Source organism: Ruegeria sp. HKCCD7303 (assembly GCF_013111185.1).
In the GTDB taxonomy this organism is placed as follows: domain Bacteria; phylum Pseudomonadota; class Alphaproteobacteria; order Rhodobacterales; family Rhodobacteraceae; genus Ruegeria.
Genome location: NZ_WVRE01000001.1, coordinates 1 through 57,671 on the forward strand (window position 1 = coordinate 1; position 57,671 = coordinate 57,671).

Consider the following 57,671-nt stretch of genomic DNA (forward strand, 5'->3'; position numbering starts at 1 on the left):
TTAGGCCCGGAACTGAACGACCATTCTGCTGATGCTGTGGTCGCCATAGCCATCAGTAGCGTTCCAATGGGAATCAGCTTGAAACTCATTTTCTCTCTCCCTGGTATTAAGAATCGAACTGTCATTCAGCAGAGATTCTGACCCGCTGCCTGCGCAACCAGGTCAGGAAACAGGTGCGCCGTATTCGTTTGCGCCTTCTTGAGAAGGTCGCGTCAGCCACCAGATCATCAGGATGGACAGAACCAATTGAAGAATTGAGACAACAACAATACCGGTCACGCCCAAAACTGCCGCGGGTCCTCGCAATGCATCGGGGTTTTCGGCCCCTTGCTCCAATGCCGAGAAGAACGCCACCCCACCCAGCATAACAAAAAGCGTTGTAATGCTGAGCGCCATCGGCAGCAGCAAGTACCAGCCAGGTCGCCCTGTATCATGCAACCTCCGCCAACCGGCGGCCAGCATAGGGATGATAACGGCCAGTTGGAAAACAGAGGACAGAACTCGAGATCCTTGCCCTGTTTCTGGGTTGGTCCCGAATATGATCGCATCCACCACAGCTAAAGCAGCACTCACGAGAACCACAAACAAGAAGAACCACCAGTATTCTGAGCGCATAGCCCGACCGGAGAACTGGAAGTATTTCGAGAAACACGTTTTGACGGCTTCAACAAAACCCATTTTCAATCCTTTCTTGGTTTCTGCGCGACCTCAGAACGCCTCGCCGACCCAAAAGAACACATTCGCCCTCATGGGTGCTCCCACCTACCTTTTTGTTTGAGGGCAGACGCCTATCGTACGAGAGCGTAATGAAGTTTACGCGCGGAAAAAATATTGATTTATTAAAAATTAGATTCAAACATGTGAATTTGACACAACTTTCATTTTACCTCCGTTGTGATCGCTGTCGCCCGACTTGTCGGGCCCTACCGGCCGCTGGAGTGAGTGCTGGCGGTCGGAAGGCACTTTACAATGATTGAGCGTTGGGAGGACGCGATGCTTATACTTAGTGTACTCGGCCTACCTCCAGAATTCGCTCGAGCTTCTGCCATTGTCGTCATTCAGCCTTCACACGTTGTCGGCGGTCTCGGTTGTCAAAGTAATATAGCTCCGCCCGCCACCCCCCGCGACAAGTTGTTGGGAAGGGAAGTTACAGGGCCGAAGTATGTTTCATAGCCTGCTCCGACGCGAGAACTTCAAACAAGCCATCCAATTTCACCAATTTCAACGGAACCAGAGGGAGAAGAAAATGTCTAAAAAGATGGTGATGATTGCGGGCGCAACTTGTTTCGCACTGCTTGCGGCCTGCGACGATACGAGTACATCCAGTGCGTCCGCCGAACTCACACCCGCTCAGCAGGCGTGTTTGCGAGATGTAGCCAGCACAACGAACAATTCGCAAGTCGTGGTGCTCTCATCCGCGTTTAGCGAGGCGGGGACACAGGTCACTGTAGGCGTTGGCGAGGATCGTGCTCCTTGGAATTGCATTGCTTACAGTGATGGCACGACAGCTGGTATCGAGTTCCTGGGCGACGAAGGCGCATTGTGACCAGTCTGCTGCGTAGCCGAAAACGGCTGCGTAGCACTGGCTTGATTTGCTGAGGCTCGACTTGGTTTGTAGAACCACTATCATTGTATTCGCGATCCTTTACCTGTTGGCGTTGATTGCATTCTTGACGGGCACATTTGGCTGGTTGGGACAGGAAAGAGACCCTTTGTCCGGGGTGTTCCTTCTGCCGTTGGGACTACCTTGGATACTTGTAGCGGACTCGATCTCAGAGTCGGCCAAACCGTGGTTCGCGGCGCTCGCACCGGTGCTCAACCTGTTAGCGCTGGTCTTGATTTGCAGATGGGCACATGGTTTGCGCCGGTAGTGAAAGCCGCGCTTATTCTCACCAAAAGGGAGGAAAACATGGGAAAAGTGATCTTGGGTATTGTGATCGGGCTCGTCCTCGGCGTGGTTGGGGCGATGACCTTGGGTGGCGGGGCCGCAGTGGGTGTCGGCGTTGCGACAGGCTTGTCCGCCGGTGTCTGCACCACATTGAAAGGAGCACAAGCAGAGAACCTGATCACCCCCGAGCAAGCGGATCAGATCCTCAATCGCGTAAATTCCGAGATGGCATCACTGCAAGGAATTGAAACGACAGACGAGGTCGTCGGCAGCGCACAGGCATGCGATGAGTTTCTATCAAAGTTACGAGAAGCAAAGTGAGGTTCCGCTTTGTAGGGAACAAAACTGTAAGGACAAGCCAACAGGGAACTATCTGATGAAACTCGTTTTACTCAAACTTCTCACACCGATGTTCGCAATCGCGGGCACAGCTGCTTTTGCAATGTCTGAAGCAGACGACGCGTGTATCGATCATTTGCGACAGGTTGGAGGACCAGACGGTCAATCAGGTACGATTGAAAGCTCAGAATTCTCAGAGGCGGGTACGCTCGTCATGCTGCGAGACGCAGGCGGAACACTTTGGCGTTGCATCGCGTACAAGGATGGCAGCATTGGAGAGATGTCGGTTGTCGAGGCGATGGATGATGGCGGTGGAGCCATGGCAGGTGCCGCCGGTTCTACTGGTAGCCAACGTGTCAAATTTGATGCTGGTTCCACCGGCGCTGAAATCGTTGGCCAACTCGCCCCCGGAGCTTCCCAGCAATACGTTCTGGGTGCCAAAAACGAACAGTTTCTTTACGTCCGCGTTGCTCCGCGAGGAGGCTCCTTGGACTACGTTATTCGCAACCCCGATGGTTCTGAACTTTTGGGTTTGATGTCGGCGGACAAGGAGTATCGAGGACAGGTTTGGCAATCCGGTGATCATGTTGTGGAGGTTATCAATCGCAGCAACTCTTCTGTCGACTACAACGTCATTTTCGGAATTGAATAGGTGATCAATCAGAAACCCTGGAACGCAAGTCCAAAAAAGCGAGGGAAAAACAGATGAAACCCAAGGTCCTATTGGTGATCGGCACGGCGTGTATTACTGCGCTTGCAGCATGCGACGACAGTGGTGGATCAGTGGATGCAAGTGCATCAACTGTGGGCAGCTCTAGCGATCTTTCGTCATTTGAAGGGGCAAGAGCGGGCCAAGCTGAAATGGGCATCCAAAGTCTCGGATTTGAACTCATCCGAAGCGAAGGGCTCACCTCGTACTGGTTTAACACGGATACTGGTGCATGTGCTCGGATCACGACATCTGAGGGAAGGTACTCAGATGTAGCTATGCTGCCATCAGGTGACTGCTGACACATTTTTCATAAATCAAACATCTGCAAAAGGGAGCTTTAGTTTGCATTTCGACTTGGCACATGCGGCGGTTACCATCGTCGCTCTAATTGTAACAAACCTGGCATTGAAATCGGCCGGCGTGATCAACGAAGAAAACAAACACCAATTGAACTGGAAAGTTTTTCTGGCCTACTTCGTGGTCGTCTTTATCATCAATCTGGTGTGGCCGATTTAAAGTTTAAGGTCGGAAAGTCTATCGCGCACTTGATACGGCTGCTGAGAATGAGCCGCTCCAATAGATTACCAAATGGAAAGAGTTTGAGCATATAGAGCTTAAGAATAGAAAGGAACTGGCATGCGGTTTTTGACGTCCCTCATATTCATTGGTGTTCTGGCAACCGCGGCGAATTCTGACGTAACCAGTCGAAACGGTGGCCCAAGCAACAGTCAAATGCTTTCAAAGGGTAGTGACGGAGGCGTTAGTGGTGTCGCTTTCTTTCGCCCGGTCTTAAGCGGAGTATTGTATCGCTCTGGTTTCAAGGGCGGCGACAAGGACCGAACGGGCCTGAGTGAAGAACAACGCGAAACTTTATGTGATGAAGGGTTTTCAACCGGGTTTTATGCGGACTTCGGCAAAAACACTCAATACGGTCGCATTAGTTGCGGAAACGGATCTTTCGACTATCAAAGCGCCAGATCTTCCCGTCCCAGTGCTGTCATGGCGTCCATACATGAGGTGATTGAAAACCCTGGAAAGGGCCCTGTCCTGGTGCACTGTATGTGGGGCGTTCATTCCTCGGGTGCATTGTCGGCAATGGCGCTCGTTCAGTTTTGCGGTTGGACGGAGGAAAGGGCCAAGGAATATTGGAATGATGCCCGAAACGGGGCCCCATGTTCAGGCGGGTGTGACCAGTGGATTGACTCAAAGTTCTCCAACTTCAGTGTCGACCCCAATTTGAAGATCTCTACCGAACAACAGGCAGCGATTTGCCCCAAATGATATTGGGAGAACTATCCAAATGAAGTTCATTCTTCTGGGGTCACTTGCTTTCATTGCACCCACCGTCTTGTGGGCGAGCGACGATGTCCTCGGTGAAGCCACGACATTTGATAGTCCCAACGGCGTTACTGAACGCTGTATTCGGATCGAAAAAGTTTCAACGGGCGAGTATAAGAAAAGCGATCTTGAGGAAGAAACGGCCTATTGCGAGATCGATTTCTATGCCTCCGAAATTGCTATTTGCCCAAAAACCTGGAGTACCAGCCCAGGAATGGCCGTGTACGATATTTCGGAAGGACCCTACACAGGGAACCGTACTGAGTTCGAGAGAAACGCTTGCAAAGAGGGGAAGGCGGCGAAAGATCTGGCCAAGGACAGGGTGGCCAAATTCAAATCCACCATGAACCAAAAGGGCACCAGTGGAACCTTTTCCACCTCGTCGCTGCTTTACTATCATTTCTCCAGATATTTCGACACGACTGTAAAAGTTCCAGTCGCCGTTTGGCGTAGCATGGACGCCCAGGCGCACTTTTCCGAGGTCGCAGAGCCCGGCCTTGCGATTTCTGGCGGCTCTCATGGTGGGCGCATGAACCACGAAGGCTGGCGGGTCTTCGCGGCTGCGGATGCCGACCCGAACTCGTACCAGCCAACCGACGATCTGTTCACCGCAGATCGAACGCAAATATACGGTGCGCTGCTTGATAGCCCTGGGCATCGATACGGCTCGGAAATCAACGGCACCCGTAAATCTGGTTGGGGGAAAGGTCAGAACCGCGATTTTCAGGAAACTCCTGCTTTCTTGGCTTTGCGTTCTTCAAAACCCTTGCCAGAGGCCATTGTAGAGGGCGTTGGAGAAGGTCGAAGAGACCGGATGATCAACAAGGATCTCGGTCCCGATGTCAGCGACCAACAGATGGCATTTTGGATGCAAGAACTTACCGAGATTGTACTCCTCGATTTCATCTTTAGCCAGCAGGACCGCGTAGGAAACATAGACTTCACACCCTATTGGTATTGGGTCGAAGACGGAAAGCTGAAGCATAAGAAAGCCAAGCACCATGAGCCAAACGATGGAGACGTTCCCGACGACGCATTATTGATCCGTCGCAGCAATCTAAACGACAACGATGCTGGTGGGCGTGTCGAATACGCCAACTTCGCGAAATCTACTCAAATGCTGGAGAAAATTCGCCACTTCTCTCCAAGCACGTATCGGCGCTTGGTTGCATTGAATAGTGACCTTCAATCCCAAGGCCCAGTCTATGACTGGCTATCGCAAAGCTTTGGTTTGTCAGACAGTCAGATTGCACAAGTTGTCAAAAATACTGCGCTGGCAACGTCCATTCTCCAGAGCAATTGCTCAAATGGCGATTTGATGTTCGACTTGGATCCTGTCGCATTCTTTTTGAGAAACGGCACCGAGGTAGAGGCTGTGGACTGTTATGTACCGTAGGTGTTCTGCTCTTATTGCGGTGTGTATTTGGACCGCTCTGCTCGCCTGCAAAGCGGCGGCATTGGATGTCATCGTCATATCGGATCTGAATGGAAGCTATGGTTCGGTAAGATACGATGCCCGCGTCGACAAGGCGATTGAGCGCATAATCGAGTTTGATCCAGATCTGGTTATTTCGACCGGAGATATGGTTGCGGGACAGCGCATTCCCAACTTGTCCGACAAACAGGTCAGGGATATGTGGAATGCGTTTCACGAGGTCGTATCAGATCCATTAGAGGCTGCCGGCATTCCATTTGCGGTCACACCTGGAAACCATGATGCCTCCGCCTACCGAGGGTTCGAGCGTGAAAGGAAAATATACGCAGAGGAATGGACGCCGAGAAAACCAGGCGTCGACTTCCTGGTTTCAGATGACTACCCGTTCTTCTACGCATTTGAGATGCAGGGCATTACGTTTGCGTCTTTGGATGCAACGACCCTAGGACCCCTATCCGGTGACCAGCAGGACCGGTTACAGGAATTGGGTGCAGACGGAGACCCGATTGTCACTTTCAGTCACCTCCCACTTTGGCCGTTCGCGATCCAGCGCGAACGCGAAATCATCGGTGACCCAACACTTGAAAAAATCTATTTGGAAAGCGGTGTCGTTCTGCATCTGTCAGGCCACCATCATGCCTTCTATCCCGGTTGGAAAGACGGTGTAGCTTACGTCTCCCAAGCTTGTTTGGGCGGTGGCCCGCGACGGTTAATCGGCTCAAAAGCCAGATCGCCTCACAGTTTCACTCATGTAACGTTCCAGCCAAACGGAGAATTTGGGATTGCGGTGTATCGAGGGCCTGATTTCGAAAGGTCGGTAAACTTCAAGTCGCTCCCGAAAGAGATCAGATCCCCGAACGCGGTGTTAAAACGTTTGGACCTTGTGAGATGACTAGAGGTTGAGTTTCAGTTCAACTTTTTCAGGAACCAGACCGTTTATCATCTCTTCTATCCGGGCTTCTGAAAGTCCACCCGAGGTGATAAAAAGCAATGAAACGCGGGATTTTCCGGGGACGTGGTGTTTTCTAACGAGCTTCCAGCCAGCGTCTGCGGCCATGTCCTGAATGGTTCTGCTGACTTTCAATGAGTGCTCTTCATCAGAAGCCTTGAGTAAAACTTCCACGCCTTTGTTTCGCCCTCCAAGCCAAATGAAGCACCAACACACAACCGCCACCAGTGTGGCCATCAACGGCAAACCCAGACCGACCGCAAGACCAAGAACGGTTACGATTATCATTTCGACTGTATCGACCGGATCATCCAGATTGGAGCGGAACCTGAGCAACGCACCGATGCCAAAAATAACGAAACCAATCATTGACCCGTGCTGGACTACCAGGAATCCCACAGCCATTCCAATTAGCGCATACAGGAAGAAAAGCCTCGGCATAACCAGATCGCTGACACTTCGGCGTGCTTTACGTCGTACTGGATGATAGACAATCAAAGCGGTCAAAATGATCGTTACAATGACGTCTAGCGTGAAAAAGTAGAGTTCCTGCTTGCCGCGAAACTGGGTCCAGCTTCGTTCAATCACTATCTCTGATTCGGACGTTCCTGCAAGCAAGGAAGCAGGATCAATCTGAGAATAGCTAATACTAGGCAAAAGCACCGCCAAAAGGACCGATGCTATCGAAAATAGCTTGCTCAAAAGTTTTTCCCTCCCGCTGTACCGTCGAATAGTCGTTCCAAAGTGCGTATCTTGAAGCAATCGCTCCACACCTCGCGACCAAGCCGCACGCCCATAAACTAATTCAACCCTATGAATTTACTTTCGGTAAAGCCTTGCGGGATCAAACACCAAACTTCCTCAAAATACTGTGTTAGGTTGGACAACATCAATTTTTGATCGAATATGAAGCAAGTCCACACGAGCGCAGAACTAACTCGAATGAACCAGCCAGCTGACCGGTACAGAGTAGGAGTCACGAAGGTACTTTTCGCGAGCCTTTCTGTGGTCGCCATCACTTTAGCGTCGACGAACCCTGTGAGAGCGCAGATTGATATGTTGGAACTTATTGAGTCTCACAAAGTGGCAGATAAATCAGCGGGCTTTTCTGAGCCATCCGGATTGTCGCTTTCCAGTGTTCATGGATTCTTGTGGGCAGTAAGCGATGAAGCATCGAAGCTGCACCTTCTAGGAGTAGATGGAGAGTTAAAGAGTTCGTTCAAACTTCCAGAACATCTGGGCACAGACTTGGAAGGTGTCGCTGGAAGAAAGGATGGATCTGTTTTGCTGTTACAAGAAACTGACCGATCCATAGTAGCGGTCCAACCTACAGACCCAATCAAAGTCAATTCTACCCCAATTTCTTCACTCAGGGGCTACGGCAAAGTTGCTGAAATGCTTGCTGAGAACCCTTTGAACAAGGGTCCGGAAGGGATCACTGTAGATCAAGACTCTGGGAGAGTATTCTTAGTCATAGAGGGTCAACCAAGACTAATGCTCATCATTTCGCCAGAGATTGATGAGATTGTCGAAGCAGTTCCGTTAACGGCTGAGACCGGTTTTGTTTCATCTCGTGCTGACGATGACGAATTAGACATCAGCGGAATCGCCTGGTCCGGCGAGACCAAGTCGTTATGGATACTCAGCGATGAAGGGCGCCGAATATTCGTTTTTGATCCTGAAGTTATGACGGTCAAAACTATCGAATTACTTTACTCCAAAAAGGATGAAGTAAAGGAAGTGAAGAACCCGGAGGGGATAGCTTTGGATGAAAGTGGTGGCGTTCTTTACATCTTGACCGATGATGGAAAAAAGTCACGCCTATACGCATTTGTTTTACCGCAGGTTTGATTGCCGTAAGAAGCTTGCACTGGCTTGTCGCATTCAATTGCAGAAAAATGAAATGGCCGCTTTGTCCGCATTGCGGTCGCTCGCGACATTCGGGCGAACGTCCAAACTGAGCCCATTCTTTCAGTTGATGAAGTTTTCAGCGCCCAACGCGATTGGCGAATATCGACCTTTCGCAGCAGCCCGTAGCCAAGTCAGCTCTGCGTGTGTGCTGCCCATTCACTCGGGGAGACGATCTGCGCCCTTTGAAAGAAGCCAATTGTTGTGCACCTAGAATTTTGGACCCATTCTCTCGATTGTTTGTTTAATCGCCCGTGAAAACATTTGCGAGGGTTGTCCGCCGATTGCGCGGGACACGGCCTCGGCCTCATGCCTTAGTGAGGTCACGATCTGTTGGAGGAGTCTGTCCGTCATCCTGTGGCACGGTGTGGCCACGGCGAGGGCGCCCTGAGCCAATCCGCTCTGGTCGAAGAAGGGAACCGCGATGCCGTAGACGTCCTCTTCGTTTTCCTCTTCGGATGTCGCATAACCCCGCTGTTGCACAATTGCGATGTTCTCGAGGACTTCTTCCGGATCGGTCATGGTGTAGACCGTCTGGGATTTCAGCGGCGCCGACAGTGTTCGGTCGCGCAGGGCCTGGGATCCGAATGCCAGCACCGCGACGCCTGATGCAGTGCTGTGCAAAGGCAAGATTTCGCCCGCGATCAGTGATACCCTAGTGCTGCGCGTGCTTTCGCAAATGCCGATTGTCGCAAGCGCCGGCCCCGAAATGATCGACGCGTGCGCGGTTTCGCCGACCTTCTGCACCAGTTGTTCGAGTGCCGGGCGCACGATCGAGGCAATGGGTGCGGTCGCTTCGCGGATCTGCGCCAGCCGCAGAATGCCCGCTCCCAGCGAATATGCGCGCGTTCCTTCCTTTTGCTCCAGGAGCCCGGCATCGGTCAGGCTGGTCAACAGGCGATAGACCGAAGCTTTGTTGATACCCGCGCGCCGGGTCAGTTCGGAAAGGCCCAGTTCAGGTTCTTCCTCGGAGAAAAACTCCAGAAGAGACAAAGCTTTGGCAACCGTGGACGACATCGCGCTTTTCCATTTCGACGAGGTTCCAGTTCAACCCTCAACCTTGGGTCATTGACGCGGAAAATCGGTCGGTTTAAATTAAAAACCACTGGTTATAATATAGAACCAGAAAAGAAAGTCAACATCCCGCGGCTTTGCGGTGACGTGAAAGGAGATTGGCGGTGTCGGAGATTGTCGAACGCAGGCGCGCATTGCTTGGACCGAATGTTTCGACCTTCTACGACGATCCGGTACATATCGTCCGGGGGGAAGGTGTCTGGTTGTGGGACGCGAGTGGCAGGCGGTATCTGGACTGCTACAACAACGTGCCGCATGTGGGCCATTGCAACCCGCGCGTGGTCGAAGCGATCTGCAACCAGGCTGGCACACTGAACACCCATACGCGATATCTGCACGAAGGCATCCTCGACTATACCGAGGCACTTGTTGATACGTTCGCCGGCGATCTTCTTACATCGATCCTGACCTGCTCGGGTTCAGAGGCCAATGACATCGCATTGCGCATGGCCGAGGCGATGACAGGCAAGCGCGGGATCATCGCAACGGACGCGACCTATCATGGAAACACCGCATTGGTCAGCCACCTGTCCAGAAGCAACATCCCTGAAGTAGGGTTTGGACTGGACCAATATCTGCGCCACGTGGAAGCGCCCGACAGCTATCGGATCGACGATCCTGATGGGCAACGCTTTGCCGCGCATGTGCAGGAACAGATCAACGCGCTCGAGGTATCGGGCATTGGGTTTGCTGCTCTGATCGTCTGCCCGCTTTTCCTGAATGAAGGCTTCCCAACCCAAGCTGAAGGCTGGTTGAAACCCGCGGTGGAGGCGGTGCGTCAGGCTGGCGGGCTTTTGATCTGTGACGAGGTGCAATCGGGCTTCGGCCGCTCGGGCAGCCATTTCTGGGCGCACCAGAAACAGGGCGTGGTGCCGGACGTGGTGACGCTGGGTAAACCCATGGGCAATGGTCATCCCGTCGCCGGTCTGGTCACCACGCCCGAGATCATGGCCCGGTTCCGCCATTCGTTTCGTTACTTCAACACGTTCGGAGGCAACGCGGTTTCCTGCGCCGCAGCTATGGCCGTGCTGCAGGAACTGCGCGACAGGGACCTGCAGGCCAATGCCGCCAGGATCGGCAGTCTGGCGCATGAACGCCTGACCGCACTGGCTGAAAAATACGAGGTCATTGGTGATGTCCGCCAAAGCGGCATGGTCTTTGGCGTAGAGTTTGTGCTTGACCGGGGCGCCAAGACACCTGCCTGTGACTATGCTGACCGTGTGGTCAACACGATGCGGAGCCGGGGCATTCTGCTGTCAAAGCTGGGGCGGCATAAGAACACGCTGAAGATACGGCCTCCGATGCCCTTTGGCGAAGAGCATCTCGACATGCTCATCGAAACGCTCGACTCGGTTATGGCCGAAATTCCGGTCGCCCCGTGATGGACCCAGTCGAGAAAGCGCTGGGCCTTTGGGGCATTGATACCGCGCCTTACAATTTCGTGGCCGGCCGTGAAAACCGTGTCTACCGGGTGTGCACTGACGAGGGCGATTTTGCCTTGCGCCTCAAACGTCCTGGCTATCGCAGCGAGGACGAACTCCTCTCAGAACTGCAATGGCTGGACGCGATGGACCGGGCCGGGTTGCACGTGCCGCAGCCCCGCCAGTCGCTTTCCGGGAAGCTGTTGGAACAAGTAGAGGGACGTTATGCCGACCTGATCGGCTGGATGCATGGAACGCCCCTTGGCGAAGGCCAAGGGTCGCTTGAGCTTGACGATGCCCCGTTGGTGTTTCGGCGGCTGGGGCGGGTTCTGGCACAATTGCACGAAGCTTGTGATGCTTGGAAGTACCCGCCGGGCTTTGCCCGCTGCTCCTGGGATGCGGACGGGTTATTGGGGGATAACCCGGTCTGGGGGCGTTTCTGGGAGAATCCGACCCTTGATCCCGAAACACGCGCCTTGCTGGGGCGGTTCCGGGATCGCGCGCGGCAGGCTCTGGAGCGGTGCGCCGATGAGCTCGATTACGGTCTGATCCATGCTGATCCGCTGCGGGAGAACGTGCTTGTCGATGGGGGGAAAATCAAACTTCTCGATTTTGACGACGGTGGGTTCGGCTTTCGCCTCTTCGACATTGCCACCGCGCTTCTGCGCAACATGGATGAACCGGACTACCCCACGCTGAAAGCCGCGCTGCTGGAAGGGTATCGCGAGGTTCGGTCGCTAGATGACATGCTACTGGATTTGTTCCTTGCCCTGCGGGCGGTCACTTACGTGGGCTGGATCGTTCCGCGCATGGGTGAAGCCGGAGCAGAGGAGAGAAACGCGCGGTTTAGTGCACGCGCGGGTATGCTCTGTGCGTCCTATCTAGAGGAAACCCGCCCAGTCTGAAGGCGAAAGACTTGGTCAAACCGGGCCACTCAGAGTGAATGGAACTGGACATTCGCATTGGTGAAGCCCAGGGTTAGCTTTGGGCCGGAAGCGACGGTAAGCAGCGCTCAAACCAAGGTCCGAAATGTCCCGCATTGCAGTCGTTCATGCCCGATGCAGCGAATGACCGCTTCGAGCCCAATGTGGACTATCAGATATCCGATCTCAGTAGGCGGCTGAAGAACCAAGCTCTCGTTGATGACCTTTGAGATACAGATTTCAGATCGACAGCAAGTTCACGGTAAAAATATGAAAGTCTTCACCTGAAAATCTCTACTATACGTTCTCGAGAGAAGTAATTGAACCTCTTGCCAAGTTACTTTCAAGGCGAGCTAATATACTTTCATTTTCAGAAAGCGGCTGGACAACGCTCAGTCCTGTAGGGAGCCTACAAATGAAAAAGGGTATGCATCATAAAGATCCCGCTCCAAACTTCTTTGGGCTCACGTTCTGGTATCAGTTGGTCGTGCTGGTGTTCTTGACAATAGCGTCGCTAGTCCTCGCCTCCTCTGTGCTAGTTCCCCTGTCTTTTGCGGCCCTCCTGTTCGTTCTTCTCACCGCAACTACGGATCGCATTGGCAGATTCAAGATATTTGGCGGTACCGTCCCGAAGTGGCTTGCGCATTTGGCCGCAATTTCAATTGTGTTAATCGGCCTTTCGCTTGTGTTGTCGATATTATCCAGTCAAGCCGGCGAGGTTTCGGAAGCGTTTCCGCGCTATGAGGAACGGTTTACCAGCATAGTCGCAAAGCTGGTATCACTGATTGGGCAAGACAACTATGGAGCAGCGATCAAAGCCTTGGAACAGATCAACCTGGCTGGGCTCGCGACAGGAGTGATCGGCTCTGCTGGGGCATTCCTAAGCGCTTTTTTCCTGGTGCTGCTCTATGTGCCATTCATGTTGGTCGAACGTGTTCCAATGCGCGCCAAAATCAAGCTCGCAATCAAAGACAGAGAAGCCGCTGAAAAGGTTCGCCGCGTTCTTGAGAGCACGTCGGACAGCATTCAAAGATATGTTGGCATCAAAACGCTGGTGAGTGCACTGACTGGCTTGGGCAGTTATGCCGTGATGGCATCCGTCGGCCTGGACTTCTCTGAAACCTGGGCCGTTCTTGCGTTTTTGTTGAATTTTATCCCCACAGTCGGCTCTATCGTCGGCGTCGCGCTTCCTTCCATTGTCGCACTGGTACAGTTTGAAGAAGCCGTGCCCTTTCTTGTTGTTCTAATTGGTTGTGGCGCTGTTCAATTCTCTATCGGCAATATCCTGGAGCCAATGCTACTTGGCAAAAGCCTGAATTTGTCGCCATTCATGGTCATTTTGGCGCTCACGTTTTGGACTGCGATCTGGGGGATTGCCGGCGCGTTGATGAGTGTTCCGATCACAGTGTGCATCATGATTGTGCTGTCGAATATCCCATCTACTCAGCCTATTGCGATACTGATGTCCGGTGATGGGAAGATAAACAACACTGGCGCAGTGAACAGCTAAGCGCGAAAGACGTTCTCCAAACTGGATGGCGGCTTTTAACCTGACTATATCGGCGAATGTATGTGTCAGCCCCGCATATAACGTTCGAAACACCGTACGAAGCTTGAGTTTCAAGGAGAAACCCGCACTACTTCCCTCTTGGGAAAACGAAGTTCAGCGCTTTTGGTCTAATTGAAACCTCAAAGCGTTGATCGATCATCGGCTCGCCGTCCAAATTCATATGAAACGGCTGGGAGGTTTCCAGAACCATAGATCTCAGACGAGAGCGCTGTACAACACCATCCTTGGGATCCGAAATATCCGGCAGTCTGCCAAAGGGTAGGTTTTCTGGCATTAAACTTTCAGCGGAAAGCACGCTTAAATCCAGCAACCCATCGGACACTTCCGCTTCAGGCGCTACGTCAAAACCGCCACCTGCATAGCGGCTGTTCGCAATCGCGATAGCGGAAATGGAAACGTTGTACGGGTCTTCATCATCAATTGAGATTTTTGCGGGAACAGATTTTGCATCAGATAAACGAGCAAGCCCAAACAGTGTGTACGCGAGTCCCCCCAGTCGTTTCTTCATTTCCTTGGGTGTGGTTGCAGTGATCATCGCTCCAAAACCGCCGCTTGCAACATTCACAAACGGACTGCCGTTTATGTATCCGACATCAATTGGCTGCGCGTCTTCCGATGCTGCAACTCGAACAGATGTTGCCAAGTCCAAACCCTTATCACCATACGACCGGGCGAAATCGTTGGCTGTCCCCAAGGGAACAAGACCTAGCGAGACAGGCGACTTTGTCTTCAACTTCAAAACAGCGCTCGCGACCGAGTTCAAAGTGCCGTCACCACCGCCAGCGATTATCCGAGTTACCCCATCGCCCACGGCTTCTCGGAGCGTCTTCTTCAAGTCTTTTCCTGACCAAGGAATACTTACCCTAATGCCAAGCTCTTTTTCCAATGGGCGAACAGCAGCACGCAGATCGGGTCTTGCTGCGGACTTCCTGTTAAGAATTAGCAGGGTACGTTTGGCCATGGTTCCAGCATAAAGCTCTCGTACGTTGGAGCAACTGCTTTAAAAGTAAGAAAGGCAGGGGCGTTCAGGCAATTGAAATTTTATTTGTGCCAGCCAATAGTCAGCCTTGTCCGCAGAGCGGTCGTTTATGCCGAGTGCAGCGAATAACCGCTACGGATCTGTTGCAAAGTTTCTTACTGACCGAAGAGTTGACACCGAACCCGCGGCTTATGCCGCCAGTTCTGCAAATTGACGAAACGGGCAGATTCCGGGCTTGATTTGGCCTTTGCGGATCATGTGTGCAACTTCGATCCCGTCCAGTGTAGCCGCCGCTGAAGCGAAGGCTTTGAACCCTAACATCGGCCGAGTGCGTCTCTTGATGAAGCGATGGTCCTGTTCCACGATGTTATTCAGATACTTCCGCCTGACCATTTCGATTGGGATCGGACAACCAAAGCCTTTCAGCATCTTGTTTATGGCTTTGATGCCGGCCGTGCTAGCTCCGCTATTGTCGATGACAATCTTCCTCGAAAGCCCGTTGATCTCCAGCATCCTGGAGAAGAACTTTGTCGCAGCCGGTTTGTTTCGTCGCGGGGAAAGCATGAAATCAAGCGTCTTGCCGTGCTTGTCGACGGCTCGATAGAGATAGACCCAGTTGCCTATTACCTTGATGTAAGTCTCCTCCATTCTCCAAGAACGGTCGCACAGTCCCTTTCGTCTGCGCGCAACATCGGCAATTGCACTAGCGTATTTCGTCACCCAACGGTTCAGCGTCGTGTGATCTACCGCAACGCCGCGCTCGGACATGATTTCTTCCAGATCCCGATATGACACGCCGTATCGAAGGTAGAAGAACACAGCAAAGAGGATCACATCCTTGGGATATTGAGCGCCTTTAAAGGAGATCATGAGCTGGCTTTCGGCTGAATTACACCGGCCGCTATTCACTCTCTGTGTTCTTGAGCGTCAATGACAAAAAGTTTGCAACAGATCCTATCTAGGGTCAGGAGCATGGATGTGTCGCAAACTTTTAGAACGGCCCGTGCCAGCGACCTGCCGGACACGCCTATCCTGCGATCTCGACAAATTGCAGAAAGCCCGACGTGGTAGTGCTGGGAAATTGCTGCTTGCGGATCGTGTTGGCGACCTCAATGCCGTCCAGAGTAGCCGAGGCGGATCTGAACGGCTTGAACCCGCACATGTGCCGCACGTGTCGTTTGATGAAACTGTGATCCTACTCGATCATTTTGTTTAGATATTTGGACCTGATCGCTTGTACTTTGGCAGAGCATCCGAACCGCTTCAGGATTCTGTTCACTTCTCGACTGCCGGCTGCATTTGCACCACTCTTGTCTATAACGATTTTGTTTGGGATTCCGTTTGACGACAGTGCTTTGGCAAAGAACCTGGTGGCTTCTGGACGATTTCGCCGCTCAGACAGCGTGAAATCAAGAGTGTTTTCCATTTCGTCGACCGCTCGATAGAGATACATCCACTTCCCGCGCACACGAATATTGGTTTCGTCCATGCGCCATGATCTCTTCCAAGTCACGATAAGAAACCGTGTACCGCAGGTAGAAGTAAACGGCGCACAAAACCGCATCCTTTGGAAAATGATAGTCTTTCAAGGAAATCATGCTGAAACCTGTTGGAGAACAATACGCGGACACCAAAAATCGAAATCTATATGCTCGTTAATCCAGGCCCAAAGTTTGCGACACATCCTTCAGCAATCGTCCACGCAGCAACAGTTATTTACGCGTTATGAGTCCTGAACCTAGCATCTTCAGCTACCGCCATTATTCCTCGACTCATTCTACAGCAATGATAACGTTCAATTAGGATCGCTATGCATGCGCAATTTTTAAAATCAATTTGCTAACGAAAGGGATCGCCATGTCGAATATTGCCGGTAAAGCCTATGCAATGAATGTGGTCACGCCCAGCAATCCAAGAATAACCTGGATCAACCGCTTGCTGTTCATGGCGGCACGCGGAGTTCCATCAAATTTGCTTGGACTGTTAGGGCTGTCACTTATTCACTTCGCCCGCTGGGTAATCATCAAACCCAAGGACTGGCCTGATCTCGGCCAAGGTAAAGAGCAGGTAAAAGACGACTATGTGCTTTTCTGCTCAAACTTCAACGGAACATGGGACCAGTATATCGATGCCTTTTCCGACGGTATCCCGTCAGGTCTTGACCTGTTCTGGTTTTCCTCGATCAAGTACCCCAAGTCGATCCCGATTACGCCGTTCAAGAACTATATCACCTACAACCAGATCGATACCGACTATTACTACAACGCCACGCCCGGCTCTGCCCAACGTGACATCAAGATCAGCCTGCTGATCTATGACCATCTGCGCGACCTTACTGAAAAACACGGCAAATCTTCTCCTGAAGAATTCGCCGATGCCTATCGCGACGCCGCTTATGTTATGCAAAAGGGCCTTGGCGATCCTGGCTTCGGACCCGTCGCGAGCCTCGATACCGAACGTGCGGACGTTAATCGTGAGAAATTCGTCAACAAGGCACAATCCGGCTTTGACACCCTACGCGCTTCAGCCAAAGCTGCTCCAAAGCCACAGGGAGATCGCTAATGCCCGACCTCGATTCCGGCCATATTTTCCTGACCACGCTTGCCCCGATCAAACCCGGTGCCCCAGAGGACGATCCTCAAACCTCTTTCGAGCAACGCGCTCGCATCGCGCTTGCCGAATTGCCCACAGCTCATCAGTCACCGGCCACCGAACATACCAAATTCAACAGCCCCTTTGCCCGTAACACCCGAAACCATCTGGCGCGTATGTTTGTGCTTGGCGATGTGGTCTATAACGGACGCAACACGCAAAATACGTTGGTCGCCCGCCTTAGGCGTAGCCCTCCCCCGATCATTCCCCAGCATGTGGATGAACTGAAAACGCCCTATTTGGTATTCTGCGCCGATGTGGACGCGGTTTTGAAAGATGGCGATCGGCTACCCACCACTCTGAGCGCCGAACAACAACGTGAAGTGCGCGCTTCATATGCAGGCGAGCTCTGGAGAACAATGGAAGAAGAGCTTCGTGCGGTATACTCTAACTGCTACGGCTTCGAACACGTCAATTCGGCAGAGCAGTTCGGGGAATACCTCGACAAATGCCATGTCGAAACTACGATGCCGTTCCATGATTACTACCTGGAGCTGCCAGAATTCCACAATCTGCCACTTACGCAACTGATCATCGGCGCGGTTGCCCCGCTGGCGATCGGTCTGTTCTCGCTAGTGCTCTGGCTCTTCGGTATCGCAACAGTGCCATTCTTGGGTCTTTCCAGCCTTGCCACTGGTCTCTTCGCGATTCTGCTTGGACTTGTTCTTGCAGTGATCTTCATTCGCTACGCCATCCAAAACGGTGAAAAACCCTTAGCCCCGGCCAAGTATGACGATCTACCTTCAGTTCTGAAGGCGCTCTATTTACAACAGAAATTCGCTGACTTCTTTGTCGAAAACCAGGCCAAGTCCGATACAGATCTGTACGCGGCTTTTGGCGACTTCATGTCAGAGCACGAACCTCTGAACACCAGAGTCAAAACGCAAAAACCAGGCGTCATTTCCTCGACCCACCCCGGCAATGTGAATTCTTAAAGACATGAGCACGACATGACACGCAATCTTAATCTCAATGACATTCAGGGGAACGTCATCCGCGCCTATGGCCGCCATTCCTTCCCCTTTGCCCGCTATGTATTTTTTCATTTCCCCAACCCCGCGGCCGGGCGCGCATTCCTAGAAGAAGTTCGCCAAAAGGTCACAACCGCTGTCCGCTGGAATGAAAAAAACCTAAAGCCGACCTGCACCACAAATATCGCCCTTACCTTTCCCGGAATGCTTGCCCTGCAATTGCCCGTGCGCACACTGCAGGCAATGCCAGCCGAATTCATCGAGGGCATGCGCCAGCGGGCGTTTATTCTTGGTGACCGCGACCAGACCAAGGTCGAAGATGCCAAAGACCAAAGTTGGTTAAAGCACTGGGACCCGATCTGGCAGAAAAGCCGCGCCCCTGGCACTTTGGGTTTTGGCGATGACGACGTACATGTGCTGGTCACTCTGAATGTGCAGAGCAAAAGCAAAACCGACCTTGCAACCCCACATCCTGAGCTGGAAGAGCGCACAGATTGGTTGCTCAAGGCCGCCAAAAAATGCGGCGTAACTCACCTGACCGGTGTCGGTGCCGAGGGCGACCAGCCTTATCAGGATGCCTCAGCCGTCTTTGAAGAGATCGGTGGCGCTATCCTTCCCACCCCAAAGGAACATTTTGGTTTCACCGACGGTATTGGCAATCCGGTCTTCGAAGGCCAACTGCGCGCCGAGGACGAAAAATCTGCCGTCATCGGGCGCGGCAAGTTGATGGGAAATGGCTGGGAACCATTGGCCACCGGAGAGTTTATCCTTGGCCATCCAGACGAAAGCCAGGAACTTGCCCCCACCGCCACACCTCCTGAATTCATGCGAAATGGCACGTTCTTCGCCTTTCGAAAATTGCACGAAAATGTCGGTTCTTTCGATGCCGTCGTCGCCGAGGAGGCCGAACAATATGCCAAGGTGATGAACGTTCCCATCGAAGAAGCCAAGGAAACCCTACGCGCCAAAATGTGCGGGCGGTGGTCCGATGGCGTACCGCTCTCGAAGGTGCCCACCTATGACGAATGGGTCGCCTTTGGCGAAAAGATGGGCTTCCGGGGTGAGGGTGTCGACCCGATCGAAGGTTACAAGAAAAACCTCGCCTATATTGCGTCTCCAGAGGCACGGGATTTCCGCTACGGCGATGACATGACGGGCTTCAAATGCCCAGGCGGTGCCCATATGCGCCGCATGAACACCCGCGACTATCTCGACCCGCTGAACAAGGGCGGCATTGACGAAACCACGGGCAAACCTTTCGAAAACCCCGAAGCCACCAGCGCTCTCAACAAACGCCGCCGCATTCTGCGGCGCGGTCTGCCTTATGGGCCACATAATTTTGAACATAAGGACGATGATACCGAACAAGGCGTGATCATGATCATCATGGGGGCCAGCTTGTTCCGGCAGTTCGAGTTCATACAGCAACAGTGGATTCAATACGGGCTCGATTTCCATCAGGGCAACAACACTTGTCCACTTCTTGGAAATCACGACCACCACACACGCCACACGATTCCGTCCGACCCGAGTTCCAACAAACCGCCTTATGTTATGAGTAAGCTCAAAACCTTCGTGGAATGCCGCGGAGGTGACTATTTCTTTGTGCCTTCCATGACCGCGCTGCGAATGATGGCCATGGGCATTGTTGATCCCACCTGATCGGAGCATCAGTGCATGATTACCGCCATTGCCAACATCTTCCTCAGCATCCTTCAACGCCTCGTCTTGTGGGGCGAGGGGCTTCTTTCCTTCGCCTGCCTACTGCCGGGCTGCCTTGGATCGCTTATGTCCGGCGGAATCGGCGTTTACCTACAAAAGCCAGCGTCCCAGCGCCGCGTCTTTGCCGTATTGCGCGCCTTCTGGCCTAATCTCACGTTCAACCGCGTGCTGATGAAATGCTACGAAAACACCGGCACTGCTATTGTCACCCGCCGCGCCGATTGTCTTGATGTGCTGAACCGCAACGAAGATTTTGAAGTCGTTTACGGTTCGCGCATGCGCAAACTGACCGAAGGCGAAAACTTCTTTCTCGGGATGCAGCCGGGTTGGGACTATACCCGCGACACGTCCGCCATGCGCCTTGCCGCGCGGATGAGCGATGTGGCTGAGATCGTGCAACCCCGCGCCGCAGATCTTGCCAACCGTATCATCGCACAATGCAAGGGCAAGATCGACATTGTCCCATCCCTCACGCTCGAAGTGCCTTGGGACATGACTGAAACCTATTTTGGCTGCGGTGCAAAGCCAGCTCAAATGCAGGAATGGACATCCAACCTGTTCTGGTACCTGTTCCAGGACCTTGGAGCCGACGCTGCGGGTGAAGCTCGTGCGCTGGTACAAGCAGATCTCCTGCGTGCCTACCTTGATGCACATATCGCGGAACGCAAGGCCAACCCTACCGAAACTCCGGACATCCTCAATCGTTGCCTTGCGCTGCAATCCTCGGATACGCCGGGGATGAGCGATCTGGGCATCCGCAACAACCTACTCGGCCTTTTGATCGGTGCCATTCCCACCATCTCAAAGGCCAGCTGTCTCGCACTCGATGAGCTACTTAACCGACCCGAAGTGCTCGTCTCAGCCCGACGCGCCGCACGCGCTGACGACGACGCGCTTCTTGCCCAACACATTTGGGAGGCACTACGCTTCAATCCGTTCAACCCAGTGATCTACCGCCGAGCCTTGCACGATACCGAGATCGCACCGTCTACCCTGCGTCGCGCCAAAATCCGCAAAGGCCAGATCGTTTTCGCCGCGAACGCATCAGCCTGTTTTGACCGCCTTGACATACCAGCCCCCAACGAGTTCCGCACTGACCGCCCATGGAAGGATTACATCATCTGGGGTTACGGCATGCACCGCTGCTTTGGTGATACCATCAATCAGGCGGTCATCCCTGCCATCTTGAAACCGCTTCTGATCCAAAAAAACCTGCGCCGTGCGCCCGGCGCTGCCGGACAGATCCAACCAGGTATCGCCGGGTTCCCCGGCCATTTCCATCTAGAATTCGATACCTGAAGGGGGCAACAACATCGAAACCACTACTCGGCTGTTCTCCGGGGTTGACCTTGAGAGTTGGGTTGCCAACGCAGGGTTTTGATTTTCCAGTTTCCGAATTTAGAAAAGGTGGCATGGAAATCCAATTGCTCAGAACCTTTCAGGCGTGGTGATGGGTGTTCTGATCCACACCCCATATTGCGGCCCAACTTTAGAAGGGTGAGAGTGGAGGAACTGATGTCGCGTCAATCATGACTGTTTTCTCTTCTCTATGCTCGGCGGCAAAGCCGGCCACTTTGCGCGCGCGAAGAAGCCTTTCTCGCTTCACATGCCCAAGCTTTGCTGAACGAACTGTCGGCGAGCCCGGAACCCGGCCCCGAATGACCCACCTGCCATCTACCGCTGAACATGATGCGGTTCTCGAATTGCTGAAGGCCGAAATTCATGACGGCATCAAAATGTGGACCCCACTTCAGACAGAGAGGAAGAAATTGCGGCCAAGCCAGACTCACTGTCACTCTTCCGGTGTGGTCTTCCACTCATAGATTTCTGGTGTATCGGCAGACACTCATTACCTAGCATTCCGCCGACGGCCTTGGCGATCGCTCAGGTGGAACGTTGGGTCAACAACGGGACTTCAAAATACCTATGGCTTCATCAAAAGTTTTGATGTTTTCCTCCGCCCGGGCGGTGAGATGCGCGCCCTCGAGCAATGCCAGAGCGGCGCGGGCCTCGGATGCCGGGTTGGTCACGCCCGAGATCGTTTTATCCTTCTGGCCAAGTTCAAAGATCGACTGAATCCGCTGGACCATCATGGCCCTGAAAGCTCGGATTTTTTCGATAACTTCATCAGACAGGCTTTCGCGACTACTGATCAGCGAGACACACAGGCAAAGTGTTTTACCATCGTTGAGTGCATCCCGGTAAAGCTGGACAAGAGCCTGAAGGCGTTCAGATCCAGTTTCATACTTATCCTCAATCTTCTGGCATTCGCGTTCAAGTACAGTGTGATAGCGGTCCATCAACGCTGCTGACAGATTGGCCTTAGTAGGAAAGTGATAGTGAATCGAAGCTTTGCGAATACCAACTGCTTCTGCCAGGTCAGCATAGCTAAACCCGTCAAACCCTCGCGCGCGTGCTGCATGTTCAGCAAAATCCAGTAACGCAGTTTTGGTATCCGACATGCTTTCAAACCTTTTCTTCAGCGATCAGGGCAAACGCGTTTTCCGCTGCTTCCAAGGCACCCTCGATATAGCCTCCGAAATGCGACGCCACCTCGGTTCCGGCGAATATCAGGCGATTTCCCCAAATCTGCGTCAAAGCCTGTGGCAATCCATATGACGGATGTGCGTATAGCGGTAGTTGATCCTCTTCGGTAGAGGTGAAGCGATCATAGGCCCAGTCCTTGATCAGCAGTGTTTCCGGTTTTGCGGCGTTGGGTCCGAACAGGTTGGTCAATTGGTCTTGCACGGCTTGTCGCAAGCGGCCCTGATCCCGGCGGGCGTGAGGTGGTATTCCGATAAAACCAAACAGGGCATACGGGCCGCTTTCGTCAGGCGAAGCATCGTGTATCTCGACCATTGGCCCACGGCGGCTCATGGTATCGCCGGACAAGCCGGCTTCGCGCCAGAATGGTCGGTCATAGATGGCAATAGCCTTTGCCTGGCCTGCCATCCACGTGGGAACGTCCTTCATCGCGGTAAGCGTTTCCCGCGGTAGAGAAGGGGAATAGGTGATCTGGCTGGCCACACGGGGCGGCAGGGCCAATACCACCTTTTTGGCCTGGAATTCCTGCCCCGACTCTGTGTTTGCCGTTATTCCCTTGTGGGTCTGCGCCAGCGACAAAACGGGTGAGGACAAAACCACGCGGGCCTTGGGCAGTTGGGCTGCCAACGCGTCGGTCAGTGCACTCAAACCGCCCTTGAGACGATATGATCCTTCCATAGACGCAAAGCCTCGACCGCGCTCGACGCGTCCTTTTTCATCTTCAAAGCTGAGCGCGCCCATTGAGTATTGTTCGAACCGCGTCAACCCCAACTGGCTGATCAGCGCCGCAATCCGGGGTTGGCCGGGCCAAAACCAGGCGGGTCCTAAATCGAAGTAACTTTTGCCGACCCGTTGGGTTAGAATGCGTCCGCCGGGCCGGTCCCGCGCCTCGACAAGCAAAAAGTCGCGACCCTCTTCGGCCATCCGCACCGCGAGCGACAAGCCCGACAGGCCAGCGCCAATGATCAACGTCTCAGTTTGCATATGTCAAAACCCTTCCGAAGCAGGTCGTAGGTCCAGCTCATGTGTCCAGGTCGATTGCGGCTGATGTGCAAGTTGCCAGTATGTCTCGGCAATCTCGTCGGGTTTGATCATTTTCGCCGGATCGAGACTGTGCAGATCGCGAGAACGAGGTGTATCGATTATACCGTCCAATATCACATGAGCGACATGCACGCCTGCTGGCTGATATTCTCGCGCGAGTGATTGCGTCAGCCCGAGCAAAGCGAACTTGGCGGACGCGAAAGCCGAAAAACGCGGGCCACCCCGCAGCGATGCAGTCGCTCCAGACACGATCAGCGTACCACCGCCGCCACGCACCATGGGTTGCAGCACGCATTGCCCAAGGACCACTAGCGATTGCACCATTGATGTCCAAGCCCGCTGATAATCCTTTAATGTGGTTTCGGGAAAGGGTGCGATCACCAGTTCAGCAGTATTGTGGACCACGATTTTTGGCGGGCCATAGGTCGCTATCAGATCCGCGATGGTTGGGCCGACAGCCTCAGGGTCGCTCAGATCAAGTTCATGAAAAGTGCCGACTGGGTTTTCCGGTCGACTTCGGCCGAGGCCAACGGCGGTCATGCCGCCAGCTTGAAATCGGGAAAGGAGAGACTGGCCGAGGCCAGCCCCAGCACCTGCGACAAGCGCCAGTGGATTAGCGGATTTCATATGCTACACCGCCGGTGGTTGGGCAAAGGGAAGGTGCCCGGTTTTCATCCAGACCTTTGCGCCTTCTGGTCCAGCTACGGCGGAAAGAGCTTCACCCTCGGGTAGGCGCAACCAACCGTTTTTCCCCAAAACGTCACCTCCAGTTGTGATTGAGCCGTCGATGACCAGCAGCTCGATCCCTCCCGTCGCGTCCGAAGCCAAGGTCGCAGCTGGGTCAAGATGGCTGTACGTTACGATCTCGCGGTCGTCCCTGTGCAGGGTTGCGCTTGCGACACCGTTCACTGGTGAAGCCAACTCTTCAGTCATGGTTTTGCGGAATTGGGTGCGATCTTCCATGTTGAACTGCCAGAGTTTGACGAAGATGGTGCATCCGGGTTCCGAGCCTGGTGTGTGTTCCGTGGTCGGAGGATTTCGCACATAGGTGCCGGCGGGATAGTCGCCGTGTTCGTCTTGAAAGACGCCGTCCAAGACTATGAATTCCTCACCGCCTGTATGGGTGTGGGCCGAAAATTTGCTGCCCGGTGCATAACGCACAATGGTGGTGGCGCGGGCGACTTCGCCACCGATCCTGTCCAGCATGCGCCGGTCCACACCCTTCATAGGCGAGGCCTGCCACTCAATTTGGTCGGAGTGAACAACGACACGGGACGTGAAATCCGAGTTGAGTTCCATGGGGAAAGGTCCTTTCGACTTAAATGTCAGGTTTCGCTTAGGCTGCAATAGACGGGCGGGTCGCTATTTTCGCACGCCAAGCCCTGAGGTTGGTCAGGCTTTCGGGAATTTCAACCTTGGCAAAATCGGCGAACGCCAATCCTGCAAAGGCTGTTATGTCAGCCACCGAGAATGTGTCACCGGCCAAGTAGTCGTTTTCGGCCAGAACAGAGTCCAGATACGCCATGGTATTCTCGGCGACCTCTTTCTGCTTATTGCCCCATTCGGCGCATTGATAGGTTTCAAGATCCGGGCCCAAGCCAGGTGTGGCATGGTGAAAATAGGTTCCAACCGCATTCAGTAGACCGTTTTCCGCACGCAGGTTCATCATTGAGATGCGTGCGCGTTCCTGTGCGGTCACACCTGTCAGCGAAGGGCCGTCGAACATTGCATCGATATATTCGGTGATCGCGTTGCACTGAGCAATATGTGATCCGTCTTCCAGTTCCAGGCAGGGCACAGCCGCATCGGGGTTCTTGGCCTTGAATTCGGGCGTGCGATGTTCGCCGCCCATCACATCCACCGGTATGAATTCCACTTTGTCTGAAACGCCTTTTTCGGCCAGCGCGATGCGAATGCGGGCGGGATTCGGGAAACCCTCGACATCATAAATCTTCATTGGAATGCCTCCGTTTGGCTTTGCGATACGTGAGCACTACCTATCAATAGGTAGGTAAATTTACAACTGCATTTTTGAAATTCTTTCCCCGGTACTAAGAAACAGGTTTTTTAGAGTTCTTTAGGGTTCTGATTGCCGCACATTTCGCCTTTCGCAGTGACAACAAGGTCAGGATTTGGAACGGCACGCAGGTACGCAGGGGATACCAACTCTGTCGGACTTCTTGGTTAAAATGGAACGCGAAGTCGAAGATTTGCATCAGGGCGTTCACCCTTGGTTTGTGACTGGTCGGGTTGTGAACATATGGCAGAAGGAATGTAACGGCGCAGCTTAACTGGACAGCCCAATTGATTCACCATACTGATGTAATGTTATTACAAAACTGAGCTTGTGATGTTCATGGCCCATGCCTCAAAAAACCGGTCAGAAAAGGTTGATGACCCGAGCATACCTGTAACGCTGCTAACCGGATTTCTGGGGGCGGGTAAAACAACCTTGCTGAACCAATTGCTGGCCGTTTCAACTTCTGAGCCAACTGCCGTCATTGTGAACGAGTTCGGCGAAGTGGGTCTGGACCATGACCTGATTGAAAAGGTGGACGGCGATGTGATGCTGATGTCGTCAGGTTGTTTGTGTTGTTCAATCCGCGGAGACCTTTCGGACACCTTTGTCAAGTTGCTCGCACGGCGCGACGAAGGCATGCTCAACTTTGGCCGCATTGTGATCGAGACCACTGGTCTCGCAGATCCGGGGCCAATCCTTCAGACGCTGCTTGTCGATCCTTTTCTCGCGCGAAATACGCGAATGGATGGCGTCGTGACGGTGGTGGACGCGGTGAATGGGCCTGCAACATTGGATGCCCAGTTCGAGGCCGTTTCGCAGGTCGCGGTGGCCGATCTGATCGTCCTAACCAAAACGGACCTAGTATCTGAAGCATCTGATAAAGCTGTGACCGAACGGCTGCGCGGTCTCAATCCAACAGCCGACATTGTTCGCCCATCTGATCGTGATTTTGGCCCGAAAAGCTTGCGGAACCTGACGAGCATGCGCGAAAACGCCCGTCAACAGGATGCTATTTCCTGGACGACGCCCAAGGTTGCAAATGATCCTCTGGGCAACCTTTCAGGGCTCATGTCAACCTCAAACACAAAACCTGTGACCACTTCCGAGTTTCGACGCCATGATACAGATATCTCGTCTGTTTCGATTGTTTTGGACGAGGCGTTGCATGATGCAGTCTTTGATAAGTGGTTCGACACTTTGATTGCCTACAAGGGCCGTGATGTCCTGCGTGTGAAAGGTATTTTGTTTCTCGAGGGAATTGAATCGCCGTTTGCTTTCCATGGCGTCCAGCACGTATTTGACCCGCCGGTCCCGTTGAAGAATTGGACCGGCAAAGACCGGCGTACCCGCATCGTTTTGATAGGCCGAAACCTAAACCGGCCTGAAATCCAGCAAAGCCTTGATATGTTGCGCAATGCACGGCCTGCAGATGCTAAGTCTATGACGCAGGGCAGGTGACAGATAATGACCGGCATCAAGCTATAAGCTCATACAGAAAAGCGATTGCCATCTTGTACCAAAAAATGTTGGATTCGCCCTGGACACGTGGCTGGGTAAATTCATCGGGAGTTTTACGTGGAAAACCTTGAACTGCGCACGGCTCTGATCGCAACCTGCCGCGCCATGAACGCGAGCGGAATAAATCAGGGCACGTCTGGGAACGTGTCTGTGCGCGCGGGGGACGGTTTTCTGATTACACCTTCGGGTATGCCTTATGACACGATGACACCGGAAGACATCGTGGACATGGCTTTTGACGGATCTTATCAGGGTCCCAGGCCGTCGTCTGAATGGCGCTTTCATCGGGACATTCTTGAGGCACGAACCGATGCAAATGCCGTGGTGCATTGCCACTCTGTCCACGCGACGGCGCTGGCTTGCCATCACAGAAGTATTCCAAGTTTTCACTATATGACTGCAGTTGCCGGAGGCACCGATATCAAATGTGCGGGCTATGCCACCTTCGGAACGCAAGAGTTATCGGACAAAGCTCTGACCGCGTTAGAGGGGCGTCGTGCCTGTCTGCTTGGGCAACACGGGCAAATCGCAATCGGCAAAAGCCTGAGCGCTGCTTTGTGGCTTGCCACAGAGGTCGAGACACTTTCGCAAATCTACATTAACGCATTGGCTTTGGGGGAACCGCCTGTTTTGTCAGACAAGGAAATGGCGGCTGTGATTGAGAAGATGAACAGTCAAAGCTACTGGCAGTCTTCTGACTGAGACAATCTCAGTCGTTCGGCGCGGTAGCGACTTGCAATTTATCCGGGCCTGCGGGCCAAGGGCGGCAGGCCGTGCCTCAGAGATCGTGCCTGAAAATCTTGTCGCCCAGCGATTTAGTCAAAATATAACGCCATCCATGATTTCCTTAAGATCACGGTTTGAAACACCATAGCGAACCTGGAAGATCCCGCGAGTAGGATCGCACATATTGATAGTGTGCGCCCGAGTTGCGCACACGATACGAACTTGACAGCAGCGGTTTCAAAATGGTCGCATCAGGTATCATTTGCAAAGATAGGAATATCGTTATGAGAATCCTGTATAGCACGACCACAGTTTTTAGCTTCTTCATGTCCGCAACGTCCATTCTCGCGCAGGACGCCGTAGAAGGTGGACAAGTTGGTGAGATGACGATTTCGAAATCCGACATGCGCGCACAGGCAGCGGATTCATTTTCGCCCTATGCCGGGCGGGATTTCCCGACCCGACCGCTTTGGGGTGACACACATCTGCACACCTCACTTTCGCTGGATGCGCGTGCTTTTGGGGTGTTGTTGTCGCCTGCCGACGCGTTTCGTTTTGCCCGCGGCGAAGAAGTGACAACATCGCACGGGTTGCAGGCGAAACTATCCCGTCCGCTTGATTGGCTCGTGGTTTCTGACCATTCCGACGCCATGGGTGCGATGAATGAAATCGTGGCTGGGAACGCCACACTCATGCGTGATCCGACTTTGCGTGATTGGAATGACCGGTTGAATCAGGGCGGCGACGTCGCTTTGGGTGCAACCATGGAAGTTATCGAGACTTTTGCGGGCATATCCGGTGGTGCATTGCCAGAAGCAATAGCGGACCGCCGTTTTGTGCAATCGGTTTGGGATGACTTTACCAAAACCGCTGACGCGTTTGATGATCCCGGCTCTTTCACAGCCTTTATCGGGTATGAATGGACGTCGACCGAGGGCGGTAACAACCTCCACCGCAATGTCATCTATCGCGACGATGCAATTCGAGCCCGCCAAATGCTTCCGTTCACCACAGCAGAAACCTTCAATCCGGAAGACCTGTGGGATTGGATGGAGCGGTACGAAGAAGAGACCGGCGGCCGTGTATTGGCGCTGGCGCACAATGGGAATGTCTCGAACGGTCTGATGTTTCCGGTCGAGACAAATCCAGACACCGGGGAACCGCTGACAGGAGATTATGCGGAACGGCGTGCCAAATGGGAGCCTCTCTATGAGATCACACAGATAAAGGGTGACGGTGAAGCCCATCCGTTTCTGAGTCCCAACGATGAGTTTGCAGATTACGAAACCTGGGACGTCGCGAACCTTGGCCCTGTGCCAAAGGAAGACTGGATGTTGCAGTATGAATATGCGCGCGAAGCGTTCAAGAATGGTTTGAAACTGGAACAGCAGCTTGGGACAAACCCTTACAAATTTGGTGTCGTTGGATCGACTGATAGCCACACTGCATTGGCCACGGCGCAGGAAGACAACTTTTTCGGCAAGCACTCGGGGGTGGAGCCGGAACCGGGCCGCTGGCAACATGTGGTCGGCGAATTTGAAGCGACGCGAATTTTAGGCTGGCAGATGGCGGCGTCGGGTTATGCAGCTGTTTGGGCCCAGGAGAACACGCGGGATTCTATTTTTGACGCAATGGAGCGCAAGGAAGTATACGGCACAACCGGCAGCCGTATTACCGTACGTTTCTTTGGCGGATGGGACTTCGACGCGTCTGATGCTCAATCCCGGCTTCCCGCGAAAATTGGCTATGAAAAAGGCGTGCCAATGGGAGGAGATCTGCAAGCAGCGCCAGACGATGCCTCTGCGCCGTCCTTTCTCGTCGCTGCCCTCAAGGATCCATATTCTGGCAATCTTGATAGAATTCAGATCGTCAAGGGCTGGCTAACGGCTGACGGCGAGACGCAGGAGCAAGTGTTTAACGTCGTTTGGTCTGATGACCGCGTTATCGACGACGCTGGTAAGTTACCATCTGTTGGCAACACCGTAGACGTTGAGACAGGCACGTTCACGAACTCTATCGGAGCGCCGGAATTGATAACCGTCTGGACCGACCCGGAATTTGATCCCGAACAAAAGGCTTTCTACTACGCGCGGGTTCTGGAAATCCCAACGCCAAGATGGACAGTCTATGAGGCAGTCCGGTTTGGCGATGAGATTCCGAATGACGTTCCCACGTCTACGCAGGAACGAGCGTATACTTCCCCGATTTGGTATACTCCGGAGAACTAGGTTAAGGACCCATTGTTCTTCGCCGTACCACATGAGTCTTCGCGTCTAAAACAAGCGGTGCACATGTATGATCTTTTCTGGTTGAGAGACGCGCAAATGACGCGACTCTCAATCTTTTTTCAAGTCCCAGGGTAAGCCCCGCGTGGATGACGGTCGGTGTGACAGCCGAGTACGTCGACGAGAAGGCCGTGATGATCGGCCTCATTTATCTGAATGCCCAACGAAAAGTGCGGCATAGGCAAAGGGCTTTTCACATCTAGCTGAACAAAAATTCAACCCTTTGGGTCAGCGAATGGCGTTTTAACGCCAGTTTGACGCTGCGCTGACGGCCTGTCCCTAGAATCGTGGTCATTGCGAAATCTGTGTGGGATAGGAGATTACGGTGACCAGTGGAGTTGTGCATACGAGTGAGTCCCCAACACGCGTTTTGATGAGGGTTTGCGCCTGCAACAAAAGCGCGCGAAACGTGTCAAAACCCGATTGCTGGTGGATTTTCTCATCGACCCGATACGCAATGCTGCGGATCTCGCGTCTAATGCGTCTTTCCAATAGAACCACTGAATTTTTCCGCGTCCGGCAAGGGTAAACACACGGTAGCTGGCGCAGTCCCTCGCTGGGCTGCTGAGGTTTTTGTGACCAATTCAAAACGCCGTTCGCGCTTTCAAAAGATCCAATTGTGCAGAACTGACGCTGTTAAAAAAGGTATTCCTATGAAACTCACTGAGTTCGAAAAGAAACTGTCAGACCTTATTAATGCAGAAAAATTCGAAGAAGCCGAAGCGCTACTGGCTGAACATGTCAAAGAGCTGGCACCCGAAGATCAAATTCAGCCCTACTCTGCCGCCGTCACATTGAAGGGGTTAGATTTCGAAGATCAGCTGCTTGAAGGCGTTGATCTGATTGGCGTTGTGACGAAATGGGCGCGTCGAATTCGAAACGGACAATACAAAAGGATGATCGCGCAACATCCGAACAAGCTGCGCATCTTGGAAGAGGGGGACAGCTGGCACCAATACCCTGTCTTTCTTCGGGACGTGATCGACAATGTGTCTCGGATTTTTCCGACCTATTCGCTGTCTGCGCCAAGTGATCTTGCATCGAATATGGCGCTGGCATCCGAGCACGTAGATAAAATTCACGAGCTGGATCCGGACATTTTCATGTTGTCGATGGGTGGGAATGATTTGTTGGGCGACGGTCGATTTGTAAAGCTTCTGAAACCATATCAACCCGGATCTACCGCCAAAGCGCTGTTGAACGAAAACGCATTCAACTCGGCACTGAAGACAGTAATGGACAGTTACCGCGACATGGTCGACAGCGCGTTGGCCACAAAGCCTTCGCTTGTCGTATTGGTTCACGGTTACGATAACGCCTTGCCGCAGAACAACGGTAAGTGGTTGGGCAAGCCATTGGATAAAAAAGGTATCCCGCTCGGCATTGGACGTGAAATCGTAGAGCTGATCGTCGGGCGTTTTAATGACGCGCTGGCAGCGTTTGCGTCCGGTTTTGCCGGTAACGTGCGTTATGTCGATGTGCGAACCTCAGTCGGAGGCAACGTTTCCAGTTGGTATGATGAGATTCACCCGCGCAACCCCGGATTCGAGCGTGTTGCAAACAAAGTCTTGTTGGTTCTTGGCAATCTTGGCACGCGGTTATCGATTTCAGGTTTGGCAGGTCATTCTGCCTCAATTCCTGGTTTTGGCACGCCACAGCCGGAAGCCATAGTTAGCAACGCGTTGTATGATCGGCTCAAGCAACAATCTGTGCCACATCCAAAAAATGCCGACGCAGAATTTGCGCTTTGCTCTGAGAACGTGGCCGCTGCTCATGCTGATCTCAAGGAGTTGGAGCAGGAAATACACCTGCCGGACGACCCGGAGCTCGTACGGGCACGGCAGGATTACCGCCTTCCAAACGCAGCCTCCGCGTATGAGCGTGTCATCGGTGACCGAAACCTTGACGAGTTTTATGTTCTTTCACGCGGTGCGCTGATGGGCAACGCCGTTGCACGACTATTTGTACGCTCGCCAGGGTTCGGGTCCAGCTTTGGAACCGGCTTTTTGATTGGCGGCAATCTGCTTTTGACAAACAACCATGTACTGGGCGACCCAAGTCTGGCGCGGAGTTCTCAGGTGACCTTTGGGCATGAGTTCGACATAGATGGCACGCTCAACGAACCGGCGACGTTTCGCATGACAGAGGAAGTCTTCCTGACGTCAGTGTCGCACGATTATACAATTGTGAGTGTTGAGCCGACATCCAGCAATGGCCGCGGCCTTTCAGAGTTCGGCCACATCGAAATGTTGCCCCGGTCCGGCAAGGCCTTGAAACGCGAATACGTCAATATCATTCAACATCCGCGTGGGGACCTGAAGAAAGTTGCGCTGCGGGAAAACCTGGTTCTCGGGCGGCGGCGGCAGTTTCTGTATTATGTCACAGACACTGAACCGGGATCTTCCGGAGCGCCAGTCTTTAATGAAGAATTTCAGTTAGTTGCTCTGCATCACATGGCGGTGCCCGATCCGGCAAATCCAGGCCAGTTCGTGGCCAATCGGGGTATACGTGTCAGCGAAATTCTCAAAGACATCCTGAACAAACGAAATGTAGGCAGCGCCATGGCGGCTGAGGTCGATCAAGTGCTGTTGCAAGCCAGGAACGGATCAGATCCATTGCCTTTGAATGCTCCGGTTTCGGCCGCTTCGATTGGTCCCCTCACGCCAGCGGAACGTATGGATGAAGACGCATGGATGGAGAATATTGATACGACCATCTTTTTGCCCAGCGCCTTTGAGACACAAGTGGCACGACCGAAATTGTCGGCCCATGACGCCTATTGGCCCTCGTCGCCGCGAAACGCTCCGGATACCTGGCATCTTCCGGAAGAGTTTGCGGATCACCCCTTCGAGCTCACCTTGGCGACCCTGAAAGGCTTGGCCGAAATCAACGGGTTTGCGCCAGTGACAGATGGTCATAATAAGCTGATTTTTGGGTTGCGCGGATGCAAGCTTCGTAATGGTGGGTCCCGCCTTGAAGGCGTCACCGAAGCACAGCTTCAACCGATCTCGCCTGATCATGAGAACTTTCGCTGCGTGATCGGCGTCGCGGATGTCGTAACGGGTGTTTTGTCGCTGTACTCGGCCTCGACCGTGCCGCGCAGAACGCAGATGCTCAAATACTATAACCGCGTGAATTTCGGCACATCGAAAGTATTGTGCAATATGCTGCCGACCGGGTGTTACGAATATTGTGTCGGCTCACATTTTTCCACGGTGAATGGCGAGGTAAAATTCGTTTTGCGCCAGGGAAACGGGCCGCTTCCAGTCAATTCCAGCACTGTCACGACATTGCGCACACACAATGACTTGGCCTATGGAACTCAAGACTATTGGGACCGGACCAAACCCGGTGACAATATCCATCCAGCATTCCTGTCAGTCAGCTTTTCGTCGCAAGGATGTCTCACGTTGCCGGGCACCCAACATGGCAGCGGTTCATCCCATACGACCGGGACAGGAGAATGGCGCCGGTTCCGCAAGGCCGCCGGGTTTGATGGGGAACGACACGGGTCACGTTATGATGTGATGTTGCTGACCGGGCACGAGGCAGCAGCCTATTCACTCACCAATCCGGTAGACTGGCCGCGTTTGGCCTGCTTGCGACATGGCTCGCAGGGTGAGGTGGTGGCAAAGCTTCAGCAGCAAATCGATGCGTTAAGCGACGGCAAATTTGGCCCGCGAACCAAAGAACTGCTCGCCAATGCTCAAAATGACACCATTGGCTTTGCAACCGGAACATGGACGCCGGACATGGCGGAATTGATGAATCTTGATTTCTAAGGTTTTGTGCTGTGTTTCAGGGGGCCATTGTGAACATACAATTTGTGATGGGTCGGGTCCCCTGCCTCATGGCTCCTGCGAATGGCCTTGCAGGAAAAGTCAGGACAAGTCTCGGAAAACTTGAAAATCAACGCTCTCATCCCGCCTGAGCAATGAAGTGGGATACTTTCCATCCTCCACGAGTTGGTCAGGTTTGAACCCCTCTTCCTGATTGCTCAACGAAATAACGAGCTTTCGCGCCCGGTCCAAGTTTCCGTGTTTGGCGTTAAGGCCAATTGCATATCGAAGAGAAGGTTTGAAGGTTGGTCTGAAACTCAGCGAACGCTCAAAATGCCGAAGGGCAACTTGTTCCATACCCAGCGCCAAAGCAGACCCGCCTAACAGCGCTTCGGGCAAAAACTCGAGTGTTGAACCGCGTAACAGTTCTCTTGATCTTTGAGAGGACTCATAAGCTAATTCCAACTCGTGATTGTTTAGTTGTGCAGCAGCAAGTGTCCACCAGGCGAAAGGGTTTCCAGGGTTCAATTCGACGGCACGTGCAGCGTGGGACAACGCATCGTGAAATCGACCTTCAAGGTAGTTTAAACTGTTCGAAACTAACGCAAGAACAATTGAGTTGTTGGGCTCTTTCTCGAGCGCTTGGGACGCGAGTTCGCGGCTTTCTTCAAGAATATTTGCATTCCCGTTTTTGTAGCGTTCGAAGAACTGGATAACACGAACCTGCGCTCGCCAGGCAAGGTGCGTGGCGTGGGGATCATTGTCATACGCAGAGGCCAACAGGCGGTCAGCGTCATCCGCGCCCTGTTCGGTCATTGCAAACATACTTGAAATCGCCTTTGAGCTCATCAAAGGAGATCCAGCATTATTGTCGTCGCGACGCTGACTAAATCGATGTCGAATGGTCTCTGTGATTTCGAAAACCATTTGCGACATATCTTTGTTTTGTAACGGATTTTCCAGAAGGGACTTGATGATCCGATGTCCCGACCAGATTTGCAGCCCAAACGGTGCTTCGCGCAGCCTGGCGCGCATGAAAACCCAGCCATTGTCGCTCTGAACAGCGCTCAACGTCAGTTGAAACTCCGGCTCATACTGAGTTTCGGTTTCTGGTCCAATGACATTTGCACCGATAACTTGATGTAGCATTGTAGAGCATTGGTCCGCCGTCACCTCGGTGAACCAATCGGCCAAAGCGTTTGGGCCGGGCAGTGTTTCGATGGCTAAAGTGATTGTAGGTGGCTTCACCGATGGTTCAGGAGCGCTCGCCGGCCGCAATGGAACCACATTTTGATCGACTGAGCGGCTCGACCGTTCCAATGAAAGCCAGTTTTCGAATTCGGGATCACGTATATCAATCCCTTCAGCGAACTCTCCGAAATTGCTGTCATCGATCCGTATTTCGTTAAGTTTCAAAGACACTCTGAGCTTTGTCGAAGTCACAAGCGCTGCTTGAGCGCCAAGCGACTTTTTGCACTGATATACCGCCTGACGAAGACTACCTGCGCCCTGATTTTTGCCCCGGTCACTCCACAATTTGTCTTGCAGCCACACCCTTTCGCGACTTCCATTAGGAGAAGTGAGCAGCAGCAGCAAAAGGCCACAGACCTTCGCCGATCTGGGCGTAAGATCAATGCCTTGGTCGGTCTCTAACCGAAATGGGCCCGTTATATGGGCGACAATACTCACAATGCCACAGCCTCTCGAACTAAATTGCAGCACTCAGAAATCACAGCGCTTAGGATCGGCTACCGTTATTAATGCGTCAAAAATGCCACCGCGCAAGAGCTGCAGCATTGACTCACTCAATTTTGCGCTGACTGTTGTTAAGCTTAGCAGCTCAGGGGGGATTGTTATGACACGTATGACAGGGCCGGGTACCGGGCCTGGAACCGGACCGGGCACGGGCCCCGGAACCGGACCGGGTGCAGGTAGTGCTGGTGACGTTGGTCTGGCAGGCGAGGTTTTTATCAGCAGGCACGCGGGCTCACCTGCGTCCCCGCTTCTGAGCGCCGCGCTAAATACATCTCGTGACGGCTTGATTAACTATTGGACTGGTCGTGGCAGTCCGGTGACTCCGTTCCCGACTGACGCGACTTACTTGGAGCACGTCCGAAACCCAACCAAGGCGATGATCCTCGATAGCGAATTGCGCAGCCGCTTGGCTGTTCTGGGGGCGACCAACGAAGGTGGCGGCTTCACCGATGGCAAAGCCAAACTTGTGTATTTGCATGACGTTGAAGGGACCCCAAAGTCTCAGATGTTGGTCAATATCAAACGACCTAGAGAAGAGTATTTTGAAGATCAGTTGCGTTGGGTCCGTGCATATGCCGACCTGAGGGCCGACCGGATACCAGAAATTCAGGTTCAATTGAGCGATATGCTGTCTTTCTTTGGTGCACATGCATATCTGGACAACGGGCGCCGCAGTAAAACGCTTTTGTATTTGTCCGTTACACTTTCAGTCGCAATCCATGTGGCTGCATTGATGAAGTACAACCTTCGCCAAAAACGCCCAATAGACTATGCTGCTGAAGTTCAGCCAATTATTCAAACCCCTGATCATTCGACTTTTCCGGCCGGTCATTCGATCGAAGCATTTGCGGTGGCCACGGTTTTACATCGTTTCATGAAGCGCTCACTTGCTGGCGACATCGGGAAAGTAAAATTCGGGACAGAGGAAGCCCCATTACCTTTCCTGTTGGCCCATCGGATCGGAGTAAACCGAGTTGTTTCTGGGGTGCATTTCCCAATTGATTGCCGAGCAGGCGCTTATATCGGCGTCATTCTAGGAGAGTTGATCTACAATCTGGGGGCAAGTGCTTGTGAAGACGCGAACGACCCAAAAGCCGAAGCGCCGCGGAAACTCAGAGTTCAGAAATCAAATCCCAGAAGGTATTGGGGCTATTCAGACAGCACGCCGGATTTTCTTCCGAGTGAGTTTTTAGAACTGTCCCAAGAAAAAGATGTGACCGAACTAAAAGGCGGCTTCGCTCCGCTATCCATAGCGCGTCACCTTTGGAATGAAGCAAATCAGGAGTGGTGATATGGGAAAACCCACTTCATCACCTTCCAGCTTGTTGCAGCCTGACTATTCCGACCCCTACGTGGATTGGTGGGCCTTGGCAGAAGGCAGCAGGACACAACGCTCCGACGACTGCACCCGGATCGACATTCAGCCGTTAGAGCGGAACATCTTTGGCTTGCACGATAAGAAAAAGCGCAAAATTGAAGTTCCTTTACCCGAAGGCGCGACCAACACGGATTTCAGTCCCAATGCTTGGGAGTCCTGGGAAGCCAACGCGGAAGATTACCCCCATATACGCACCGATGACGTTATTCTGGGAGTGATTGATACAAGTTTTGCACTGGGCCAGAAACGGCTTCGGTTTGAGAACGGACAGTCGCGGTTGTTGGCGGCCTGGCTGCAAGGCGCAGATGCCCGCAAAAAAGGTGCGCGGCATCTTCCGTTCGGGCGCGAATTTTCAACGGTTCAGATCGAAGCAGAACTTCGCAAACACAGCGGCGGAGACTTGAAGAACCCTTTGAATCAGGAAAGCTTTAACCGTGCGACTGGGGCTGTAGACGCGGATAAGCCAAGTTGGGAAGGCGCCAAAGAACTTCAACTTTCTGCCTCTCATGGTACGCATATTCTTGATGTGGCGGGTGGAATAAACCCAGGCGCGCTGGGCGCGAGTTTGGACGATGGGCGCCCACGTTGCCATTTGGTGGCTATATCCTTGCCACCACTTTTCCTTCACGGTCACGCGGGGAACTTTCTACAATATCATGCAGTTCTGGGTTTGATCCGAATTATTCGCCTCGCTGATGCAATTTCCGCGGCCAAACACAAAGCTAAGTGTCCTGGTTTTGACGCAGATCACCAGTTTCCTGTTGTTGTGAACTTTTCATTCGGTTTTGAAGCCGGGCCGAAAGATGGTTCATTGGAGATGGAACAGGTGATCCGCAACGAAATTCGCAATAGGGCCTGTGATTTTGACGATGACGCGCCGTTGAAGAACCGCAAACGGAAATGTAGGCCACGGAAGGTGAAGACCTTCGTCAACATGCCGGCAGGGAACTCTAACCTGATGCGTGTTTCGGGGCGTGATCTGGTCAAACCGGACGGTCATGAGCCTTTCGAAGTTATTGTGCAGCCCAGCGATCATTCCTCAACCTATGTCGAGTTCTGGTCAGAACCTTTCAACAAGAGTTCTGGTTACTTGGAGCGGCTTGAACTTCAAATCGATCTTCCCGACGGCCGAAAAATTCCAATCGGTCTAAAAAACCCAGGGCGCGGAGCTCCGGAAGTGCGGCAAATAAGTTCGCCGGACAATTCAGCTCAGATCGGGCGGGTCTACTATAATCTGAACCAGTCGCCTTTGCGCGCTAAGGATCAAGTTAGATTGCGTGTTGTTGTTGCCCTTGCGCCGACTTTGGTTTTTTTCCCGATGAAAAACCAACGCCGGAACACAACGGTAAAGCTTGCCCCCGCTGGTCGTTGGAAATTTACTTTCAAAGGGATAAAAAACACTCTGCGATTTGACGCATACATTCAGGCTGATCTGTTTGGCGGTCCGTTGCCGCAAAACGCAAGGCGCGCGTATTTCGACCACAGGCTTTACCGCGACTACCTGGAAAGCGGACATGTGCGTGACAGCTATTCGTATTGCGAACCTGACAAACCGCTTGATAACGGGCCAATCAGCCGGGTGGGAACCCATAACGCGCTCGCTTCAACCCCCTATGTTTCTATGATTGGAGGGTATCGCAACTCTGACGGTCGTCCGGCGACATACTCTGCCACCGGGTATCACGCCCCGCCTGCGTTCAATAGTCAATCGGATGTTGATGTTATTTTCCCGTGCGACGACAGTGACACAAAATCAGGCATCCTGGGGGCCGGGCCTCGGGACGGCGCGGCGCTGGCGATGAACGGAACCAGCGTTGCGACGGCGCTCAGTTCGCGGATGATGATTGATTGCCTGTTGACCGACCCTGACGCTGAACTTGGGCAGCCGTGGCTTCAAACACAAGCGCGCAATTACGCGAATGAGGGTCGTCCCGAACACTACAAGCATGCTGCGCCATTGAAAGCAGGGGCTGGGCATCTGCCATATCCCGCTAGCTATTGCGACGTCGGCGCAGGAGTGGGAATGCGCGCTCGCAGAGGTGGGCGTGGCATTACCAAATTGAATTTCTAGGGTGGGTTGGTTGGAGCATTTGGATGAAGATACCAACAGATATGCCCGACCTCAAAGGCTTCCGTTTTCCACGCGCTTTGATCGCGTATGTGATCTGGGCGTATCATCGGTTTTCTTTTAGTACGGCTGACGTTGAAGACCTGCATGCCGAACGCCGTGTGGCCGCCAGTCGGGAAACCGTTCGGCTTTGGGTGAACCGGTTTGGCCGCCCTTTTGCGAGTTGCATCAAACGTGACCGTCCCGGGCATAGTGACAAGTGGCATCTGGATATGGCAACACGCTTGATCTTCTGGTCCAGAAGCAGCGCAATGCAAAGGCAGCCAGGCGATTTCTACAGCGTTTCAAAAGTGCATATGAAGACCCGCTTGTTGTCATATCGGACAAGTTGCGCGGCTATTTCGAGCCGGTAAAGAGTCTTGCGCCGTCAGCCAAATACCGATCCCACAAAGTGTTGAGCAACCGTGCAGAACAAACGCATCTAACTGGCCGAAAACGACAGAAGATCGTGGGACGGTTCAAGTTACCGTCGCAAGCTCAGAGATTTCTGGCAGCTCAAGATCATAGAAACGCGCAGCGGTCTGACTGAACACTGCCGAGTGCACCTCAGCGGGCACCAGATCGTGGTAAGCCTGCATCAGAGAGGCGTAGTCACCGTAGAGCTTGTCGACCGGGAAGTTTGAACCGAACATGACTCGATTCGCTCCGAACTGGGCAAGGCACTCATCCACAATTGGGCGTACGCTTTCCGCGGTCCATTTGTGGTCGAACATGCCCAGGCCAGACAATTTACATGAGACATGCGGCAGATCAGACAGCGCATGCAGTCTCTGAGCCCAGTCGTTCAGGCCTGCCGCGCTGCGATCATGCGGTGAGCCTGCGTGACACAGCGCGATCCGCGTGTTCGGCGCCCGTGCTAGAATTCGAGCGGTTTTTTCGATCAGTTCAGGGATGAGTTGCAGATCAAAGCTGAGACCCCGCCGCCCTGCTTCCTGCAAGCCGATCAGAAAACGTGGGTCGTCGAGTAGGGTATTGGTGCCTGTCTGCGCGTCCTCTCCGGGTGCGCGGCCAACGATCTGGCGCACGCCGCGAACAGTCGGGAGGGTCTGAAACCTGTCGAGTTGGGCGGGCAGGTCGGTTGAGGTCAGGTCACAAAACACAACCTGCGCCATCGGCCAATCTGGATTGGCATCGGCAACGGATTGGACCCACCGAGCTTCGTCCAGACCGTTTTCGGCCCCAACTTGAATATGGACCGAAGCGCGGACACTGCTGGGTGCGGCCTCGGACCGGAATTCATCTAGCAGGTAGTCCCGCTGGATTGGCGTCGGGTCGCCAAAGAACCTATCCACACCGCGCGCCATCAGCCAAGGGTAGTGCACTGTCTCAAGGTCCCATAGGTGGTGATGCGCGTCGACACAGCCAATCATGTCCGTGGTACCTTCGCCATACGGGCCAGAATATCGACCCCCTGTTGTTTCCAGAAATGCAGCAGGTCGATGAAAATCCAATTCTCGGCCAGTTTGTCACCGTCGCGTCGATATATGTCGATAACTCGGAATTCACCGGCCTTGTCGGTGGCGGGCATGCCCATGAACCCGCCGGTGGGTCGCGCCGTGAAATTCGGCCAGCCGAAAAAACCACCATAGTGACCCTCAGCCATGCGGCAGATATGTTTGGTCTTTGAGCGGTCCGTGAAGGATGCGCGAAACGGGCCCGAGTGCTGCTTTGCATAGCGCTCGATCGTATAAGTCGCACCGATCCCGGCAGGACCCCACCAGATCATGTCTTCGCACCATGTCTGGTGCAATTCGTCCACAAGGCTCAGGCCGCTGTTCCATTGGCCCAGATCGGAAATCATGGCATTAATCGTGCCGAGCGTTTTCTTGCCCTCTTCGGCGGGCTGCGGGCCAAACATCAGCCCGTCATGCGTCATCGGTCCGGGTTGAACAAGATGGGCTGCGGTCTGTGGTGGGAAGGGCTGAAGCCCGGCCTGCATCATGAGGTGAGGGATGTCGAAATACATCGCCGTCTCGCTGATTTTGCCATTATCTACCTTGTTGAATTCGCAGTAGCGCAGAAACGCCATCTTGCCTGTTGGGGCGATACCCAGCCACTCATTGTTAAAAAGGCCCATGAGGTGACCCATCGACACGACCCAGATAGAGCTGAACCCGTCGATCTCGTTTTTACCGGCCATGAACACGTCCATCCGACGTTGCAGGTGCTCTAGGCTGTGCTTCAGAGGGTGCCAGAATTTCTGGGCCACATCTTCAGAGCCGTGCAGTTCATCAAACGGATGGAATCCGCGCCACAGGTAGTCTTTCGCGCAGTAGTTAGACATCGTGTCAGTGACATCCGCTTCATCTGCGTTGCCTAGCGCCTCGTAGTACTCAAGAACGATCGTTTTTTCGGCATCGTAAGACATTATCAATTTCTTTCAGTGCTTTAACTGTTGCAACAGAACAGTTTATGGGGGGCAAATTCGCTTTTGCATGCGCATGCAAAAAAAGCTTGCCAGATGTTTCTTTTGTTGTCTATGCTTTTTGCAAACGTATGCATTACGACCCGCAGGGAGGGACTCAATGGCCGAGATTCAACTTCGCAACGTTGGCAAGCGTTGGGGTTCGTTTGTCGGGGTCGACAATTTCGATCTAACGATTTCCGACAAAGAGTTTCTGGTTCTTCTCGGCCCATCAGGCTGTGGCAAAACGACGACCATGCGCATGATCGCCGGACTAGAGGACGCCAGTGAAGGTGACATTCTGATTGACGGTACCCGGGTCAACGATATGGAGCCCAAGGATCGTGACGTCGCGATGGTGTTCCAGTCGTACGCTCTGTATCCGAACATGAACGTCTACGAAAATATCCGGTTCCCGCTGAAAGTCCGCGGCATCGACCCGTCTACGCATGACGAAAAAGTGCGTCGCGCATCCGCCATGGTCGAACTGGACGACTTCCTGCATCGCAAGCCAGCAGAATTGTCGGGAGGTCAGCGCCAGCGTGTTGCGCTTGCCCGTGCCATTGTTCGCGAACCCAATGTGTTCCTAATGGACGAACCGCTGTCCAACCTTGATGCCAAGCTACGCGTGTCCACTCGGGCACAGATCAAAAACCTAAGCCACGAATTGGCGGTGACCACAATTTACGTCACCCACGACCAGATCGAAGCGATGACGCTTGCCGATCGCGTGGTTGTCATGAAACAAGGCGTCGTGCAGCAAGTGGGTAGCCCGACCGAAATTTACGACACCCCGGCCAATACCTTTGTGGCCAGTTTTATCGGCAACCCGGCCATGAACCTGATGGAAGGCCAAGTCCGCAACGGCACGTTTCTAGCCGACCACGTGGAAATCGCGAATATCAACGCACCTGACGGTCCTCTTACGCTCGGCTTCCGTGCGGAAGACGCCACGCTTGCCGAAGACGGGCGGGGGCAAATCAATGCTCCGATCTATACCCAGGAGTTGCTGGGCGACGCGACGATGATCTCGGTCCGCGTTGGTGGAGCGCTGGTGTCCGTGAAGGCCAACAAGAATTTTCGGGCTGAAATTGACGACATGGTGTCGATCTCGGTGCCGGTCGAAATCTGTCATCTGTTTGACGGCCAAACCGGCGAACGGATCTGAAAGTAGCCCCGCAAATCACCGGGGATCAGCCCCGGGGCCCGAACTTTGTGCGCGACAGGGGCGCGCACGACACTTCAGAGAAACAGGGAGATGAGATGTTTCTGAGAAAGCTAGCTACCGTAACCACTTTCGTCGGATTGATGGGTTCGGCTGCGTATGCGGCGAACTGCGGTCCCGAAGGTCAATCCATCCGAATTCTGGCCAGTGACTTCCCGGCCATCCACGCCGTTGCAGGCACCGCCGAGGAAAATTGCGCAGGTGGCGCGTCTGAGTTTTCGACAAACCACACAACCGAGGCGCGCCAGATCATGAACGCGGCCCTGACGCCGAACCCGTCTGAATACACATCGGTTATTCTGGCCAACTCGACGCTGACTCAGCTGATGAATGACGGCCTTGTGCGTCCGCTGAATGATCTGGTTGAAAAATACGGCGAAAACATCTCGCCGAACTTGCTGATCACCATCGATGGCAATGTCATGGCTGTGGCCTTTATGGCCAACTCGCAGCATCTGTTCTCGCGGACCGACATTCTCGAGCAGGCCGGCTTTGAGGGTATTCCAGCGACTTATGAGGAAGTCCTTGAGGCCGCCGAGATGATCCGTGCCGCCGGTATCATGGAACATCCGATCGTGATGAACCTGAGCGCCGGTGACGGTGGCTGGAACCTCGCCGAGGTGTTCAACATGATCTACCTTGGCCATGGTGGAGAGTTCTTTGAACCGGGCACTGCCGAGCCTGCGATCAACAACGAAAAAGGTCTGGCTACGCTTGAAGTTATGAAGGCGCTTGCTGGATATGCGCATCCCGACCACCTGACCCATGCCTCGAACGAAACCCAAGGCCTGTGGGAAGCTGGTCAGGCCGCACTTGGTGTCATGTGGGGCTCGCGCGGTGCGCCGATCCTGGATGACGAGGGTTCCTCGGAAGAAGTGACGTCGAACACGGTTCTGTCCGCGGCGCCGACCGTTGGCGGTGGTTCGATCCCGGCTGCAACGCTGTGGTGGGACGGAATCTCGATCGCGTCCAACGTATCAGACGAAGAAGCTGAAGCCACCTTTGCGGCATTGGTCAGCGCTCTGACACCGGAGATGGTGGCGGCAAACAACGATGATGCCGTCTGGCTGCTGAATGGCTATCAGCCTGGCCCAGCCGCTGCTGGTGTTTCGGCGACGGCGCAGGGCGGTGCCAAACCGTATCCGATGATCCCGCAGATCGGCATTCTGCATGCCGCGCTTGGCAAGGAATTGTCTGACTTCCTGAAGGGCGACGAGTCCGCTGAACAGGCGCTCGCTGATGTTGAGGCGTCTTACCGGACGTCCGCCAAAGAGGCTGGCTTCCTCCAGTAAATCTCCCCGACTTGAGGGGGCTGTCGCGGCCCCCTCTCTTTCTCGAATTTGAATCGGGACGCATGTCATGAAACACCGCACCTTCTTCTGGTTTGTTCTGCCGACATTGTCAGCGATGATTTTGTTCATCGCGCTGCCGATCGTGTCGGTGTTTATCCAGTCGCTTTTTGTCGAACACGAACAGGTTCTGGTCGTCTCGGAAAGTTGCGGTCCGTTTGGTTGCAACCCGACAACGACAGTCGATATCGAAGCGACCGAGAAGCTGCGGGAAGAACAACCGCTGGGCCGTTTCAACGGTCTGGGCACGTATTTCGACAGGTCACACCTGGCCCTCGCCGACATTGGGGAGGCATGGGCAACTTCAGAAAGCCTGGGTGAGTTCTGGTCGAAGGTTTACAACCTGCCATTTTACAACGCTCTGACCTTCACGCTGGCCTATACCTTCATTGTGACGCCTCTGGTCTTGGTGTTGGGTCTGGCGATTGCGGTTGGGGTCAACAACCTGCCACGCGCGTTGAAGGGCCTTGCGATCTTCATTTCCCTTTTGCCATTCCTCGTAACCCCACTGGTTGGTTCCTTGATCCTGTTCTGGATGGTCGACGGTGACGGGGTGATCGGAGCAACAATTCAACGGCTTTTCAATGATCCAACCCTAAGCCTGAAGGCGTCCACGCCGCTGATGTGGATCATGTTGATGGTTTACGGTGTCTGGCACACCCTGCCGTTCAGCTTCATTACATTCTATGCCGGGCTTCAGACCGTGCCCGAAGACACGATGGAAGCCGCGCAGATCGACGGTGCCAGCAAATGGCAAAGCATGATCCATGTGGTCGTGCCGCATCTGATGCCGTTGGTTTCGTTTGTGACCCTTATGATGATCATGGACAACTTGCGTGTCTTTGAACCCATCGTCAGCTTCAAAGCCGAGGCCCATGCGCGCTCGCTGAGCTGGATTATCTTCAACGACCTGCGCGAAAGTGGCAATCCGCTTTATGCCTCGGCTGGAGCGACCTCGCTGATCACCATCATCATCGTTGTCATTCTGATGATGCCGGTACTGGTGCGCACTTGGCGCGACTTCACCCGTAAATCTCACTGAGGACACGACATGGCGACCAAAGCACAATCCCGCATGACCCCGCTAAAGCTGTTCTCTTTTGGCTTTGTGGCCCTTTGGCTGATCATTGCTGCGTTTCCCTTTTTCTGGACCTTTTGGGGCAGCTTCAAGGTGCAAGCTGACTTCCTGTCCAAGGCCGATTGGATGAATGCACTGCGCGGCACTAACACGATCGAGCAAACCGGCAGCGCATTTACCGGTGCGGGTTACTATGGCGCGTGGATTGAAGAAGACTTCTGGTTCAACTTCAAGAACACCGGCATCGTGGTGTTTTTCACAGTAGTCATCTCGCTAACCTTCGGAACATTGGGCGGTTACGCGTTGGCCCGTTCCGGCTTTCGCTATGCATTCTGGATCCTTATGGCCGCGCTGGTGTTCCGCGCTATGCCGCACATCACGCTGGTCTCTGGTTACCTGCTGTGGTTCTTCGAGTGGAACGTCTGGGGCATTCTGCCAACGACCATCATTGTGCTTGTGGCAATCAATCAGCCTTTCACGCTGTGGATGCTGCATTCATTCTTCAAGAACATCCCGAAAGACATGGACGAAAGTGCCATGGTCGATGGCTGCACCCGGTTCCAGGCCTTCCGGCACGTGATCGTCCCGGTCATGTGGCCCGGCGTGATCACCACTGGCCTGTTCAGTTTCCTGCTGGCCTATAACGACTTTACCGTCGCGGTGATGCTGCTGAGCGAAGAGAATGAAACCATCATACCTGCGATCAACAGTTTCATGGGCACCACTCAGGTTGAAGGCAAGGTCATGTATGCGGTCGCCGCCGTGGTTTCGGCGACTGCCCCGCTGTTCGTCCTGATCCTGTTCTTCCAGCGCCAGATCGTCAGCGGTTTGACCGCCGGAGCCGTAAAGGGCTGATCATGGAGACGATTCACGATCAGAACAAGGTCCTCTTACAGCCATTGCGGGCTGCGTTTAGGGCCGGCGATCCGCAAAGGATGCAGCAGGAAATCCTGCGGATTTTCGCGCCTAACGCGAGGATCCGACTTGGCTACCCGTTCAACGAAATAACAGGCCCTCAGGAACTGTGGAGCCGTGTTTATCGCCCGCTTCTGGTTGCTATGCCCGATCTGGAACGCCGAGATTTCATTGTCATGGCAGGCCCGCGTTGGGGTGGCTCCGCCGGTGGTAGCTGGGTCGGCTTGGGCGGTAACTTTGTTGGCACGTTGCACGCGAAATGGCTGGGTATCCCAGCGACTGGCCAGCCTGTTTTCATGCGCTACCACGAATATCTGCGCGTCGAAGACGGGCAAGTCGTCGAGATGGAAGGTCTATGGGACATTCCTCAAGTTATGCTTCAGGCTGGCGTTTGGCCCATGGCTCCACAGTTGGGTGTCGAATGGATGTGCCCCGGACCGGCGGATGGGCAGGGCGTGGTGACTGCGCCAAATGACAAGGCGATGACTGATGCGTCAGTACACCTCGTTTGGGACATGCTGCATGACCTGAAGCAAGGCGATGCGACGTCCCCGGGTCGTGGTCTTGGTGGGTATTGGAGCGACAATGCCTATTGGTTTGGCCCAACCGGGTTGGGCACAGCACGCGGTCACGCAGGAATTCGGAACAGAATCTTTAGAGGCTTTCGGCAGGGACTGTCAGACAATACGCGCCATTTAGAAGATGGGGTGTTTTTCGGTGACCGCAATCTGGTGGCCTTCACCGGTTGGCCATCTGGCACCGCCACTCACTCCGGAGACGGGTTCCTCGGGCTTGCCCCGACGGGTCGTCGGGTCACGCCATGCAGTCTGGATTTCTGGCGCATCGAGAATGATCTGGTTCAAGAATGTTGGGTCATGGTCGATATGATTGATCTTTACCGACAGCTGGGTGTGGACGTGTTCGCCCGTATGGCCGCCCTAAGCGATATGAAGGAAGCGGCATGAGCTCGGTTGCAAGAAATAGTTTTGTTGCGCGTCACCCAGCGCTCAACCGGATGCCGAGGGATTTTTTGTCGGCGCGCTAACCGCGCGGTTCACATCAGAAGATTCCTCACGCACCTAAAAAGGAAGAGACACATGAAGTGCTCCCGCCCCGAACAGGCCGTGCTGACCAAAGACACGGACATGAGCAAAACCGACGAGACCCGCGCCGTGATCGAGGGGATGGTCGATGGTTTGAACGACCACCGCATCGACGATATAGGCGAGTTCTTTTCGGAAGGGTTCCGCTGGCTGGGCAACCAGGGCTGCGGCACCAAAACCGGGTTGAAAGAGTTTCAGGAAAACTGGCAACGCCCGTTTCAGGCGGCGTTCTCAGACAAGACCTGCATCGACGAGGCCCGGCTTTACATGGGCGAATGGGCTGCGGCCTTCGGCCGACAGGAGGCGACGCATTCGGGCGAATTTCTGGGCATCGCCCCGACCGGCAAGCGGGTCGAAATCCGATACATGGATTTCTGGAAAGTCGTCGACGGCAAAATCGTCGACAACTGGGTGAACGTCGATTTTGCCCATGTCGCCGCACAGCTTGGCGTTGATCTGTTCAATGGTGAAGGCTGGGAAACATTTGACCGGGGAGAGAAAACTCCGCCCCGCCCCGACAATTGAGGATTAGGACAATGGCAATCGAATATCTGAAACGCGGCAAACCCGAGGCCGACCGGGCCGAAGACGATGCCAAGACCCGTACCGTCGTCGAGGCGACGCTGAAAGATATCGAAATCCGCGGTGACATCGCAGTGCGCGAGTTGTCGGAGAAATTCGACAACTACTCGCCTGAGAGTTTCCGCCTGAGCCAACGGCAGATCGACGACCTGATCGCGTCGTTGACTGAACGCGAGCTGGCCGACATCAAGTTCGCTCAGAAGCAGGTGATTAACTTCGCTCAGGCGCAACGCGACTCGATGTTGGATATCGAGCTTGAAACTCTGCCCGGTGTGATCCTGGGTCACAAGAATATCCCGGTGCAGTCCGTGGGCTGCTACGTGCCGGGCGGCAAGTTCCCGATGGTTGCCTCGGCGCATATGTCAGTGGCAACGGCGAAGGTTGCGGGCGTTCCCAGGATTATCGCATGCACACCACCTTTTCAGGGTAAACCAAACGCGGCGGTGATCGCGGCCATGCATCTGGGCGGCGCGCATGAAATCTATGTCATGGGCGGTATTCAGGCGATTGGCGCAATGGCGATAGGGACCCAGACCATCGACCCTGTTCACATGCTGGTGGGACCAGGTAATGCCTTTGTGGCCGAAGCCAAGCGCCAGTTGTTTGGCCGCGTCGGCATTGACCTTTTCGCGGGTCCGACAGAGACAATGGTCATCGCCGATGAAACCGCAGCCGATGCCGAGCTCTGTGCGACTGATCTGCTTGGACAGGCCGAACATGGTTATAACAGCCCATGTGTCCTGATCACCAACTCGCGCAAGCTGGCTGAGGAAACACTCGTCGAAATCGACCGTATCCTCGGTATCCTACCCACCGCCAGCACAGCCAAAGTCAGTTGGGAGGAATATGGCGAGATCATCGTCTGCGATACCTATGAGGAAATGCTGCAATTGGCGGATGACATCGCGTCCGAGCACGTTCAGGTGATGACAGACCGCGACGATTGGTTCCTGGAAAACATGACCTGCTACGGCGCGTTGTTCCTTGGGCCACGCACCAACGTGGCCAACGGCGACAAGGTGATCGGCACCAACCACACCCTGCCAACCAAAAAAGCCGGTCGCTATACAGGTGGGCTCTGGGTCGGCAAGTTCATGAAAACGCACAGCTATCAGAAAGTCATCACTGACGAGGCTGCGGCGATGATCGGCGAATACGGCTCGCGCCTGTGTATGCTGGAGGGCTTTGTTGGCCATGCCGAGCAATGCAACATCCGAGTTCGCCGTTATGGGGGCATTAACGTGCCCTACGGTGAAGGCGCGGCTTATCGCGAGGCCGCCGAGGCGTCTTCGTGACCGCCAGGTAACCGCCACAGAACATGCGCCCGGGATCGACCAGGCGTTACGGATTTTGAAAGAGAAGCAGATAACACAATGCGAGATGTCGCAATGGACACACATTCTACTCACAAGGCTCTGATCGCGCCCTTGCGCGAAGCCATGTACAACTTTGACGAAACCGGCGTTCGGGCCGCTTTGGGCGCTGTGGTTGCGCCTGACGCCGTCATCCACATGCCGCATCCGTTCGGTGACCTGACCGGCCCGCAGGAGCTCTACGATACCTGCTATGCGCCGCTGCTGACATCCATGCCTGATCTGGAACGTCGCGACTGGATCGTGATGGGTGGACCCACGGAACATGGCAATGATTGGATCGGCTGTGGTGGCCACTACGTTGGTACTTTCGTTGCCCCCTGGCTGGACATCCCACCGACCGGGCACCTGACCCATATGCGGTTCCACGAATTCTACCGCTTCGAAAATGGCAAGGTTGTCGAGATCCAGACGCTTTGGGACATTCCCGAAGTGATGATGCAGGCGAAGGCCTGGCCGATGGCCCCATCACTGGGATTGGAGTTCTGCATTCCCGGCCCGGTGACACTGGACGGGATCGTGCCCGGACCGTGGGATGAGGCGACATCACAGGCCTCGTGCAACCATATCGTCGACATGCTGAACCACCTGAAGAAACACCCCAGTCAGGGTGGGCCCGAAGTAATGGAGATGGAAAAGTTCTGGCACCCGCGCATGAACTGGTATGGCCCTGCCGGGATCGGAACCGGGCGCGGCATCTCGGGCTTCCGCAACTGGCACCAGATACCCTTTCTGAACGGCATGCCCGACCGCGGTAAATTCGTTGATGAAATCACCTATCACTTCTTTGGCGATGGCGACTATGCAGCTGTGACCGGCTGGCCCGACATGATCCAGACTGTCACCCACGATGGCTGGATGGGCATTGCACCCTCTGGCAAGCGGATCACCATGCGTAGCCTTGATTTCTGGCGGCTCGAAGGTGGTTTGATCCGCGAGAACTGGGTCATGGTCGATCTGCTGGACGCATACCGCCAACTGGGCGTAGATGTCTTTGCCCGCCTGCGTGAGTTCAACAAGGCACGCGTTCCGGGCACAATTGCGTTCCCGGTCGGCGAGGTCTGATATGCCCCAATTCCCCAGCACTCCCAGTTTCAAACTACGCGGCAAGCGCGCGCTGGTTGCCGGAGCCTCGTCCGGCATCGGCATGGCCTGCGCTGTGGCGCTGGCGGAACATGGTGCTGAGGTCACTCTGGCGGCGCGCCGTACTGGCGCGCTGCAGCAAATTGCAAAGGACATGTCGGCTCGGGGGTGGTTGGCAGAGGTTCTGGAACTGGATGTGTCGGACGTGGCAGCAACTTCTGAAGCCGTGGCGCAGAGCGGGCCCTTTGATATTCTGCTGAACTCGGCCGGGCTTGCCCGCCATAGCAAGGCCGTGGACACGCAGCCGGAAGATTTTGATGCCGTGATGGGCGTCAATGTCAAAGGTGCCTATTTCCTGACCCAGGCCGTCGCCAAGGGCCTGCTCGATGCTGGCCGCTCCGGTTCGTTGATCAATATCTCCAGTCAGATGGGCCATGTCGGCGGCCGCGAACGCGCCGTTTACTGCGCGTCGAAATTCGCCGTTGAAGGGTTCTCCAAGGCGATGGCGTTAGAGTTCGGGCCCGCGAAAATCCGGGTCAACACGATCTGCCCAACTTTTATCCTGACGGACCTGACGCGCGCGACCTTCGATGACCCGGACAAACGCGCCTGGATTTTGGACAAGATCAAACTGGGTCGCCCCGGTGAAATCGAAGACATCATGGGGGCTGTGGTCTATCTCGCTTCAGACGCCTCAGCGCTTGTGACCGGGACTGCGATGATGATTGACGGTGGGTGGACAGCAGACTGATGCCTGGGCAAAAGATCACATCCTTGGACGTTGCCCGTTTGGCTGGGGTCAGTCAATCTGCGGTCAGCCGGGTGTTTACGCCCGGCGCATCCGCGTCGAAGAAAACAGCTGAGAAAGTGCGCAAGGCGGCGGACGAGCTGGGGTACCGACCCAACGTACTGGCCCGCGCAGTTGTTTCTGGAAAAAGCCGGATCATTGGTTTGGTCGTGGCGTATCTGAACAACCAGTTCTACCCCGAAGCCCTGGAAAAGCTGACGAACGCGCTGCAGGAACGTGGCTATCACGTGCTGGTCTTTATGGCATCGAACTCGGCGCAGAACATCGACAAGGTGGTCGAGGAAATCCTTGATTTCCAAGTGGATGGGATCATTGCCGCGTCGGTTGCATTGTCGTCTGATCTGTCTGATCGGTGTCAGGCAGCCGGTATTCCGGTGGTGCTGTTCAACCGGGCTCAGGACGATCCGGGGATGTCAGCGGTTTCGTCTGACAATATTGCCGGAGGCCGTAAGGTGGCTGATTTTCTTCTGGCAGGCGGTCATAAGAAAATCGGGTACATTGCGGGCTGGGAAGGGGCCTCGACCCAACGGGACCGCGAAGCAGGATTTTTAGCTGCGTTGAACAAAGCGGGCGTCGCGTTGTACGCGCGCGGGGTTGGTGACTTTTCCAGCGAAAAGTCGCGCGAGGCGACCCTCGAGATGTTTGCCTCTGATCCGCCTGACGCCGTGTTTGTCGCCAATGATCATATGGCGATTGCGGTAATGGATACTCTGAGGTTTGAGTTGGGGCTGCACGTGCCCAATGATGTTTCTGTCGTTGGATATGATGACGTGGCCGTGGCTGCATGGCCCACCTATGACCTGACCACTGTGAGGCAACCCGCCAACCGTATGGTCGCCGAAACCGTGGACATTTTACTGAGCAAAATCGAAGGCCCGGACGTCGGTCCGCGCCGGTTAGAGATTGACGGACCGCTAATTGTTCGCGGCTCTGCCCGCATACCTGAAGGATGGAAGACATGAAGGGATTTGATCCCAAATTCAAAGATTTTCCCGACTATATCATCGGCATCACCAAAGAGATTTGGGAAGATCGCGGCATTGCCACTTTGCACCACTATTATGCGCCGGACATTGTGGTGCGTTCGCCCGCTTCGGTTGTGGTTGGCAATCAAGGGGTTATCGCCGCCACGATGGCGACCCTTGCCGAGTTTCCGGATCGTACATTGCTCGGCGAGGATGTGATCTGGTCGGGCACACCGGAAGAGGGCATGCTGTCGTCGCACCGGCTGCTGTCCACGGCAACACATTTGGGCGACGGCGTTTATGGCAATGCAACCGCTAAAAAGCTGGTTTATCGCATTCTCGCCGACTGCCACGCTATCAACAACCAGATCAACGACGAATGGCTGATCCGCGACCAGAGCGCGATCGTCCAGCAGATGGGTTGGGATCCCAAGGAATATGCCCGCGACCTGATCGCACGCGAAGGCGGACCCGACGCCTGTGTTCAGCCCTACACGCCCGCAAACGATCAGCCCGGTCCTTATAAAGGCCATGGCAACGATAATGAGTGGGGCCAGAAATACTCTGAGATCCTGACCCGGATCATGAATGCCGATATGGGTGTAATCCAGGCAGAGTATGATCGCGCGGTCCTTTCGGAATATCCCGGCGGTACCACGGGGCATAGTTGGGGGCCAGTGGATCGGTTCTGGATGGGCCTGCGCGCCTCTTTCCCAAATGCAGAATTCAAAGTTCAGCACCAGATTGGCCGCGACGATCCGATGATGCCGCCGCGTGCCGCGATCCGTTGGACGCTGCACGGCAAGCATGACGGTTGGGGCGTCTTTGGTGTGCCGACCGGGGCCGAGGTTTTTGTGCTGGGTATCAGCCAGGCCGAGTTCGGTCCCTGGGGTTTGCGCAAGGAATATACCCTGTTTGACGAAACCTCGATCTGGAAACAGATTCTGCTGAAAACCGGCGATCTCTAGAATGCCGCACCGTATCTCAAATCTGGATACCGGGCAGGCGTTACGGCGGTTCCACGCCCATCGCGCCAGCCTGCGCGCCCGGCGGCTGAACAATCGCCCGCCGGGAGGTTTGGTTTGATCCGATCAAACGCAAATCAAAAGGAAAAAAGATATGAGTACAATTCAAAGCCGCATCGTCCGTTATGGCGAGCTGAAACCTTGTAAGACCGCGTTCATCGATGCGCACACGCCAGGCTCGGACCAGAAAGAGAATTTTACCATCATCGGCGGCGGCGTCAGCGAAAGCCCCGATCAGCATGTCCACATCACCGACAAGATCGGGTTCAACATCGGTGCAGCGGGACAACCTCCGAAATGCCGCAACTCGCTGCACAGCCACACCACAGCCGAGGTCTTCTTTGTTGCGAAAGGCCGCTGGCGGTTCTTCTGGGGTCGATACGGGACCGCAGGAGAGTTTATCGCCGAGGAAGGCGATATCTTCAACATCCCGACCGGCATCTTCCGTGGGTTCGAGAATGTCGGCCAGGACTATGGCATGATCATGTCGATGCTGGGCGGCGATGACGCAGGTGGCGGTGTGACCTGGGCTCCGCAAGTTATTCAGGACGCGCAGGCCCATGGCTTGGTTCTAGGCAATAACGGGGTGCTCTATGACAGCAAAAAGGGCGAGGAGTTGCCGCACAACGTGCAGCCCATGCCCTTGTTAACCGAGGAAGAGATTAAAGCGTACCCCGAGGTTCCCGTTGATGCGGTGATCGGCAAATATGTCGCCCGGTACTGGGACTTGATGGCGTTGGCGGCGGACAAGCCGGCGGTCGTGATTGGCGAAAATGGTCTGATCAAGGACAAGCCCGGCTTCGAGGTGGATTTCCTGACACGCGGTTCCGCCGTTGGTAAACAGGTCATGGCGAATAAACCTGTGGTTCTGATGCCGGCCAGCGGTCATTGGCGCATCAAAATCAATGAGGTCGAAACCACCCTGTCCAACGGTGATACCGCGCTGGTTCTGCCCGGTGAAAGCTACAGCGCCGAGCCGTCGATGACCGGCGAAGCGGGTCTGTACCGTATCACTGCCACCGACGATCCGGCTGGCGCAACCTGGACAGGGGCATAACGCCAAAATTGCGTCTCCCGAAATAAATCGGGACATGCTCAGCACATCCTGCGCCCGGTTTCCGGCCCGGCGCAGGAACAAGATTTGAAGGGAGATGAATACATGACCCGCATTTCAACCACCCATGTGGGAAGCCTGCCGCGCAGTCAGGAGGTTGTTGACTTCATCTTCGCACGCGAGCGGGAGGAACCGTTCAATCAAGCCGCATTCGATGCCTGTATGACCGCCGCAGTGTCTGAGACAGTGCGCAAACAGGCCGATGCCGGAATTGATATCGTTTCAGACGGCGAGACCTCAAAAATCTCATATGCCACTTATGTAAAGGACCGCTATACCGGCTTTTCCGGTGACAGCCCACGCAACGCGCCAGCGGACCTCAAGATGTTTCCGGGTTTTCTGCAGCGTTTGGCAGATGACGGCGGAACGCCGCAATATGCGCGGCCCATGTGCGTAGGTGAGGTGCGCTCGAAGGGGCAGGGCGAATTGCAGAAGGACATAGATAATCTCAAGGCCGCGATGGCGGAACACGGGGTTGAGCGCGGTTTTATGAATGCCGCCAGCCCTGGGGTGATTTCCCTGTTTTTGCAGAATGATTACTACCCAACGCGTGAGACTTATCTGGTCGCGCTGGCCGACGCGATGAAAGAAGAATATGAGACCATCGTTGGTGCGGGTTTGGATTTGCAACTCGATTGTCCTGACCTCGCTCTGTCTCGTCATATGCTGTTCAATGATCTTTCTGACAATGAATTCGTGAAAATCGCCGACATGCATGTTGAGGCGTTGAATCACGCGCTGCAAAACGTCCCTTCTGACAAAGTGCGTGTCCATATTTGCTGGGGCAATTACGAGGGGCCGCATTGCTGTGACATCGGCATGGACAAGGTGTTTCCAACGCTGATGTCCACCAAGTCCCGCTATGTTCTGTTTGAAACTTCGAACCCGCGACATGCGCATGAATGGACGGTGTTCCGCGACAGCAAGGATGAGATTCCCGATGACAAAGTTCTGGTGCCCGGTGTTGTCGACACCACGACCAACTTTATCGAACACCCGGAACTGATCGCGCAGCGTGTTGAGCGGTTTGCTAACATTGTTGGGTCTGAGCGGGTGATTGCCGGATCGGATTGTGGCTTTGGCACTTTTGCTGGCTTTGGCGCGGTCGACCCGGATATCGCCTATGCCAAGCTGCGTGCGCTTGCTGAAGGGGCTGCATTGGTTAAATGACGCCTCTTATCCTTCTGCCCGGCATGATGTGCGATGCGCGGTTGTTCACCCCGCAGATTGACGCGCTGTCAGGCAAATACCCGATCCTGTCTGCACCCATTGGCGGACAGGACACGATACAAGCGCTGGCCGCCGATGTACTGGCCTATGCGCCTGAACGATTTGCTATGGCCGGGCTCTCTATGGGCGGCATCGTGGCGATGGAAATCCTACGTCAAGCACCGGATCGTGTGACTGGTATAGCGTTGATGGACACCAACCCGATGGCAGAGATGGACGAGGTCAGGGCGAGGCGCAGTCCTCAGATCGATGCCGTCGAACGCGGCAACCTGCACAAGGTGATGGCCGAAGAGATGAAGCCGAACTACCTGACTGACGGCCCACGCCGCGCCGCCATTCTGGATTTGTGCATGGATATGGCCATGGGACTTGGGCCGGGCGTTTTCATTAATCAATCCAAGGCTCTGCGTGATCGCCCCGATCAGAGCAATACCCTGCGGGACTTTACCGGCGCAGCACTGGTTCTGTGCGGGCGCGACGATGCCCTGTGTCCCGTCTCAAGGCATGAGTTGATGCACGATCTGATGCCGCAGAGCCGGTTGGAGATTATCGAAAACGCCGGCCATCTGCCTACACTGGAACAACCGCAACAAACCACGGCGGCTCTGACCCGCTGGCTGGAGCTGATATGAAACAATCCCTGCTGGACCTGCTGAAAAAGGTCGACACGCCGACTGTTTGCAACGCCATCGAAGTGGCCCAGGGCAAGCGCGGATTCAATGATTTTACCCGGGGCACAATGCTGTGCTCTGATCCCGATGCAGGCGCGATGGTGGGATATGCCCGCACCGCTAAGATTGCCGCCGTGAATCCGCCGACCGAGGCCCCCGACGTGATCCGCGCGCGCCGAATGGACTATTACCGGCACATGGCCTCGGGCAGTGGCCCATCTGTGACCGTTGTGGAAGACACGGACTACCCCAACTGCATCGGCGCTTATTGGGGTGAGATCAATACGACCGTACACAAGGGTTTCGGCATCAGCGGCGCCCTGACCAACGGCGTGATGCGAGACCTCGGCGACCTGCCGGATGGATTTCCGGTAGTTGCCGGGTCTGTCGGGCCAAGCCACGGATTCGTGCACGTGAAAGAAGTTGGCACACCGGTGACAATCTACGGCCTTGTGATCAAAGATGGAGACCTTGTGCATGCCGACCGGCATGGTGCCCTTGTTGTCCCACCCGAAGTGGTGGACGATCTAGAGCAGGCGATCATCAAGCTGCTTGAAACCGAAAAACTGATCCTTGAACCCGCCCGCGCAACAGGGTTCGATTTCGACACTTTTGAAAAAGCATGGGCGGCGTTCGAAGCCTCTCGGACTTAGGGGCAGAACTCATAGCCAATAGATGACCATACCGGCGAGAGTGATGGCTGAGAGGAAGACTGTGAGACACCTGTCGTACCGCGTCGCGACACGCCCCCAGTCCTTCAATTCAATCTGCCAAACATGATCTCAATCCGATTGCGCGTTTGTAGCGGCGCATGTCGTATCGGACGGTTGTTTTGCGCTGTTTGCGTCCTGGGATACACACGCGTATCCCTTGGATTTTTAGCCCTTCTCTGAACCAATCGGCATCATAGCCGCGATCAACCTGCAACTATTCGACATTTGGCAGACTGCTGACAAATGCCCTAGCACAAATGTAGTCGCTGACCTGACCAGCAGTGAAGAACAGGTTCAAAAGGCGTCCCTGACTATCACAAACTGCATCCAACTTTATGTTCATGCCGCTCTTGGTGCGCCCGATCAGAAGTCCAGGGCCTCTTTTTCACGGCAAGACTGGAAGCTGTGCGATGGACTTTCAGGTATTTAGCATCGATCACGACCGTCCTTTCTTCGCCGTGGTTGGCAGCCAAGCCGACCAAAATCCGGGCAAAGATGCCTTTGTCACTCCATCGCTTCCAACGATTGTACAGCGTTTCCAGGGCTTTCGCGGCCCCCTTGGGGCCGCGGTCCCCTTAAACTGTGTGGTCCATATTTCCTGGGTGCATTGCGCGAACGTAACCCGCTGCGGTTGACGAAGATAATCCCACTCAAGGCACGCCTGTCATCAACGCGAGGTTTGTCATGGGACTCTGGGTAGAACGGCGCCAGGCGCGTTATTTGCTCGTCGCTCAATCAGAAAAGATCAGATATGTTCACCGCTTGTTTTGAACGCGATGAATCACGCAGCCAAACGGAAATCAACTGGTCCAGAGCCTAATACCATGCATCTGGGATTTCCTCTTTACGGCGCGCAACATAGGCGGCCAACTCTTCTTTTTTGGCCTCATCCATCGCGGGCGGTTCGTATTCGTTTAGCATCTGGTTCCAGCGCTCATAAGCGCGATGACGCATGTCTTTCGAGCCACCTTCTTC

General features: G+C 54.3%; 49 protein-coding genes and 3 pseudogenes (1 of these 52 running past the window's edge). 36 read left to right on the forward strand and 16 right to left on the reverse strand.

Annotated elements, in window-relative coordinates; genetic code table 11:
- Nucleotides 1-162 precede the first annotated feature (162 nt).
- Entirely contained in the window at nt 163-678 is a 516-nt protein-coding gene (locus GS630_RS00005) for a DUF805 domain-containing protein (protein WP_171711797.1), read from the reverse strand.
- Between the two features lie 568 nt (nt 679-1,246).
- Between GS630_RS00005 and GS630_RS00010 the strand changes: the two genes are divergently transcribed.
- From GS630_RS00010 to GS630_RS00035, 6 genes are all read left to right on the forward strand, one after another.
- Nucleotides 1,247-1,546 (forward strand): hypothetical protein, encoded by a 300-nt coding sequence (locus GS630_RS00010; RefSeq protein ID WP_170790054.1) that lies wholly within the window; start codon nt 1,247-1,249, stop codon nt 1,544-1,546.
- A gap of 363 nt (nt 1,547-1,909) precedes the next feature.
- Nucleotides 1,910-2,209 (forward strand): hypothetical protein, encoded by a 300-nt coding sequence (locus GS630_RS00015; RefSeq protein ID WP_171711798.1) that lies wholly within the window; start codon nt 1,910-1,912, stop codon nt 2,207-2,209.
- Between the two features lie 55 nt (nt 2,210-2,264).
- On the forward strand, nt 2,265-2,879 hold the full coding sequence (locus GS630_RS00020) for a hypothetical protein (RefSeq protein ID WP_171711799.1): 615 nt from the start codon (nt 2,265-2,267) through the stop codon (nt 2,877-2,879).
- 402 nt (nt 2,880-3,281) lie between these two features.
- Nucleotides 3,282-3,455 carry a hypothetical protein gene (locus tag GS630_RS00025; protein WP_165590775.1) on the forward strand — a complete coding sequence of 58 codons (174 nt, stop codon included), beginning with the start codon at nt 3,282-3,284 and terminating at the stop codon, nt 3,453-3,455.
- Between the two features lie 784 nt (nt 3,456-4,239).
- The gene (locus GS630_RS00030) at nt 4,240-5,673 is read left to right on the forward strand and encodes a hypothetical protein (protein ID WP_171711800.1); all 1,434 of its coding nucleotides are present in this window, start codon (nt 4,240-4,242) and stop codon (nt 5,671-5,673) included.
- Between the two features lie 61 nt (nt 5,674-5,734).
- Nucleotides 5,735-6,604 (forward strand): metallophosphoesterase, encoded by an 870-nt coding sequence (locus GS630_RS00035; RefSeq protein ID WP_171711801.1) that lies wholly within the window; start codon nt 5,735-5,737, stop codon nt 6,602-6,604.
- Here the strand turns inward: GS630_RS00035 and GS630_RS00040 are convergent, their stop codons facing one another.
- Nucleotides 6,605-7,363: a hypothetical protein gene (locus GS630_RS00040; protein WP_171711802.1), complete on the reverse strand. Its 759-nt coding sequence runs from the start codon at nt 7,361-7,363 to the stop codon at nt 6,605-6,607.
- A gap of 354 nt (nt 7,364-7,717) precedes the next feature.
- Here GS630_RS00040 and GS630_RS00045 point away from each other — a divergent pair, with 354 nt between their 5' ends.
- Nucleotides 7,718-8,512: an SdiA-regulated domain-containing protein gene (locus GS630_RS00045; RefSeq protein WP_171620754.1), complete on the forward strand. Its 795-nt coding sequence runs from the start codon at nt 7,718-7,720 to the stop codon at nt 8,510-8,512.
- Between the two features lie 267 nt (nt 8,513-8,779).
- On the opposite strand, the gene GS630_RS00050 is transcribed toward GS630_RS00045, so the two are convergent.
- Complete coding sequence (locus tag GS630_RS00050) at nt 8,780-9,586, reverse strand: IclR family transcriptional regulator (RefSeq protein WP_256369171.1); 807 nt, start codon at nt 9,584-9,586, stop codon at nt 8,780-8,782.
- 161 nt (nt 9,587-9,747) lie between these two features.
- On the opposite strand from GS630_RS00050, the gene GS630_RS00055 reads away from it, so the two are divergent.
- The 3 genes from GS630_RS00055 (at nt 9,748) to GS630_RS00065 (ending at nt 13,497) form a co-directional block, all read left to right on the forward strand.
- The gene (locus GS630_RS00055) at nt 9,748-11,025 is read left to right on the forward strand and encodes an aspartate aminotransferase family protein (RefSeq protein WP_371809104.1); all 1,278 of its coding nucleotides are present in this window, start codon (nt 9,748-9,750) and stop codon (nt 11,023-11,025) included.
- Nucleotides 11,025-11,969, forward strand: coding sequence for a phosphotransferase enzyme family protein (locus GS630_RS00060; RefSeq protein WP_216599808.1), 945 nt, complete (start codon nt 11,025-11,027; stop codon nt 11,967-11,969). Before GS630_RS00055 ends, GS630_RS00060 begins: the two co-directional genes overlap by 1 nt.
- 433 nt (nt 11,970-12,402) lie before the next feature.
- Nucleotides 12,403-13,497 (forward strand): AI-2E family transporter, encoded by a 1,095-nt coding sequence (locus GS630_RS00065; RefSeq protein ID WP_171620756.1) that lies wholly within the window; start codon nt 12,403-12,405, stop codon nt 13,495-13,497.
- Nucleotides 13,498-13,624: 127 nt separating this feature from the next.
- On the opposite strand, the gene GS630_RS00070 is transcribed toward GS630_RS00065, so the two are convergent.
- The 3 genes and pseudogenes from GS630_RS00070 to GS630_RS00080 all read right to left on the reverse strand — a co-directional run bounded on the left by GS630_RS00070 (nt 13,625) and on the right by GS630_RS00080 (nt 16,134).
- Nucleotides 13,625-14,518 (reverse strand): YegS/Rv2252/BmrU family lipid kinase, encoded by an 894-nt coding sequence (locus GS630_RS00070; RefSeq protein WP_171620757.1) that lies wholly within the window; start codon nt 14,516-14,518, stop codon nt 13,625-13,627.
- 207 nt (nt 14,519-14,725) lie between these two features.
- Nucleotides 14,726-15,406 carry an IS6 family transposase gene (locus GS630_RS00075; protein ID WP_171711804.1) on the reverse strand — a complete coding sequence of 227 codons (681 nt, stop codon included), beginning with the start codon at nt 15,404-15,406 and terminating at the stop codon, nt 14,726-14,728.
- Nucleotides 15,407-15,563: 157 nt separating this feature from the next.
- A pseudogene (locus tag GS630_RS00080) lies at nt 15,564-16,134 on the reverse strand (IS6 family transposase).
- 259 nt (nt 16,135-16,393) lie between these two features.
- Here GS630_RS00080 and GS630_RS00085 point away from each other — a divergent pair.
- Genes GS630_RS00085 through GS630_RS00100 form a run of 4 tightly spaced genes read left to right on the forward strand, consistent with a single transcriptional unit; the run spans nt 16,394 to nt 21,180 of the window.
- Nucleotides 16,394-17,098: a hypothetical protein gene (locus GS630_RS00085; protein ID WP_171620758.1), complete on the forward strand. Its 705-nt coding sequence runs from the start codon at nt 16,394-16,396 to the stop codon at nt 17,096-17,098.
- Nucleotides 17,098-18,123, forward strand: coding sequence for a hypothetical protein (locus GS630_RS00090; RefSeq protein WP_171620759.1), 1,026 nt, complete (start codon nt 17,098-17,100; stop codon nt 18,121-18,123). Before GS630_RS00085 ends, GS630_RS00090 begins: the two co-directional genes overlap by 1 nt.
- Before the next feature lie 15 nt (nt 18,124-18,138).
- Entirely contained in the window at nt 18,139-19,821 is a 1,683-nt protein-coding gene (locus tag GS630_RS00095; RefSeq protein WP_171176317.1) for a peroxidase, read from the forward strand.
- Between the two features lie 15 nt (nt 19,822-19,836).
- Nucleotides 19,837-21,180, forward strand: coding sequence for a cytochrome P450 (locus tag GS630_RS00100; RefSeq protein ID WP_171620760.1), 1,344 nt, complete (start codon nt 19,837-19,839; stop codon nt 21,178-21,180).
- Between the two features lie 602 nt (nt 21,181-21,782).
- Here GS630_RS00100 and GS630_RS00105 read toward each other — a convergent pair.
- Genes GS630_RS00105 through GS630_RS00125 form a run of 5 tightly spaced genes read right to left on the reverse strand, consistent with a single transcriptional unit; the run spans nt 21,783 to nt 25,426 of the window.
- A complete protein-coding gene (locus GS630_RS00105) occupies nt 21,783-22,343 on the reverse strand; it encodes a TetR/AcrR family transcriptional regulator (RefSeq protein ID WP_171176321.1) in 561 nt (186 codons plus the stop codon).
- Between the two features lie 4 nt (nt 22,344-22,347).
- Nucleotides 22,348-23,409, reverse strand: a complete 1,062-nt coding sequence (locus GS630_RS00110; RefSeq protein ID WP_171620761.1) for an NAD(P)/FAD-dependent oxidoreductase — start codon at nt 23,407-23,409, stop codon at nt 22,348-22,350.
- A gap of 3 nt (nt 23,410-23,412) precedes the next feature.
- Nucleotides 23,413-24,096: an SDR family NAD(P)-dependent oxidoreductase gene (locus GS630_RS00115; protein WP_171620762.1), complete on the reverse strand. Its 684-nt coding sequence runs from the start codon at nt 24,094-24,096 to the stop codon at nt 23,413-23,415.
- A 3-nt stretch (nt 24,097-24,099) separates the two neighbouring features.
- Entirely contained in the window at nt 24,100-24,768 is a 669-nt protein-coding gene (locus GS630_RS00120; protein WP_171176327.1) for a cupin domain-containing protein, read from the reverse strand.
- Nucleotides 24,769-24,805: 37 nt separating this feature from the next.
- Nucleotides 24,806-25,426 (reverse strand): glutathione S-transferase family protein, encoded by a 621-nt coding sequence (locus tag GS630_RS00125; RefSeq protein ID WP_171620763.1) that lies wholly within the window; start codon nt 25,424-25,426, stop codon nt 24,806-24,808.
- Nucleotides 25,427-25,825: 399 nt separating this feature from the next.
- Here GS630_RS00125 and GS630_RS00130 point away from each other — a divergent pair, with 399 nt between their 5' ends.
- From GS630_RS00130 to GS630_RS00145, 4 genes are all read left to right on the forward strand, one after another.
- Complete coding sequence (locus GS630_RS00130) at nt 25,826-26,947, forward strand: GTP-binding protein (RefSeq protein ID WP_171620764.1); 1,122 nt, start codon at nt 25,826-25,828, stop codon at nt 26,945-26,947.
- Nucleotides 26,948-27,064: 117 nt separating this feature from the next.
- Nucleotides 27,065-27,709 (forward strand): class II aldolase/adducin family protein, encoded by a 645-nt coding sequence (locus GS630_RS00135; RefSeq protein WP_171620765.1) that lies wholly within the window; start codon nt 27,065-27,067, stop codon nt 27,707-27,709.
- Nucleotides 27,710-28,017: 308 nt separating this feature from the next.
- Nucleotides 28,018-29,961, forward strand: a complete 1,944-nt coding sequence (locus tag GS630_RS00140) for a DUF3604 domain-containing protein (RefSeq protein ID WP_253285908.1) — start codon at nt 28,018-28,020, stop codon at nt 29,959-29,961.
- A 710-nt stretch (nt 29,962-30,671) separates the two neighbouring features.
- Nucleotides 30,672-33,800 (forward strand): trypsin-like peptidase domain-containing protein, encoded by a 3,129-nt coding sequence (locus GS630_RS00145; RefSeq protein ID WP_171620766.1) that lies wholly within the window; start codon nt 30,672-30,674, stop codon nt 33,798-33,800.
- 99 nt (nt 33,801-33,899) lie between these two features.
- Here the strand turns inward: GS630_RS00145 and GS630_RS00150 are convergent, their stop codons facing one another.
- Complete coding sequence (locus GS630_RS00150) at nt 33,900-35,393, reverse strand: tetratricopeptide repeat protein (RefSeq protein ID WP_171620767.1); 1,494 nt, start codon at nt 35,391-35,393, stop codon at nt 33,900-33,902.
- 259 nt (nt 35,394-35,652) lie between these two features.
- On the opposite strand from GS630_RS00150, the gene GS630_RS00155 reads away from it, so the two are divergent.
- The 3 genes and pseudogenes from GS630_RS00155 to GS630_RS22315 form a co-directional block, all read left to right on the forward strand.
- Nucleotides 35,653-36,843, forward strand: coding sequence for a phosphatase PAP2 family protein (locus tag GS630_RS00155; RefSeq protein ID WP_171620768.1), 1,191 nt, complete (start codon nt 35,653-35,655; stop codon nt 36,841-36,843).
- A 1-nt stretch (nt 36,844) separates the two neighbouring features.
- Nucleotides 36,845-39,001, forward strand: coding sequence for a hypothetical protein (locus GS630_RS00160; protein WP_171620769.1), 2,157 nt, complete (start codon nt 36,845-36,847; stop codon nt 38,999-39,001).
- Nucleotides 39,002-39,024: 23 nt separating this feature from the next.
- A pseudogene (locus tag GS630_RS22315) lies at nt 39,025-39,569 on the forward strand (transposase); the annotation flags it as partial.
- On the opposite strand, the gene GS630_RS00170 reads toward GS630_RS22315, so the two are convergent.
- Together GS630_RS00170 and GS630_RS00175 are read right to left on the reverse strand one after the other, a co-directional pair.
- Nucleotides 39,517-40,428, reverse strand: a complete 912-nt coding sequence (locus GS630_RS00170; RefSeq protein WP_171176337.1) for an amidohydrolase — start codon at nt 40,426-40,428, stop codon at nt 39,517-39,519. The pseudogene GS630_RS22315 and the gene GS630_RS00170 overlap by 53 nt on opposite strands.
- On the reverse strand, nt 40,425-41,426 hold the full coding sequence (locus tag GS630_RS00175; protein WP_171620771.1) for an ester cyclase: 1,002 nt from the start codon (nt 41,424-41,426) through the stop codon (nt 40,425-40,427). The genes GS630_RS00170 and GS630_RS00175 overlap by 4 nt, the downstream gene beginning before the upstream one ends.
- A gap of 157 nt (nt 41,427-41,583) precedes the next feature.
- Between GS630_RS00175 and GS630_RS00180 the strand changes: the two genes are divergently transcribed.
- The 15 genes from GS630_RS00180 (at nt 41,584) to GS630_RS00250 (ending at nt 56,636) form a co-directional block, all read left to right on the forward strand.
- On the forward strand, nt 41,584-42,630 hold the full coding sequence (locus GS630_RS00180; RefSeq protein ID WP_171711805.1) for an ABC transporter ATP-binding protein: 1,047 nt from the start codon (nt 41,584-41,586) through the stop codon (nt 42,628-42,630).
- 95 nt (nt 42,631-42,725) lie between these two features.
- Nucleotides 42,726-43,979, forward strand: a complete 1,254-nt coding sequence (locus GS630_RS00185) for an ABC transporter substrate-binding protein (protein WP_171176350.1) — start codon at nt 42,726-42,728, stop codon at nt 43,977-43,979.
- Nucleotides 43,980-44,046: 67 nt separating this feature from the next.
- Nucleotides 44,047-45,078 carry a carbohydrate ABC transporter permease gene (locus GS630_RS00190; protein WP_171176352.1) on the forward strand — a complete coding sequence of 344 codons (1,032 nt, stop codon included), beginning with the start codon at nt 44,047-44,049 and terminating at the stop codon, nt 45,076-45,078.
- Between the two features lie 9 nt (nt 45,079-45,087).
- Nucleotides 45,088-45,969, forward strand: coding sequence for a carbohydrate ABC transporter permease (locus GS630_RS00195; protein ID WP_170575797.1), 882 nt, complete (start codon nt 45,088-45,090; stop codon nt 45,967-45,969).
- A gap of 2 nt (nt 45,970-45,971) precedes the next feature.
- Nucleotides 45,972-46,994, forward strand: a complete 1,023-nt coding sequence (locus tag GS630_RS00200) for an ester cyclase (protein WP_171620772.1) — start codon at nt 45,972-45,974, stop codon at nt 46,992-46,994.
- 132 nt (nt 46,995-47,126) lie between these two features.
- Nucleotides 47,127-47,657: an ester cyclase gene (locus GS630_RS00205; protein WP_171620773.1), complete on the forward strand. Its 531-nt coding sequence runs from the start codon at nt 47,127-47,129 to the stop codon at nt 47,655-47,657.
- A gap of 11 nt (nt 47,658-47,668) precedes the next feature.
- Nucleotides 47,669-49,009, forward strand: a complete 1,341-nt coding sequence (gene hisD, locus GS630_RS00210; protein ID WP_171236289.1) for a histidinol dehydrogenase — start codon at nt 47,669-47,671, stop codon at nt 49,007-49,009.
- A gap of 78 nt (nt 49,010-49,087) precedes the next feature.
- Nucleotides 49,088-50,152 carry an ester cyclase gene (locus tag GS630_RS00215; RefSeq protein ID WP_245223163.1) on the forward strand — a complete coding sequence of 355 codons (1,065 nt, stop codon included), beginning with the start codon at nt 49,088-49,090 and terminating at the stop codon, nt 50,150-50,152.
- Between the two features lies 1 nt (nt 50,153).
- The gene (locus GS630_RS00220; protein ID WP_171176359.1) at nt 50,154-50,921 is read left to right on the forward strand and encodes an SDR family NAD(P)-dependent oxidoreductase; all 768 of its coding nucleotides are present in this window, start codon (nt 50,154-50,156) and stop codon (nt 50,919-50,921) included.
- Entirely contained in the window at nt 50,921-51,940 is a 1,020-nt protein-coding gene (locus tag GS630_RS00225) for a LacI family DNA-binding transcriptional regulator (RefSeq protein ID WP_171620774.1), read from the forward strand. The genes GS630_RS00220 and GS630_RS00225 overlap by 1 nt, the downstream gene beginning before the upstream one ends.
- A complete protein-coding gene (locus GS630_RS00230) occupies nt 51,937-52,911 on the forward strand; it encodes an ester cyclase (protein WP_171176363.1) in 975 nt (324 codons plus the stop codon). Before GS630_RS00225 ends, GS630_RS00230 begins: the two co-directional genes overlap by 4 nt.
- Before the next feature lie 151 nt (nt 52,912-53,062).
- Nucleotides 53,063-54,025, forward strand: coding sequence for a cupin (locus GS630_RS00235; protein ID WP_171620775.1), 963 nt, complete (start codon nt 53,063-53,065; stop codon nt 54,023-54,025).
- Between the two features lie 102 nt (nt 54,026-54,127).
- Nucleotides 54,128-55,252 carry a cobalamin-independent methionine synthase II family protein gene (locus tag GS630_RS00240; protein WP_171620776.1) on the forward strand — a complete coding sequence of 375 codons (1,125 nt, stop codon included), beginning with the start codon at nt 54,128-54,130 and terminating at the stop codon, nt 55,250-55,252.
- Nucleotides 55,249-55,944 carry an alpha/beta fold hydrolase gene (locus tag GS630_RS00245; RefSeq protein ID WP_171620777.1) on the forward strand — a complete coding sequence of 232 codons (696 nt, stop codon included), beginning with the start codon at nt 55,249-55,251 and terminating at the stop codon, nt 55,942-55,944. Before GS630_RS00240 ends, GS630_RS00245 begins: the two co-directional genes overlap by 4 nt.
- On the forward strand, nt 55,941-56,636 hold the full coding sequence (locus GS630_RS00250) for an RraA family protein (protein ID WP_171620778.1): 696 nt from the start codon (nt 55,941-55,943) through the stop codon (nt 56,634-56,636). The genes GS630_RS00245 and GS630_RS00250 overlap by 4 nt, the downstream gene beginning before the upstream one ends.
- Before the next feature lie 9 nt (nt 56,637-56,645).
- Here the strand turns inward: GS630_RS00250 and GS630_RS00255 are convergent.
- Nucleotides 56,646-57,431 (reverse strand): annotated as a pseudogene (locus GS630_RS00255) (IS5 family transposase).
- Between the two features lie 81 nt (nt 57,432-57,512).
- A protein-coding gene (locus GS630_RS00260) for a trimethylamine methyltransferase family protein (protein WP_171620779.1) crosses the window boundary here: on the reverse strand, nt 57,513-57,671 show its 3' end. Its footprint extends 1,362 nt past the window's final position; only the last 159 of its 1,521 coding nucleotides appear in the window; its start codon lies beyond the right edge, outside the window — the gene reads right to left on this strand; its stop codon occupies nt 57,513-57,515.

What these genes read in the sequence shown, in the direction of transcription:
- GS630_RS00005 (WP_171711797.1), bottom strand. Translation starts at nt 678, where the DNA reads ATGGGTTTTGTTGAAGCCGTCAAAACGTGTTTCTCGAAATACTTCCAG.
- GS630_RS00010 (WP_170790054.1), top strand. Translation starts at nt 1,247, where the DNA reads ATGTCTAAAAAGATGGTGATGATTGCGGGCGCAACTTGTTTCGCACTG.
- GS630_RS00015 (WP_171711798.1), top strand. Translation starts at nt 1,910, where the DNA reads ATGGGAAAAGTGATCTTGGGTATTGTGATCGGGCTCGTCCTCGGCGTG.
- GS630_RS00020 (WP_171711799.1), top strand. Translation starts at nt 2,265, where the DNA reads ATGAAACTCGTTTTACTCAAACTTCTCACACCGATGTTCGCAATCGCG.
- GS630_RS00030 (WP_171711800.1), top strand. Translation starts at nt 4,240, where the DNA reads ATGAAGTTCATTCTTCTGGGGTCACTTGCTTTCATTGCACCCACCGTC.
- GS630_RS00045 (WP_171620754.1), top strand. Translation starts at nt 7,718, where the DNA reads ATGTTGGAACTTATTGAGTCTCACAAAGTGGCAGATAAATCAGCGGGC.
- GS630_RS00050 (WP_256369171.1), bottom strand. Translation starts at nt 9,586, where the DNA reads ATGTCGTCCACGGTTGCCAAAGCTTTGTCTCTTCTGGAGTTTTTCTCC.
- GS630_RS00060 (WP_216599808.1), top strand. Translation starts at nt 11,025, where the DNA reads ATGGACCCAGTCGAGAAAGCGCTGGGCCTTTGGGGCATTGATACCGCG.
- GS630_RS00065 (WP_171620756.1), top strand. Translation starts at nt 12,403, where the DNA reads ATGAAAAAGGGTATGCATCATAAAGATCCCGCTCCAAACTTCTTTGGG.
- GS630_RS00070 (WP_171620757.1), bottom strand. Translation starts at nt 14,518, where the DNA reads ATGGCCAAACGTACCCTGCTAATTCTTAACAGGAAGTCCGCAGCAAGA.
- GS630_RS00075 (WP_171711804.1), bottom strand. Translation starts at nt 15,406, where the DNA reads ATGATCTCCTTTAAAGGCGCTCAATATCCCAAGGATGTGATCCTCTTT.
- GS630_RS00085 (WP_171620758.1), top strand. Translation starts at nt 16,394, where the DNA reads ATGTCGAATATTGCCGGTAAAGCCTATGCAATGAATGTGGTCACGCCC.
- GS630_RS00090 (WP_171620759.1), top strand. Translation starts at nt 17,098, where the DNA reads ATGCCCGACCTCGATTCCGGCCATATTTTCCTGACCACGCTTGCCCCG.
- GS630_RS00095 (WP_171176317.1), top strand. Translation starts at nt 18,139, where the DNA reads ATGACACGCAATCTTAATCTCAATGACATTCAGGGGAACGTCATCCGC.
- GS630_RS00100 (WP_171620760.1), top strand. Translation starts at nt 19,837, where the DNA reads ATGATTACCGCCATTGCCAACATCTTCCTCAGCATCCTTCAACGCCTC.
- GS630_RS00105 (WP_171176321.1), bottom strand. Translation starts at nt 22,343, where the DNA reads ATGTCGGATACCAAAACTGCGTTACTGGATTTTGCTGAACATGCAGCA.
- GS630_RS00110 (WP_171620761.1), bottom strand. Translation starts at nt 23,409, where the DNA reads ATGCAAACTGAGACGTTGATCATTGGCGCTGGCCTGTCGGGCTTGTCG.
- GS630_RS00115 (WP_171620762.1), bottom strand. Translation starts at nt 24,096, where the DNA reads ATGAAATCCGCTAATCCACTGGCGCTTGTCGCAGGTGCTGGGGCTGGC.
- GS630_RS00120 (WP_171176327.1), bottom strand. Translation starts at nt 24,768, where the DNA reads ATGGAACTCAACTCGGATTTCACGTCCCGTGTCGTTGTTCACTCCGAC.
- GS630_RS00125 (WP_171620763.1), bottom strand. Translation starts at nt 25,426, where the DNA reads ATGAAGATTTATGATGTCGAGGGTTTCCCGAATCCCGCCCGCATTCGC.
- GS630_RS00130 (WP_171620764.1), top strand. Translation starts at nt 25,826, where the DNA reads ATGGCCCATGCCTCAAAAAACCGGTCAGAAAAGGTTGATGACCCGAGC.
- GS630_RS00140 (WP_253285908.1), top strand. Translation starts at nt 28,018, where the DNA reads ATGAGAATCCTGTATAGCACGACCACAGTTTTTAGCTTCTTCATGTCC.
- GS630_RS00145 (WP_171620766.1), top strand. Translation starts at nt 30,672, where the DNA reads ATGAAACTCACTGAGTTCGAAAAGAAACTGTCAGACCTTATTAATGCA.
- GS630_RS00155 (WP_171620768.1), top strand. Translation starts at nt 35,653, where the DNA reads ATGACACGTATGACAGGGCCGGGTACCGGGCCTGGAACCGGACCGGGC.
- GS630_RS00160 (WP_171620769.1), top strand. Translation starts at nt 36,845, where the DNA reads ATGGGAAAACCCACTTCATCACCTTCCAGCTTGTTGCAGCCTGACTAT.
- GS630_RS00170 (WP_171176337.1), bottom strand. Translation starts at nt 40,428, where the DNA reads ATGATTGGCTGTGTCGACGCGCATCACCACCTATGGGACCTTGAGACA.
- GS630_RS00175 (WP_171620771.1), bottom strand. Translation starts at nt 41,426, where the DNA reads ATGTCTTACGATGCCGAAAAAACGATCGTTCTTGAGTACTACGAGGCG.
- GS630_RS00180 (WP_171711805.1), top strand. Translation starts at nt 41,584, where the DNA reads ATGGCCGAGATTCAACTTCGCAACGTTGGCAAGCGTTGGGGTTCGTTT.
- GS630_RS00185 (WP_171176350.1), top strand. Translation starts at nt 42,726, where the DNA reads ATGTTTCTGAGAAAGCTAGCTACCGTAACCACTTTCGTCGGATTGATG.
- GS630_RS00190 (WP_171176352.1), top strand. Translation starts at nt 44,047, where the DNA reads ATGAAACACCGCACCTTCTTCTGGTTTGTTCTGCCGACATTGTCAGCG.
- GS630_RS00195 (WP_170575797.1), top strand. Translation starts at nt 45,088, where the DNA reads ATGGCGACCAAAGCACAATCCCGCATGACCCCGCTAAAGCTGTTCTCT.
- GS630_RS00200 (WP_171620772.1), top strand. Translation starts at nt 45,972, where the DNA reads ATGGAGACGATTCACGATCAGAACAAGGTCCTCTTACAGCCATTGCGG.
- GS630_RS00205 (WP_171620773.1), top strand. Translation starts at nt 47,127, where the DNA reads ATGAAGTGCTCCCGCCCCGAACAGGCCGTGCTGACCAAAGACACGGAC.
- hisD (WP_171236289.1), top strand. Translation starts at nt 47,669, where the DNA reads ATGGCAATCGAATATCTGAAACGCGGCAAACCCGAGGCCGACCGGGCC.
- GS630_RS00215 (WP_245223163.1), top strand. Translation starts at nt 49,088, where the DNA reads ATGCGAGATGTCGCAATGGACACACATTCTACTCACAAGGCTCTGATC.
- GS630_RS00220 (WP_171176359.1), top strand. Translation starts at nt 50,154, where the DNA reads ATGCCCCAATTCCCCAGCACTCCCAGTTTCAAACTACGCGGCAAGCGC.
- GS630_RS00225 (WP_171620774.1), top strand. Translation starts at nt 50,921, where the DNA reads ATGCCTGGGCAAAAGATCACATCCTTGGACGTTGCCCGTTTGGCTGGG.
- GS630_RS00230 (WP_171176363.1), top strand. Translation starts at nt 51,937, where the DNA reads ATGAAGGGATTTGATCCCAAATTCAAAGATTTTCCCGACTATATCATC.
- GS630_RS00235 (WP_171620775.1), top strand. Translation starts at nt 53,063, where the DNA reads ATGAGTACAATTCAAAGCCGCATCGTCCGTTATGGCGAGCTGAAACCT.
- GS630_RS00240 (WP_171620776.1), top strand. Translation starts at nt 54,128, where the DNA reads ATGACCCGCATTTCAACCACCCATGTGGGAAGCCTGCCGCGCAGTCAG.
- GS630_RS00245 (WP_171620777.1), top strand. Translation starts at nt 55,249, where the DNA reads ATGACGCCTCTTATCCTTCTGCCCGGCATGATGTGCGATGCGCGGTTG.
- GS630_RS00250 (WP_171620778.1), top strand. Translation starts at nt 55,941, where the DNA reads ATGAAACAATCCCTGCTGGACCTGCTGAAAAAGGTCGACACGCCGACT.